General features: G+C 35.9%; 42 protein-coding genes. 7 read left to right on the top strand and 35 right to left on the bottom strand.

The annotated features are described in order from the left end of the window. Positions 1–355: 355 nt before the first annotated feature. From Q5O73_RS01180 to Q5O73_RS01155, 6 genes are all read right to left on the bottom strand, one after another. Positions 356–1,588, bottom strand: a complete 1,233-nt coding sequence (locus Q5O73_RS01180; RefSeq protein WP_118590404.1) for a nucleotide sugar dehydrogenase — start codon at positions 1,586–1,588, stop codon at positions 356–358. A gap of 227 nt (positions 1,589–1,815) precedes the next feature. Further along, positions 1,816–3,303 (bottom strand): glutamate synthase subunit beta, encoded by a 1,488-nt coding sequence (locus tag Q5O73_RS01175; RefSeq protein ID WP_302628706.1) that lies wholly within the window; start codon positions 3,301–3,303, stop codon positions 1,816–1,818. A 14-nt stretch (positions 3,304–3,317) separates the two neighbouring features. Next, entirely contained in the window at positions 3,318–7,865 is a 4,548-nt protein-coding gene (gene gltB / locus Q5O73_RS01170) for a glutamate synthase large subunit (RefSeq protein ID WP_302668852.1), read from the bottom strand. A gap of 210 nt (positions 7,866–8,075) precedes the next feature. Continuing rightward, positions 8,076–9,356 carry an RNA polymerase sigma factor RpoD gene (rpoD, locus tag Q5O73_RS01165; protein ID WP_021951826.1) on the bottom strand — a complete coding sequence of 427 codons (1,281 nt, stop codon included), beginning with the start codon at positions 9,354–9,356 and terminating at the stop codon, positions 8,076–8,078. 142 nt (positions 9,357–9,498) lie between these two features. Continuing rightward, positions 9,499–9,936, bottom strand: coding sequence for a hypothetical protein (locus Q5O73_RS01160; protein WP_302628917.1), 438 nt, complete (start codon positions 9,934–9,936; stop codon positions 9,499–9,501). 110 nt (positions 9,937–10,046) lie between these two features. Continuing rightward, complete coding sequence (locus Q5O73_RS01155; protein WP_302628916.1) at positions 10,047–10,853, bottom strand: HAD family hydrolase; 807 nt, start codon at positions 10,851–10,853, stop codon at positions 10,047–10,049. A 165-nt stretch (positions 10,854–11,018) separates the two neighbouring features. Here Q5O73_RS01155 and Q5O73_RS01150 point away from each other — a divergent pair, with 165 nt between their 5' ends. After that, positions 11,019–12,608, top strand: a complete 1,590-nt coding sequence (locus tag Q5O73_RS01150; RefSeq protein WP_021951823.1) for a potassium/proton antiporter — start codon at positions 11,019–11,021, stop codon at positions 12,606–12,608. 87 nt (positions 12,609–12,695) lie between these two features. On the opposite strand, the gene Q5O73_RS01145 is transcribed toward Q5O73_RS01150, so the two are convergent. Further along, positions 12,696–13,235, bottom strand: coding sequence for a ferritin-like domain-containing protein (locus tag Q5O73_RS01145; RefSeq protein WP_302668851.1), 540 nt, complete (start codon positions 13,233–13,235; stop codon positions 12,696–12,698). A gap of 243 nt (positions 13,236–13,478) precedes the next feature. Here Q5O73_RS01145 and Q5O73_RS01140 point away from each other — a divergent pair, with 243 nt between their 5' ends. Continuing rightward, positions 13,479–14,399, top strand: coding sequence for an aldo/keto reductase family oxidoreductase (locus Q5O73_RS01140; RefSeq protein WP_302668850.1), 921 nt, complete (start codon positions 13,479–13,481; stop codon positions 14,397–14,399). Positions 14,400–14,713: 314 nt separating this feature from the next. On the opposite strand, the gene Q5O73_RS01135 is transcribed toward Q5O73_RS01140, so the two are convergent. The 5 genes from Q5O73_RS01135 to Q5O73_RS01115 form a co-directional block, all read right to left on the bottom strand. Next, positions 14,714–15,349 carry an HdeD family acid-resistance protein gene (locus Q5O73_RS01135; protein WP_021951820.1) on the bottom strand — a complete coding sequence of 212 codons (636 nt, stop codon included), beginning with the start codon at positions 15,347–15,349 and terminating at the stop codon, positions 14,714–14,716. A gap of 273 nt (positions 15,350–15,622) precedes the next feature. Continuing rightward, complete coding sequence (locus Q5O73_RS01130; RefSeq protein ID WP_302668849.1) at positions 15,623–19,378, bottom strand: phosphoribosylformylglycinamidine synthase; 3,756 nt, start codon at positions 19,376–19,378, stop codon at positions 15,623–15,625. Positions 19,379–19,522: 144 nt separating this feature from the next. After that, positions 19,523–20,278 (bottom strand): TIGR03915 family putative DNA repair protein, encoded by a 756-nt coding sequence (locus tag Q5O73_RS01125; protein WP_302668848.1) that lies wholly within the window; start codon positions 20,276–20,278, stop codon positions 19,523–19,525. Further along, positions 20,271–21,602, bottom strand: coding sequence for a putative DNA modification/repair radical SAM protein (locus tag Q5O73_RS01120; protein WP_118590387.1), 1,332 nt, complete (start codon positions 21,600–21,602; stop codon positions 20,271–20,273). The genes Q5O73_RS01125 and Q5O73_RS01120 overlap by 8 nt, the downstream gene beginning before the upstream one ends. 191 nt (positions 21,603–21,793) lie before the next feature. Further along, positions 21,794–22,474, bottom strand: coding sequence for a hypothetical protein (locus Q5O73_RS01115; protein ID WP_302624208.1), 681 nt, complete (start codon positions 22,472–22,474; stop codon positions 21,794–21,796). 281 nt (positions 22,475–22,755) lie between these two features. Here Q5O73_RS01115 and Q5O73_RS01110 point away from each other — a divergent pair, with 281 nt between their 5' ends. Then, positions 22,756–23,559, top strand: coding sequence for a zinc dependent phospholipase C family protein (locus Q5O73_RS01110; protein WP_302668847.1), 804 nt, complete (start codon positions 22,756–22,758; stop codon positions 23,557–23,559). Between the two features lie 76 nt (positions 23,560–23,635). Here the strand turns inward: Q5O73_RS01110 and Q5O73_RS01105 are convergent, their stop codons facing one another. The 17 genes from Q5O73_RS01105 to gatC form a co-directional block, all read right to left on the bottom strand. Then, complete coding sequence (locus tag Q5O73_RS01105; protein WP_302668846.1) at positions 23,636–24,460, bottom strand: hypothetical protein; 825 nt, start codon at positions 24,458–24,460, stop codon at positions 23,636–23,638. A gap of 568 nt (positions 24,461–25,028) precedes the next feature. Then, the gene (locus tag Q5O73_RS01100; protein ID WP_118589861.1) at positions 25,029–26,159 is read right to left on the bottom strand and encodes a glycoside hydrolase family 25 protein; all 1,131 of its coding nucleotides are present in this window, start codon (positions 26,157–26,159) and stop codon (positions 25,029–25,031) included. A 70-nt stretch (positions 26,160–26,229) separates the two neighbouring features. Continuing rightward, positions 26,230–27,417 (bottom strand): bifunctional phosphopantothenoylcysteine decarboxylase/phosphopantothenate--cysteine ligase CoaBC, encoded by a 1,188-nt coding sequence (gene coaBC / locus Q5O73_RS01095; RefSeq protein WP_302668853.1) that lies wholly within the window; start codon positions 27,415–27,417, stop codon positions 26,230–26,232. A 24-nt stretch (positions 27,418–27,441) separates the two neighbouring features. Further along, positions 27,442–27,843, bottom strand: coding sequence for an aspartate 1-decarboxylase (panD, locus tag Q5O73_RS01090; protein ID WP_021952114.1), 402 nt, complete (start codon positions 27,841–27,843; stop codon positions 27,442–27,444). Positions 27,844–27,857: 14 nt separating this feature from the next. Then, positions 27,858–28,700 (bottom strand): pantoate--beta-alanine ligase, encoded by an 843-nt coding sequence (gene panC / locus Q5O73_RS01085; RefSeq protein WP_302668845.1) that lies wholly within the window; start codon positions 28,698–28,700, stop codon positions 27,858–27,860. Between the two features lie 12 nt (positions 28,701–28,712). Next, the gene (panB, locus tag Q5O73_RS01080; RefSeq protein ID WP_021952116.1) at positions 28,713–29,540 is read right to left on the bottom strand and encodes a 3-methyl-2-oxobutanoate hydroxymethyltransferase; all 828 of its coding nucleotides are present in this window, start codon (positions 29,538–29,540) and stop codon (positions 28,713–28,715) included. After that, the gene (locus Q5O73_RS01075; RefSeq protein ID WP_302668844.1) at positions 29,537–30,376 is read right to left on the bottom strand and encodes a Rossmann-like and DUF2520 domain-containing protein; all 840 of its coding nucleotides are present in this window, start codon (positions 30,374–30,376) and stop codon (positions 29,537–29,539) included. The genes panB and Q5O73_RS01075 overlap by 4 nt, the downstream gene beginning before the upstream one ends. A 215-nt stretch (positions 30,377–30,591) precedes the next feature. Further along, positions 30,592–31,704 carry an ATP-binding protein gene (locus Q5O73_RS01070; RefSeq protein ID WP_021952118.1) on the bottom strand — a complete coding sequence of 371 codons (1,113 nt, stop codon included), beginning with the start codon at positions 31,702–31,704 and terminating at the stop codon, positions 30,592–30,594. 103 nt (positions 31,705–31,807) lie between these two features. Further along, entirely contained in the window at positions 31,808–32,113 is a 306-nt protein-coding gene (locus tag Q5O73_RS01065; RefSeq protein ID WP_186840503.1) for a hypothetical protein, read from the bottom strand. A 271-nt stretch (positions 32,114–32,384) separates the two neighbouring features. After that, on the bottom strand, positions 32,385–34,658 hold the full coding sequence (locus Q5O73_RS01060; protein WP_186840504.1) for an amidase: 2,274 nt from the start codon (positions 34,656–34,658) through the stop codon (positions 32,385–32,387). A gap of 205 nt (positions 34,659–34,863) precedes the next feature. After that, positions 34,864–36,033 carry an FKBP-type peptidyl-prolyl cis-trans isomerase gene (locus tag Q5O73_RS01055; protein ID WP_186840505.1) on the bottom strand — a complete coding sequence of 390 codons (1,170 nt, stop codon included), beginning with the start codon at positions 36,031–36,033 and terminating at the stop codon, positions 34,864–34,866. Positions 36,034–36,270: 237 nt separating this feature from the next. Then, positions 36,271–37,131, bottom strand: a complete 861-nt coding sequence (locus tag Q5O73_RS01050) for a phosphoribosylaminoimidazolesuccinocarboxamide synthase (RefSeq protein ID WP_021952122.1) — start codon at positions 37,129–37,131, stop codon at positions 36,271–36,273. A 350-nt stretch (positions 37,132–37,481) separates the two neighbouring features. Beyond that, entirely contained in the window at positions 37,482–38,912 is a 1,431-nt protein-coding gene (purB, locus tag Q5O73_RS01045; RefSeq protein WP_186840507.1) for an adenylosuccinate lyase, read from the bottom strand. Positions 38,913–38,939: 27 nt separating this feature from the next. Further along, positions 38,940–40,382: an amidophosphoribosyltransferase gene (gene purF / locus Q5O73_RS01040; RefSeq protein WP_021952124.1), complete on the bottom strand. Its 1,443-nt coding sequence runs from the start codon at positions 40,380–40,382 to the stop codon at positions 38,940–38,942. A gap of 739 nt (positions 40,383–41,121) precedes the next feature. Further along, positions 41,122–42,552, bottom strand: coding sequence for an Asp-tRNA(Asn)/Glu-tRNA(Gln) amidotransferase subunit GatB (gene gatB, locus Q5O73_RS01035; protein ID WP_302668843.1), 1,431 nt, complete (start codon positions 42,550–42,552; stop codon positions 41,122–41,124). An 11-nt stretch (positions 42,553–42,563) separates the two neighbouring features. After that, positions 42,564–44,036 (bottom strand): Asp-tRNA(Asn)/Glu-tRNA(Gln) amidotransferase subunit GatA, encoded by a 1,473-nt coding sequence (gene gatA, locus Q5O73_RS01030; protein WP_302668842.1) that lies wholly within the window; start codon positions 44,034–44,036, stop codon positions 42,564–42,566. Positions 44,037–44,066: 30 nt separating this feature from the next. Continuing rightward, entirely contained in the window at positions 44,067–44,363 is a 297-nt protein-coding gene (gene gatC, locus Q5O73_RS01025) for an Asp-tRNA(Asn)/Glu-tRNA(Gln) amidotransferase subunit GatC (protein WP_021952127.1), read from the bottom strand. A 236-nt stretch (positions 44,364–44,599) separates the two neighbouring features. On the opposite strand from gatC, the gene Q5O73_RS01020 reads away from it, so the two are divergent. The 4 genes from Q5O73_RS01020 to Q5O73_RS01005 all read left to right on the top strand — a co-directional run bounded on the left by Q5O73_RS01020 (position 44,600) and on the right by Q5O73_RS01005 (position 49,640). Continuing rightward, positions 44,600–45,565, top strand: a complete 966-nt coding sequence (locus Q5O73_RS01020; RefSeq protein WP_021952128.1) for a glycosyltransferase family 2 protein — start codon at positions 44,600–44,602, stop codon at positions 45,563–45,565. Beyond that, positions 45,566–47,875: a polysaccharide pyruvyl transferase family protein gene (locus Q5O73_RS01015; protein ID WP_302624295.1), complete on the top strand. Its 2,310-nt coding sequence runs from the start codon at positions 45,566–45,568 to the stop codon at positions 47,873–47,875. A gap of 9 nt (positions 47,876–47,884) precedes the next feature. After that, positions 47,885–48,841, top strand: a complete 957-nt coding sequence (locus Q5O73_RS01010) for a lysylphosphatidylglycerol synthase domain-containing protein (protein ID WP_302668841.1) — start codon at positions 47,885–47,887, stop codon at positions 48,839–48,841. 151 nt (positions 48,842–48,992) lie between these two features. Next, positions 48,993–49,640, top strand: coding sequence for a phosphoribosyltransferase (locus tag Q5O73_RS01005; protein WP_021952131.1), 648 nt, complete (start codon positions 48,993–48,995; stop codon positions 49,638–49,640). A gap of 208 nt (positions 49,641–49,848) precedes the next feature. Here Q5O73_RS01005 and Q5O73_RS01000 read toward each other — a convergent pair whose 3' ends face one another. The 6 genes from Q5O73_RS01000 to Q5O73_RS00975 form a co-directional block, all read right to left on the bottom strand. Then, positions 49,849–50,394: a TIGR01440 family protein gene (locus Q5O73_RS01000; RefSeq protein WP_021952132.1), complete on the bottom strand. Its 546-nt coding sequence runs from the start codon at positions 50,392–50,394 to the stop codon at positions 49,849–49,851. Between the two features lie 107 nt (positions 50,395–50,501). Further along, a complete protein-coding gene (glpK, locus tag Q5O73_RS00995; protein ID WP_021952133.1) occupies positions 50,502–51,992 on the bottom strand; it encodes a glycerol kinase GlpK in 1,491 nt (496 codons plus the stop codon). A 233-nt stretch (positions 51,993–52,225) separates the two neighbouring features. Continuing rightward, positions 52,226–53,011, bottom strand: a complete 786-nt coding sequence (locus Q5O73_RS00990; protein ID WP_021952134.1) for a peptidoglycan DD-metalloendopeptidase family protein — start codon at positions 53,009–53,011, stop codon at positions 52,226–52,228. A gap of 55 nt (positions 53,012–53,066) precedes the next feature. Then, entirely contained in the window at positions 53,067–54,053 is a 987-nt protein-coding gene (locus Q5O73_RS00985; protein WP_186840508.1) for a SpoIID/LytB domain-containing protein, read from the bottom strand. A gap of 129 nt (positions 54,054–54,182) precedes the next feature. Then, on the bottom strand, positions 54,183–54,704 hold the full coding sequence (locus Q5O73_RS00980; protein ID WP_118589887.1) for a hypothetical protein: 522 nt from the start codon (positions 54,702–54,704) through the stop codon (positions 54,183–54,185). A gap of 424 nt (positions 54,705–55,128) precedes the next feature. Continuing rightward, on the bottom strand, positions 55,129–57,606 hold the full coding sequence (locus Q5O73_RS00975; protein WP_302668840.1) for a glycogen/starch/alpha-glucan phosphorylase: 2,478 nt from the start codon (positions 57,604–57,606) through the stop codon (positions 55,129–55,131). Between the last annotated feature and the right edge of the window lie 25 nt (positions 57,607–57,631).

Genomic DNA, 57,631 nt, shown 5'->3' with positions numbered 1-57,631 from the left:
CTATATCCTTTTTTCTCATATAACACCTCGCTTTCTTTTAATATTTCGAGGTGTATACTATTAGTTTTTCTTAATCTTTTCATAGTATACACCGGATATAAAAAAAATACAATAGTGAGCATTAGAATCCACTTGCAATCCTCACATCGCAGTATCTTTATTACATCTTACATTTATTATATTACATATATTCTGTTGTGTTGTCAAGTTGTTTTTGTTGTTTTACATATTTTTTGTGTTTTATCGTGTAATCAGCATAAAACATAAATTGCATATTCATTGTCAAGTACCCCACAAAAAATGGAGACATCCTGCGACATCTCCACTTTCACTTAATCTCTATTATTTATCCACATTAATCTCTTTCAAAGATATCTCTTGTGTATACCTTGTCTCTTACATCATCTAAGCATGAATCATATCTGTTGGCAATAATTGCCTGGCTTAATTCTTTAAACTTAGCCAAATCATTTACAACCCTGCTTCCAAAGAATGTTGAACCATCCTCTAATGTTGGCTCGTAAATAATAACTGTGGCACCTTTAGCCTTGATACGCTTCATAACACCCTGGATTGATGACTGACGGAAATTGTCTGAATTAGACTTCATTGTAAGTCTGAATACACCAACAACAACTTCCTTTTCCTTTGATGCATCATAAGCATCACTACCGGTATATGCGCCTGTCAGTTCAAGAACTCTATCTGCTATATAATCCTTACGTGTTCTGTTAGACTCAACTATGGCAGTCATCATGTTCTGTGGAATGTCAGCATAGTTGGCAAGCAACTGCTTTGTATCCTTTGGAAGGCAATATCCACCGTAACCAAATGAAGGATTATTATAATGAGTTCCAATACGAGGATCTAAGCAGACGCCGTTAATAATCTGCTGGGTATTAAGTCCCTTAGACTCTGCATAAGTATCAAGTTCGTTAAAGTATGATACACGAAGTGCAAGATATGTGTTAGCGAAAAGCTTTACAGCCTCTGCCTCTGTAAATCCAATAATTAATGTATCAATATTTTCCTTAATGGCACCTTCCTGTAAAAGACCTGCAAATGTATGTGCAGCCTCTACTAAACGAGGATCGTCTAAATCAGTTCCCACAATAATTCTTGAAGGATAAAGATTGTCGTAAAGAGCCTTAGACTCACGAAGAAATTCAGGGCTGAATATAATATTCTTTGTGTTGTATTTTTCACGTACTGACTCAGTGTATCCTACCGGAATAGTTGACTTAATAACAATAATTGCCTCCGGATTATACTTAAGAACCAATTCAATAACAGCTTCAACTGCTGATGTATCAAAGAAGTTCTTCTTGCTGTCATAATTAGTAGGTGCAGCTACAACTACAAAATCTGCATCCTTATAAGCTGCTTCGGCATCAAGAGTTGCTGTAAGATTCAAATCCTTCTCTGCCAAATATTTTTCAATGTAATCATCCTGTATTGGTGATTTCTTATTATTAATTAACTCTACCTTCTCCGGGATAATGTCAACAGCCATAACCTCATGATGCTGTGACAAAAGTGTTGCTATAGACAAGCCAACATAACCTGTTCCTGCTACTGCAATTTTCATAAAGTAACCTCACTTTCATTTATGTTTATAAAATAGTATTTTCTGTTTAATCAAAATGCTTTCTATATTATAAAGCATTTTGTTAAAGTGTGCAAATTATTTAAAGATTTTATTATTAATATTTCAAACTTTTCAAAGAAAAAGCGGAAACACCTCTACGATGCCTCCGCTTTTTCACTATATTTGCTTCACTAATGTAAAGCCATTATTTTTATCCTAATTTTTTCCTACAAATTCGTATATCCCATCAGTGACTCATCTACTTCCTTTGCGCAGTCTCTTCCCTCACGGATAGCCCACACAACTAATGACTGGCCTCTATGAACATCTCCTGCCGTGAATACGTTTTCTACACTTGTTGCATATTTTCCGGGCATTGTGGCAATGTTGGTTCTAGGAGTTGTATCCACCTTAAATGCCTTTGTCACATAATCTTCACTACCTAAAAATCCTGCTGCAATAAGTACTAACTGACAATCAACTTCGTATTCACTGCCCGGTATTTCTACCATGTTCATACGACCTGTTTTCTCGTCTTTTTTAGCCTCCAGTTTAACAAGGATAAGTTTACATAAGTTTCCTTCTTTGTCTTTAACAAACTCCTTAACTGTAGTCTGGTATACTCTTGGGTCATGACCAAACACAGCTATGGCTTCTTCCTGACCATAATCTGTTTTGCAGATTCTAGGCCACTCAGGCCAAGGATTATTAGCTGCTCTCTCATCCGGTGCCTTAGGCATCATTTCCAACTGCAAAACACTTTTAGCTCCATGTCTGATACTTGTTCCCACGCAGTCATTTCCTGTATCACCACCACCGATTATTACTACATCCTTATCTTTTGCAGACACATAGGTGCCATCAACTAATTTGCCGTTATCCAGAAGGCTTTTGGTAGTAGACGTAAGGAAGTCAACAGCGAAATAAATTCCCTTTGCATCTCTTCCCTTTGCATTAATATCTCTTGCATGCCTTGAGCCACAGGCTAAAACTACTTTATCGTATTTCTTAAGAATATCTGCTACCTTAACATCTTTTCCTACATTTGTGTTAGTAACAAATGTAACTCCCTCTTCCTTCATAATATTAACTTTTCTGTCAATAATATGCTTCTCTAATTTCATGTTAGGAATACCGTACATGAGAAGTCCGCCGATTCTGTCGTCTCTTTCATATACCGTCACACTGTGACCACGCTTATTAAGCTGATCTGCCACTGCCAGTCCTGAAGGGCCTGAGCCAATTACAGCAACCTTCTTTCCTGTTCTTACATGAGGTGCCTTTGCACTGGCATATCCCTTTTCATAAGCATTTTCTATAATAAGGTGTTCATTTGCCCTGACACTTACCGCATCACCGTTTAAACCGCATGTGCAGGCTTTCTCACATAATGCCGGACAAACTCTTGAAGTAAACTCCGGAAAGTTATTTGTTTTATGAAGACGATTATAAGCCTGCTCCATATTTCCGTTGTATAACAAATCATTCCACTCAGGAATTAAATTGTTAAGAGGACATCCTGAAACCATTCCTGCTATAACCTTACCATTCTGGCAAAACGGGACTCCACAGTCCATACATCTTGCAGCCTGACATTTCTGTTTATCCACAGACAGAGGTTCGTGGAACTCGTTAAAATTTTTTATTCTCTCTTTTGGCGAAGTTGCCTTTGCTTCTTCACGTTCATATTCTAAAAATCCTGTTGGTTTACCCATCTTCGTTTCCTCCTCTATCTTGTAGCTGCATAGAATGCTTCAATCTGTGCCTGTTCAGGATTAAGACCCTTTTCTTCCATCTTTGCTATTGCGTTAAGCATCTTCTTATAGTCATAAGGTATAATCTTTTTGAATTTCGGAAGGTACTCTTCAAAATTATCCAAGATTTCTTTACCCTTAACTGAATTTGTATATTTAACATGGTCTTCTATCATTGCCTTAAGTTCTAATACATCGTACTTATTTGAAAGTTCCTCCGTAGATACCAATGACTTATTAACCTTTCTGTACAAATCATTATTTTCATCTAGTACATAGGCAACTCCGCCACTCATACCTGCTGCAAAGTTCTTTCCTACCTTACCGATTACTGCGACACGTCCGCCTGTCATGTATTCGCATCCGTGATCTCCTACTCCTTCAACTACCGTAGTTGCACCGGAATTTCTTACACAGAAACGTTCTCCGGCAACACCGTTAATATAGGCTTTACCACTGGTTGCACCGTAAAAGGCAACGTTTCCAATGATGATATTTTCATCCTGCTTAAAGGTTGAACCCTTTGGCGGTTTGACAACAATTTTACCACCGGACAATCCCTTTCCTAAGTAGTCATTGCTGTCACCTGTAAGCTCAATTGTCATGCCGTTTGGTATAAATGCACCAAAGCTCTGACCACCTGCGCCGTTACATTTAATAATGTACATATCATCATCTAATGTGTCATTATAGCGTTTTGTTATTTCAGAACCAAATATTGTACCAAATGACCTGTCAATGTTAGTTACATCTACCTCAACTGTTGCAGGCTTTTTAGCCTCCAGCGCCTTTCCTAATTTTTTAAGAAGAACTGTCACATCCTTAGTACTTTCTAACTTAAAGTCATATACATTTTTCTTTAGGTACTGAACCCTTGTGTCTGCAAAATCTGTGCTTAAGATTCTTGACAAATCAACTTCCTTTGCTCTCTCAGGTGCAATATTGTCTTTAACCTTTAATAAATCAACTCTTCCTACTAATTCATCTATTGTTCTTACACCTAACTTAGCCATGTATTCTCTTAATTCCTGAGCAATAAACTTCATGAAATTAATTACATATTCAGGTTTTCCCTTAAATCTCTTACGAAGTTCAGGATTCTGTGTTGCCACACCTACAGGACATGTATCAAGGTTACATACTCTCATCATTACACAGCCCATTGTTACAAGAGGTGCTGTGGCAAATCCATATTCCTCTGCACCAAGCATGGCTGCAATTGCCACGTCTCTACCACTCATCAACTTACCATCTGTTTCCACTACAACCTTATTTCTAAGTCCGTTGGCAATAAGAGTCTGATGAGCTTCTGCCAATCCTAATTCCCAAGGAAGTCCTGCATTATAAATTGAGTTTTCAGGAGCAGCTCCGGTACCTCCGTCAAAACCTGAAATCAGTATTACCTGGGCACCTGCCTTTGCAACACCTGCCGCAACTGTACCAACACCTGCCTCTGACACCAATTTAACTGAAATTCTTGCATCTCTGTTAGAATTCTTCAAGTCATAAATCAACTGTGCCAAATCTTCAATAGAATATATATCATGATGTGGTGGTGGTGAAATAAGACTTACTCCCGGTGTCGAATATCTTGTTTTAGCTACCCATGGATAAACCTTCTTTCCAGGCAAGTGTCCGCCTTCTCCCGGTTTTGCCCCCTGAGCCATTTTAATCTGAATTTCTTCAGCACTTACAAGATATCTTGATGTAACACCAAAACGTCCTGATGCCACCTGTTTAATTTTTGAACATTTATTAAGTCCGTCTTCTCCTATTGTAAGACGCTCTACGGATTCTCCACCTTCACCTGAGTTTGAACGGCCGCCAATCATATTCATGGCAATAGCCATTGTCTCATGAGCCTCCTGTGAAATAGAACCATATGACATGGCACCGGTTTTAAATCTCTTTACAATAGAATCAACACTTTCTACTTCATCTATAGGAATACCACCGTCTTCCGGATAATTAAAGTCCATAAGACCTCTTAAATGTACCGGTGACATTTCCTCATCTATCATATGAGTATATTGTTTAAACAGCTCATAATTATTAGTCCATGTTGCCTGCTGCAATGTATGAATAGTAGCAGGATTGTACTTGTGTTCCTCCTTACCGCTTCTAAGCTTGTGGTCACCACTGCTTTCCAATGTAAGGTCTACATCTAATCCCAATGGGTCAAATGCCTTAGAATGAAGTGTTTCAACACTGTTTTCAATATCCTTTAATGTAATTCCTTCCACACGGCTTACTGTTCCTGTGAAATATTTATCTATAACATCTTTACTGATACCAATTGCTTCAAATATCTGTGAGCCCTGATATGACTGGATAGTTGAAATTCCCATTTTTGATGCAATTTTAACTATTCCGCTAAGTATTGCCTCGTTGTAATCATCAATTGCCGCATATGGATCTTTGTTAATCATTTCCTCTTCTACCATTTGTTTAATGGTGTCATGGGTAAGGTATGGATTAACGGCACTGGCACCATATCCTAATAATGTTGCAAAGTGATGTACGGCTCTTGGCTCACCACTTTCTAATACCAAAGAAAGTGTAGTTCTTTTCTTTGTTTTAACTAAATACTGATGTACTGCCGAAACTGCCAGCAATGATGGAATCTGTACATGGTACTCATCCACTCCTCTATCTGATAAGATAATAATGTTAGCTCCATCTTTGTGTGCCTTATCCACATCCACAAATACCTGATCTATAGCTTTTTCAAGAGATATTCCCTTGTAATATACAATAGGAACAACTGCTGTTTTAAATCCCGGTACATTAATGTTTTTAAGTTTCAAAATATCCGTATTAGTAAGTATCGGATTGTGAATCTTCAATACTTTACAGTTTTCCGGCTTTTCCTCTAAGATATTTCCGTCTTTACCAATATATACCGATGTAGAAGTTACTATTTCCTCTCTGATTGCATCAATTGGAGGGTTAGTAACCTGTGCAAATAACTGCTTGAAGTAGTTAAATAACGGATGGGTTCTGTCACTTAAAACTGCAAGAGGTGTATCTTTTCCCATTGCCTTTGTAGCTTCCATTCCATTATTTGCCATTGGAATAATTCTCTTTAAATCTTCAAAAGAATATCCAAAATTTTTCTGCAATCTTTGTCTTTCTTCTTTTTCGTATGTTTCTACCTTAACATTAGGAATATGAATGTCCTTTAAGTACACAAGATTGTTGTTAAGCCATTCACCGTATGGCTTTCTTGCTGCATATTCTTCTTTTAATTCATCATCATCTATTAGCTTTCCATTTACTGTATCAACTAACAGCATACGACCCGGACGAAGTCTTTCCTTGGCAACTATTTTAGACGGATCAATATCTAAAACACCTACCTCTGAAGAAAGGATCAGCTGGTCATCATTTGTAATATAATATCTTGACGGACGAAGACCATTTCTGTCAAGAATTGCTCCCATGTAATCTCCATCGGAAAACAGGATAGATGCAGGTCCGTCCCAAGGTTCCATCATTGTGGCATAATACTGATAGAAGTCTCTCTTTGACTGGCTTATTGTGTCATTTTTCTCCCATGGTTCAGGGATACACATCATAACTGCCAATGGCAAATCTACACCATTCATTACTAAAAACTCTAATGTATTATCAAGCATTGCTGAGTCTGAGCCCTGTGTGTCTACTACAGGCATAACCTTTGTCAAAGACTTCTGCATATATTCGCTGGACATGGATTCTTCTCTGGCAAGCATATTGTCGGCGTTACCACGGATTGTATTAATTTCTCCATTATGAACAATAAATCTGTTTGGATGTGCACGTCTCCAGCTTGGCTGTGTGTTAGTTGAAAATCTTGAGTGAACTAAAGCTATTGCTGACTCGTAATTTTTGTCCATAAGGTCTGCGAAAAACGGACCTAACTGATTAACAAGAAACATTCCCTTATATACAATAGTTCTGCTGGAAAGAGATACTGTGTATGTTCCTGTATTACTGTGAGAGAAAACTCTTCTTACTATATAAAGCATACGGTCAAAGGCTATTCCCTTTTCAACTTCTTCCGGTTTCTTAATGAAACACTGCATTATATGTGGCATGCACTCTAATGCCTTTGTTCCCAATACTTCCGGATGAACAGGTACTTCTCTCCATCCTAAAAACTCTAATCCCTCTTTCTGGGCAATGATTTCAAACATTTTCATTTCCCTGTTACGCTTTAACTCATCCTGTGGCATGAAGAACATACCTACGCCATATTCTCTTTCTCCTCCAATGTCAAAGCCTAAAGGTTTAGTAACCTTCTTAAAAAATTTGTGGGAAATCTGTAGCATAATACCTACACCGTCACCGGTTTTTCCTTCAGCATCTTTACCTGCACGATGTTCAAGGTTTTCTACAATTTTTAAGGCATTTTCTACTGTGGCATGACTTTTTACACCTTTGATGTTTACAACAGCTCCTATACCGCAGTTGTCGTGTTCAAAGCGTGAATCATACAAACCATCTTCTTTTGCTTTTTCAAATAACACATTTTGATCCATGAATTTGTCCTCCTGTAAAAAAAGAGGTGCAAAGGGACATAGTATCTCTACTATGGTGCCCCATTGCACCTCTTTCTTGTTCTTTACTTAATTTTATAAACTATTTTATCAAAAAAATCAAGTAAAATTAAGTTTAAATATTAAGTTTTATGATTTTATTAAGTTCTGATGTGTTAAACTTTCCCACCAGCCCTTTGTTTCTTTAAATTTTTAATCATTTAAGAAGTCTTTAATCTTTTTGCTTCTAACAGGATTTCTCAGTTTTCTTAATGCCTTTGCTTCAATCTGTCTGATACGTTCCCTTGTTACGTTAAAGATTTTTCCTACTTCTTCAAGAGTTCTCGGATGTCCATCCCTTAAACCAAATCGTAAAATAATTACTTCTCTTTCTCTATCCTTCAAATCCTTAAGCAGCACATCAATATGTTCACGAAGCATAACCGACTCAATATTGGCTTCCGGTGTAACCGTATTATTGTCTGCTACAAAATCTCCTAAGTTAGAGTCATCCTCTTCACCGATAGGTGTTTCAAGGGATGCCGGCTCTCTTGCAATCTGCATAATCTCTAAAACCTTCTCCTCAGTCATGTCTAAGGCATCTGCTAATTCCTTAGTAGATGGCTCATAACCTAACTCAAGAGTAAGTTTTCTCTGCATCTTTGACATTCTATTAATAGTTTCTACCATATGAACAGGTACTCGGATAGTTCTGGCATGATCCGCTAAAGCTCTTGTAACGGACTGTCTAATCCACCATGTTGCATATGTACTTAACTTGTAACCTTTAGTATAATCGAACTTTTCTACGCCTTTAATAAGACCTAAGTTTCCTTCCTGAACCAAATCAAGGAAACTCATTCCACGTCCGGTATATCTTTTTGCAATACTAACTACAAGACGGAGATTAGCCTCTATTAATTTCTCTTTTGCGGCAACGTCACCTTCTGTCTTACGTTTTGCAAGTTCAAGTTCTTCATCGGCGGTCAACAATGCTACTGTACCAATTTCCTTTAAGTACATTCTTACAGGATCTTCAGTTCCTACACCCTCGAGCAAATCCACGGCATCTAATTCTACTGCCTCTTCATCATCATTTTCAAAATCCTCGTCTGTAGGTCCTAATAAATCTTCTGCATCAATGTCTACCAATGCTATGTCTTCATCAGTCGGTTCGGCAGCAAGGTCTGAATCACTTGGTTCTACATCATCTAGTGAATCTGACTCAAACTCATCTTCCTCATTACCTTCCTCAACCGGTTCCGGTTTCTTAGCATCTTTCACATCTTTTTCTGCACTTTTTGGCTCTGCATCAGACATAACAACGCTAATTTCAGCCTCACTTAGTCTCGCAAGTATAGTGATTTCCTGCTTTGCAGTCAACTTGTCCTCTGAAAAATAATCTTTAATTTCTGATGTTGTTATCTGGTTATTCTGTCCCTGACATTTTTCAACCAGCTCTTCAACTTTTTGATTAAAATCTTGTTGTTTCAATACAGTATCCTTTCTAAATCACGAAACTTCTGTTTCTCTTTAAAGTATCTGTCGGTCCACATTATATTATACACAAAAATTGACTGGTGTAAACACACCAGTCAATTTTTTTTGTTTTCTTGTTGAAAATTACAACTATATGTTATTTTTTCAAATCATCCGGTGATACAATAGGTGACCAGCCGTCATCCTGCCCCGGATATTCTTCTGTTACTGTTTCGCCTTTTTTATTTGTCTTTGGCTCTTTGTTTTGAGATTCTTCTATAATAGAAATATTATCCCAGTAGTTTGTTTCTTTATTGTTCTTATTACCTTTTTTGCTGCTCTTTTTTGAGTTTTTTTTGCTTTTTGCTGTTGTTTCATCACCTGCTACCGGTAAATCTTCGTTACCATTTTCAGCTGTTGTCACATTTTCATTACCTGCTTTCACTGTTGTCTCAACCTGAGCTGCTGTTGCGTTATTAGTCTGCGGTGTATCACTATCTTTGCCTTTTTTTGAAACAACTAATGCCACTATTATTGCAATTACTATAACTGCTACTAATGCTATGGCAATTATATTTTTTTTCTTTTTATCCATCTCTATCTCCTCCTTGTATAATATGTGATGCCACCTTCTTCGATCAGCGGCAGTTCATCGGAAACGTTTTTCTAAAATGTTTCCTCCTCTTTATTTAGTGTAACATTTTTCTATAATTGTCCCAATTCCATTATAATCCGGGCTATGGCATTTTCTGTGTTTTTAACCGTAATTCTGTCTGCTATTTTCTTTACATATGGAATAGCATTACCCACTGCATAGCCTATATCTGCACATTCTAAAAGAGATATATCATTTTCATAATCTCCTATGCCTAACGTGGTATGAATGTCAATACCTAAATGTTCCTTCATGTATCTGACCGCTGCCCCCTTACCACTGTGTGCACTGTTTACTTCAATGCCCTCCGGCCAGCTTAAATCAAATATGAAGTCTTCTCCAAACTTCTCCTTTAAATCCTTTTGAAGTTTAGGGGTTATATTTTCATTTTGGAAAAGCAATATTTTTAACGGTTCACTGTCTAAACTGTCCATAAACCGGGCTAAAGCTTTAGGTTCGCCTTTATGCTCCTTTGAATCAAAATGAGCACTTTCAAACTTACCATCTTTACTTATTGTATTAACCCAATAAGTTTCTGCTTCCTCCCAGTTGTCATTTACATATGTTAAAAGTTCAAGGGTCTTTTTCCTGTTCATATGCCAGGTTTTAATAATCCTATCCCTTTTCTCATCATAAATAACTGCACCATTCAGTGATACTATGGGAGCATTCACCTTGAACTGACCTTCAAACAGCTTTGCATGGTCGGGAAATCTCCCGGTGGCTAAAGTAAACAACCCACCTTCTTTTTGAAAATATCTGATAGCTTCAGCATTTTCCTGTGATACTTTTCCCGGTTCATATGTTAATGTTCCATCGCAATCTGTACAAATCAAATACCCTGTAAATTTTCCCATTTTACTTTTCCTGTTTTTGTATTTCTATCCTTTTCGACATATTTTACAATTATACCAAAAAAATACAGCTAAATCAATGGCTATTGGATATAAATCATAAACTAACATTTTAAAGTCATTTTTATGTTAATATAGACATAGTTTATCATCGAAAGGAGGCTTTATATGGCAATAACTCTCACTTTAATTGCTATTGTTTTATTTTCATGTATATTAGCAGACAAATTTTCCGGCAAATTTGGTATGCCTGCTCTTATTCTTTTTATGACTATCGGTATGCTGTTTGGATGCGATGGTTTCTTTAAGATTCAGTTTGACAACTACGACTTTGCAGAAAAAATATGTACTGTTTCTCTTAGTTTCATTATGTTTTATGGTGGTTTTAATACCAAGTGGAAAACTGCCGGAAATGTTGCCGGACGTGCTATATGCCTGTCTACTGTAGGGGTACTTATTACTGCCGGCATAACAGGTGTGTTTTGCTATTTTGTTTTACACCTTAGTTATGCGGAAAGTTTTCTTATTGGTGCCGTATTATCATCTACTGATGCCGCCAGTGTTTTCTCTATTCTCAGGACAAAAAAACTTAATCTTAAAAATAGCACTGCCCCTCTTTTAGAAATTGAAAGTGGTAGTAACGACCCTGTTTCATACCTTCTTACAATGATAGGTATCATTATATTAAATGGTGGGAAACTTACTAATCTTCCATATTTTACTTTTGCACAGATTGTTTACGGTATTGCTATTGGAGTAATCATTGCCGGTTTAGGTATTGTAATTCTTACAAAAACCTCCCTTATTTCCGATGGATTAGATACTATTTTTATGATTGCCCTTATTATTTTTTCCTTTGGTGTTTCAACTGCCATTGACGGAAATGCCTTTTTAACTGTGTATCTTTTAGGAATAATATTAGGAAACAGTAAAATTAAAAATAAAAAAATTATGATTCCTTTTTTTGACGGACTTACAAGTCTGGCGCAAATTCTTATTTTCTTTTTGTTAGGACTTCTTGCATTTCCTCATAAGTTTGTGGCAATTATAATTCCGTCTCTTTTCATTGCAATATTTTTAACGCTAATAGCACGACCTATAGCCGTTTTTTCAATATTAGCACCTTTTAAATGTAGTTACAGGCAATGTCTTTTAGTTTCATGGGCAGGACTGCGTGGTGCTGCCTCCATTGTGTTTTCCATTATGGTTGTAGCCAGTGGCAGGGATGTTCCTTTTGACATTTTTCACATAGTTTTTATGGTGGCACTGTTTTCCGTAGCAATACAGGGTACCTTAATTCCCTATGTAGCCAGAAAACTTAATATGATTGATGACAATGATGATGTCCGTAAAACTTTCAACGATTATCAGGAAGAATCTGCCATTACATTAATGCGAATGTATATACCTAAAGGACACAACTGGGAAAATAAGCTTGTAAGTGATGTTAATATGCCTACCAATTCCCTTGCCATTATGATAAAAAGAAATGGCGACACCATTATTCCCAATGGTGATACGAAAATCCTTGGAGGCGACAGCGTTATATTAAGTGTTCCTTCCTATGAACCTTCCGGAAAAGAGAATCTTGAAGAAGTGGTTATTGACAAAAATCACAGCTGGTGTGACAAGCGTATTCAGGATTTAGATCTCCCTGAGAATGTGCTAATTGCCCTTATAAAACGTGGAGACGAAAGTCTTATTCCTGATGGAGGGACATATATAAGAAGGAACGATGTAGTGGTTACTTATAGGTAATTTTTTTAACTACATATTTTTAATACAAAGCAGCAGATTCCGGTACCATATTATTTCATTCCGGAATCTGCTTATTAGTTTTTAATTTTATTTATCCAGCAACGCCCTAAGCAACATAATATGATATTCTTCATCTTTTATTATTCTTGCTATTATCTGATTGATATTTTTATCTTTTATCATATTCATATGTCGGCGGTACTGGTTAATGGCAATTCGCTCACCTTCAATGTCTGCCCACAGCATATTTCGTATATCTCCACCTATTTTTACATTAGACGGTGACCACATTACCTGCCTTCCTGTGGAATTTTTTGTTGTAAAATCTAATGTTCCTCCCAATAGGCATATTAATTCTCCTAATTTTTGAAGATGAATCATTTCTGCCATGGCTATTCCCAATATAATTTGAGCTATCTCGCATTTATTGCCGGACATTCTTCCTTCCTGATTTATATACTGCATAGTTGATGTCATTTCAGATGACTGGCCGCAATAATCCAATGCAAGCAAATCTGCATACGCCTTGTTTCTTTCTTTTACCTTTATTTCCGGATACGGAAGTGCAACCAGTGCCGGCTTTACACTGGAAAAATTGCATTTATTAGTTAGCATGTCTTCTATCATTTATTTTCCCCACAATGTTTTATATATTAATATATGTATTTTTAGGCAAAGGGTACTTATTTATAATAAAATTGCTTTTGTTTTAATAAGGCATTACTTTTTTGCTGCTAAAATAGTATACTATGAGTATGATTTTTAAGTAGAGTATGATGTAAGCGAGTGGCATAATGTATTTTTGCACACACATCATATTATAAAAGGAAATCTTTATCAGGTATTATGAATTAACAAGGAGGCAACAAGATGAATACAATAAAATTAAGCAATACAGATTTTCATGTTCCAGCAGTTGCTGCCGGATGTATGCGAATTAACTGCTTAGATGAAAAAGCCCTTAGCAGTTATATCGAGGGATGTATTGAACTTGGAATTAATTTTTTTGACCATGCTGATATTTACGCAGGTGGCGAATGTGAGAAACTTTTTGGACAGGCTCTTTCTAATATGAATATTAACCGTGAGGATATTGTTCTTCAATCAAAATGTGGAATTGTCCCCGGTGTAATGTACGATTTTTCCAAAGAACACATTATCAATTCTGTTAATGGCATTCTTAAAAGATTAGGTACTGATTATCTTGATATTCTTTTACTTCACCGCCCGGATGCATTGGTGGAACCGGAAGAGGTTGCCCAGGCTTTTGATATTTTAGAAAGCTCAGGAAAGGTTAGACATTTTGGTGTTTCTAACCAAAAACCTATGCAAATGGAACTGCTTCAGAAATATGTTAGACAAAAGCTGGTTGTAAACCAAATTCAATATAGTATTCCTTTTTCTAATATTGTAGCTAATGGTATGGAAGTTAATATGCTTACTGATGGTGCAATTGACCGGGACGGAAGTGTTTTAGATTACTGTCGTCTAAAAGATATAACTATTCAGACATGGTCGCCTTTCCAATATGGATTTTTTGAAGGTGTTTTTATTGGCCGTGACAAATATCCGGAGCTTAATAAAGTCCTAAATGAATTAGCAGATAAGTATAATGTTACTCCAACCACCATTGCTACTGCATGGATTTTAAGACACCCTGCCAATATGCAGGTTATAGCCGGCACTACAAAGCTTTCAAGAATGAAAGAGATTGCGGCTGCAACCTCTGTTAAATTAGAACGTTCCGAATGGTACCGTCTTTATTTGTCAGCCGGACATATGTTACCATAATGGAAATTTTATGACGATAATGCGTTTATTGTGTTAGCACAAATGATGTTGTTACAGTGCCAATAATGTTGTATTTATTTAAGTGGTGTACCAGACATACTTTACTAAAAAATCCACATAGCATTACTCTTTAACGGGTGTTTGCTAAGTGGATTTTTATATGCACTTATATAATTGTGCTATTTATTCTTTTTTCAATATTAGTTCTTACGATATTTTTAATTAGGACGGATTAGTTATGGTCACCATCTTCTATTATTTAATTAGAATAGATTAGTCATTGTCACCATCTTCTATTTTTTTAATAGGATAGTTTAGTCATCATCACCATCTTCTATTATTTCGTCTTCTATATCTCTATCGGCATCAAAAGCTATCTGCTCTATGGTCCAACGTTTTATTTTTCCTGAAACAGATAATGTTGTAATAAGGTCAATCAGTCCTGTAACGGCAAAGATAATACCTGTGCATTGAATAAAGAAATCGCCTGCAGTCTTTGTTCCATTATCATTGGAATTCATTGGCATCATTAAAACTGAAATTCCCAAAAGAATACATATTATGGCAAATACGAGTAATGGCACCCAATGGTTGCCCATTCTTTTAAGGTCAATGGCATTTTCAACTTTCATTAATCCACTTATTATGATTATTATTGCTATAACATAAGTTATAATTGATAATATAAGTTTCATGCATGCTAATACAAGTATTCCTGCTGCAATAAGCACTATGCCTACCACTAATTCATATCTGTAAAAGTCTTTTATTACATTGCTTCTTTTGTATTCAATGATATTTCTGATTCCCATTACAAACAAAATCATTGCCAAAATAACGCATACTCCTGTCATTATTTTGCCGGGATATTTCCACATAAGTATTCCCATTAAAATGCTTAGCAATGAGTAGATAATCATTTCCCATTTTAGATTTTTTAAATAACTCATAGTCGGTACCTCCTTTTATTTGGTAGTTGTGAAAGTCTATTTCGTTTCGGGCTGCGCACACCTTTTTGAGAATGCAAAGCCATGCAACTCATAGACCTTCGGTCTATTTCGTTTCGGGCTGCGCACACCTTTTTGAGAATACAAAGCCATGCAACTCATAGACCTTCGGTCTATTTCGTTTCGGGCTGCGCCCTATATAAATAAAAGTGAAAATGCTCTCTTGAAAGCAAGCTTTCATCGAGCCTTTTCACTTTTATTTATGCATGGCTTTGCTTACGAAAAGTATTCAACGCCTGATTCAAAGACTTTAAGGTCTTGTTCACCATAGATGTTTGTGGCAACTGATGTGCCTTTTCTTTCTATGTGAGCCATTTTACCTAAGCATCTTCCATCCGGACTTGTTATACCTTCTATTGCATAGTATGAACCATTTACATTCCACTCTTCATCCATTGTTGGTATACCCTGTTCGTTTACATACTGTGTTGCTACCTGACCGTTAGCAAACAATTCTTTTATGCAGCTTTCAGGTGCTACAAATCTTCCTTCTCCATGGGATGCAGGATTTACATATACACCACCTAATTCTGCTTTCTGTAACCAAGGCGACTTATTAGATACAACCTTTGTATATACCATCTTTGATACGTGACGGTTAATTGTGTTATAAGTAAGTGTTGGCGAATTAATATCCTGTCCTGTAATTTTTCCGTTAGGAACCAAGCCTAACTTTATAAGTGCCTGAAATCCATTACAAATACCTAATGCCAAACCGTCTCTCTCGTTAAGCAATTTGTGTACTGCCTCTTCAATCTTTGCATTTCTAAATGCTGTAGCAAAGAACTTAGCTGAACCGTCAGGTTCATCACCTGCACTAAATCCACCTGGGAACATAATAATCTGTGCCTGTGAAATAGCCCTTTCAAAGATATTAACTGAATCTCTGATATCTTCAGGTGTAAGGTTTTTAAATACCTTTGTTATAACATTTGCACCTGCATTTTCAAAAGCCTTAGCTGAGTCATATTCACAGTTTGTTCCCGGAAATACAGGAATAAATACTGTTGGTTTTGCTACTTTATTCTTACATACATATATGCTGCCCTTGTCATAAACAGGTGTATCTAATAATGACTTATCATTATGGCTTCTTGTTGGGAATACCTTCTCTAATGGCTTCTCCCATACCTTTAATGCTTCATCCATAGGTATTGAATCGTAGCCATATTCAAATGTAGCCTTATCATTTGTTTCACCTATTAAAACATAGCTTGCTGTTATATCATCTAATTTATCTGACGGTATTTCAGCAATAATATCACCAAATGATGGTGCGAACAAATCAGCGCCAGGTATTCTTCCGCTGATGCTTACACCAATGTTATTACCAAATGCCATCTTACTTACTGCCGGTATAATACCCTTGCTTTCAAGAGCATATGCTGAAATAATTACTCCATTCTGAATCATGTCATGAATCTTATCGTATAGCTTCATCACTTCTTCATAAACAGGCTTCTCATACTGATCTCTTACAATTTCAAATTTAACAATCTTATTACCTGCTGCTTTAAATTCAGGTGTTATAATATCTTTTTCCTTTGCAACATCCACTGCAAATGAAACCAGTGTCGGTGGTACATCAATATCATTAAATGTTCCTGACATACTATCCTTACCACCTATTGATGGTAAACCAAATCCCATCTGTGCGTCATATGCACCAAGAAGTGCTGCAAATGGCTGGCTCCAACGACGTGGTTCTTCAGTCATTCTTCTAAAGTATTCCTGGAAAGTCATACGAATCTTCTTATAATCACCACCACTGGCAACTACTTTTGCAATAGAGTCAACTACTGCGTAAATTGCCCCGTGATATGGACTCCAGCTTGAAAGATACGGATCAAATCCATAACTCATCATTGTTACTGTATCACATTTTCCTTTAAGTACAGGTAACTTTGCCACCATAGTCTGTGTTTCTGTCTTCTGGTATTTTCCACCATGTGGCATAAACACTGAACCTGCTCCAATTGAACCGTCAAACTTTTCAACAAGTCCCTTCTGTGAACATACATTTAAATCTGATAATGTTTCAAGCCACTTATCTTTTACATCATCTACAACCGGTTTCTTGAAGAAATTCTTTTCTTCATCAGGCATATCCACCTCAACTGTTGTTTCCTGATGAGCACCGTTTGTATCAAGAAAAGCTCTTGAAATATTAACAATTTCCTTTCCTCTCCATTCAAGAACCAGTCTAGGTTCTTCTGTAACGTAAGCTACAACTGTAGCTTCTAAGTTCTCTTCATTTGCATACTTAAGGAACTGTTCTACGTCATCTTTATCAACTACAACAGCCATTCTTTCCTGAGATTCTGAAATAGCTATTTCTGTCCCGTCTAATCCTGCATATTTCTTAGGAACTTTATCTAAATTTACATGAAGTCCGTCTGCCAATTCGCCAATAGCTACTGACACACCGCCGGCACCAAAGTCATTACATTTCTTAATTATGTGGCTGACCTCTTCTCTTCTAAATAATCTCTGTAACTTACGTTCTGTAGGTGCGTTACCTTTCTGTACTTCTGCACCACATGTTTCAATAGACTCTTCTGTGTGAATCTTTGATGAGCCTGTTGCTCCACCACATCCGTCACGTCCTGTTCTTCCACCAAGAAGAATAATAATATCTCCCGGATCAGATGTTAATCTCTGAACGGCACGTCTTGGGGCTGCACCCATAACTGCACCTATTTCCATTCTCTTTGCAACATAATCAGGATGATAAATTTCTTTTACCAATCCTGTTGCAAGACCTATCTGGTTTCCATATGAACTATATCCGTTAGCGGCACCCTGAACTAATTTCTTCTGTGGAAGCTTTCCGTGAAGAGTTTCACTCATTGGCTTAGTAGGATCTGCTGCTCCTGTAACACGCATAGCCTGATATACATAAGTACGTCCTGACAACGGATCTCTTATAGCTCCTCCAAGACACGTTGCTGCGCCACCAAAAGGTTCAATTTCTGTAGGATGGTTATGTGTTTCATTTTTGAAGTTTACTAACCATTCCTCTGTCTGTCCATCTACTTCTACAGGCACCACAATACTACATGCGTTAATTTCATCTGATTTTTCCTGATCATCTAACTTGCCTTCCTTCTTTAACTTTCTCATAGCTATAAGTGCTAAATCCATAAGGCATACAAACTTATCTTTTCTTTCACCAAAAACATCTTTTCTGGTATCTAAATAACTCTCATAGGTTTTCTCAATTGGTTCATTGAAATATCCTTCATCAAACTTAACATCTGTAAGTTCAGTGTTAAATGTAGTGTGACGGCAATGGTCAGACCAATAAGTATCCAACACTCTTATTTCTGTCATGGATGGATCTCTGTTTTCTTCATTTTTGAAATAATTCTGGATATGAAGAAAATCCTTAAATGTCATAGCCAGTCCAAGGGAATCATAAAGCTCTTTAAGAGGCTTTTCTTCCATATCTTTAAATCCGTCAAATATAATAACATCTGCCGGTTCTTCAAACTCTGTAACTAAAGTTTCCGGTTTTTCCAAGCCTGTTTCTCTTGAATCTACCGGATTTATGCAGTAATTTTTAATCTGCTCAAATTCTGCATCTGATATATCGCCAACTAAAACATATGTTGTAGCTGTTTTTATAACAGGATTCTCATCCTCGTTTAAAAACTTAACACACTGTACCGCTGAATCTGCTCTCTGATCAAACTGTCCCGGCAAAAACTCAACACTAAATACTTTTGAATTTGCTTCATCATATGGGAATGTTTCTTCATAAACATCATCAACAGGCGGTTCTGAAAATACTGAAGTTAATGCCTTCTTATATGTGTCCTCTGAAAGATTTTCAACATCATATCTTACAAGAACCCTAACTTCTTTTAAACCATCAATCTCCAGATATCCTTTAATATCCTCTGTAAGTTCTTTTGCAGTAACAGCATATGGCTGTTTTTTCTCTACATACACACGTTTAACTTTGCTCATCGATTCCTCCTAGAATAGTACAATAAATCTTGTGTTATTAATTTTGCCAACCATTACAATATGGCAAAACTACTCCGGTTAGTATAACACTAAAGCAATAAAAAGTGAAGAAAATACGCTTAAATCTTTGTAATATTTGTAATATTATTTCATTTCTGTCATATACTTTCGGTACCATTGTGGAAGATTTGTCTGCTGGCATTTCGGATTGTACCTTTCATCAATACCTATTGTATCAAAAAACACCTTCCATAAATCTCTGTATTCATCATCCTTTTGAAGTCCCTCAGTTACTACTTCTATATCTCTTCCTTCAACTAAAATAACCTCTGAATCATGCCTGTGAACTGCTGACTTTTTTCTTTTTGTGTCATATATAATCCAGTCTTCTCCCGGAAATCTGTTTTTAAAATGCTCTGTTAAAAGAGGAATAACATCACACTTAGGCTCAATTTTTCCAAATAAAACTCCTCCCCTCAATTCATCAAATCTAATAAATCCCTTATATAAATGTGCCTCATTTACTGCTTTTCTGCTTAATTCCATAACCCGCATCACATACTCATTTCCCAGCATTTTAGTTACCTTTGCCCCAACATTATATCCCACTTTCAGGAAACCGAAAACGGCATCCCCCCGGTCTTCTTCATAATGCATGCATGCTCTGAAAACCATCGTATATGCCTCTAATGATATCTTTACCCTGATAGACTTAGCTACCTTTACCGCTTTTTCCAAATCTATCTCAACAGGCACAAATTGAGAGAAAAATGTAGGTGCGTAATTTTCCCCCGGATGTATGCTCACATTGTATCCTCTATTCATATATACCCAGCCGTCATAAACGGCAGTCATTATTCCATCAAAACTTTCATGGCAAACTAACGTAATATTATCCATTAACTCTCACTCCCATATCCATAAGGGTCATCTGCTTATATGTTGTATCCTGCTCTATAGCGTATGTCTGCCTTTTATCTGTATCTGCAAGACTTCTGGCTATAAAATCCTGATTCATATTAAGAGGAAACATAGTTTTCCCGTTGCAGGTAATAAAATAAGCTGCCCTTTTTAATACAACTCCCATCTTTTTCAAACTTTCAAAATTAAGATTGTTATATCTCCTTGCTGATGTAATTCTTTTAGCTGACTTTACTCCAATTCCCGGAACCCTCAACAATGTATAATAATCTGCCCTCATAATTTCCACCGGAAACCGCTCCAGATGATTTACTGCCCAGTCACATTTTGGGTCTAAAACCACGTTAAAATTAGGTCTTTTTTCATTTAAAAGTTCATTTACCATAAAACCGTAATATCTTAAAAGCCAGTCTGCCTGATACAGCCTGTGTTCCCGCAAAAGCGGATTAGGACCTACCGGTGCAGGTGCATCAATGTTATGATTTACATTAACAAATGCTGAATAAAACACCCTCTTCATCTTGTATTCCTTATACATATATTCTGTTACAGACATTAGCTGATAATCTGTCTCAGGAGTTGCCCCGATAATCATCTGGGTGCTCTGACCTGCCGGAACAAACTTAGACTTCATCTTGTTACCCCTTCTTGTAATAAGACTGTATCCATCATTCACCGGGGCAATAAGATTTCCGCTTCCAGCCTGTATCTGCCGCATAGGTGCAAGTATATTCTTCTGATTCTTATTAGGAGCCAGCGCTTTTAGACTCTCCTTAGTAGGTAACTCCAGATTAGTGCTCATTCTGTCTGCTAAAAATCCTATTTTTTCAATGATTTCCGGCGAAGCTCCGGGAATTGCCTTTACATGAATGTATCCGAAAAAATGATGTTCATTACGAAGCTTCCACAGTGTTTCATATATAAGTCCCATAGTAAAATCAGGGCTTTTTAAAATGCCTGAGCTTAAAAACAGACCTTCAATATAGTTTCTTCTGTAAAATTCCATGGTCAGCTTACACACTTCATCCGGTGTAAAAGAAGCCCTCTTCACATCATTAGACTTTCTGTTAATGCAATATTTACAATCATAAATACATTCATTTGTATATAAAATTTTTAATAAAGAAACACATCTTCCGTCTGAAGCAAAAGTATGACAAATGCCACAGGCATGGGCATCTCCCATACCCTTACCTTTATTATTCCTGTCAACGCCACTGCTGGTGCAGGCAACATCATACTTGGCTGCATCTGTAAGAATTTTTAATTTTTCTGAAATGGTCATGTCCTGCTGTATTTCCATTGTCTGCTCCTTTTTCTCGAACGTTTGTTCTGTTTCGTTTAGTATATCCCATTTTGAAATATAAATCAAGCCCAAAAATTTGGAAATTCAAATTTATAAACATTCCCCGTCCGGATACAAAAATACCGGTCTTCAATATATTTGAAAACCGGTACCTGTAGTTTTTATGTTTTTTCCTAATTCACAGTGTCCTACTCTTTTATGCCGTATACGCATTTTACAAATTTTACTGCCGCCTCTTTATTTTTAGAGAATTCCGGAAAAGCTATAACTGCATCCTTGTAATTATCACTGTAACCCTTGTAAAATTCAGTATCAGATATATCAAGTCCATATACTACACCGTCATTTTTATCCTTGTCTGTTTCTTTTTCAAACCTGGCATACACAAAATATGGTTCCAATTTCTTGTATAAATTCTCCGGCAACACATCCTTTACCCCAACAAGAAAACCTTCACTTTTTACCCATAAAAGTGAGCTTCTGTCAGTAATAATTACATCCATTTCTTTTGCTGACTGAACACTCATAAATCTAATGGATGAGCCTGCATCAATGCGGTTGTAACCGTATTCATCTGACATTTTAAAACCATATCCCGTGTCCACTTTAATATCATTTTTTTTGCAGCCTGTGTACTCGGAATACTTTTCCTTAACACGATCCTCTATTTTTTCGTTATTTAAGTCATTAAACACTGCACAGTACAATGGTTTTCTATTATTTGTTGCCACTCCATGTATTATTGCCGTCCCAAGGGCAATGGACAGAACCACAATAGTAATTCTTAATTTATAAAATTCCCAAATATATTGAATTTTTGCCGTAAATGATAATGCTCTAAATTTATCTGACATTAATTTTCCTGACATTTTTTCTCCAATCGTAACATATAATAAAATGAATTTTCACATACAAATAATTCGGTTAAATACATTCATTAACCTGATAATTTTCATTTAATTTTTCATTAATCAGGCTCCGCTAAATGTTCTACCCTGTCAAAGCTATTTATTTACTGTACAATATTGTCTGCTAAAATGCAACTGACATACTTAATGTTTTTATCCAAATACAACCTGCAAATTTTAATGTTTTATCTTCTTTCCTTATGTGTTAAACTAAGGTAAAGTTATTTTATGGGGGTGATTTTATGCCATCAACTTATGCACATAATAAATTTGGCAAATTAGTCATTGCCAAATTATCTGGCGACACAAAAGATATTATACGAAAATTTCCTGACTCCTTCCGCATAGGACTTCAAGGACCGGATTTTCTGTTTTTTTACAGAGCATTTTATATTAATAAAATAAACCAGACTGGTGTTAAACATCATAGGCAGGATGTTTATGATTTTATGGAACATGCTGTTTCCGTTATAAAAAAATATGGCAAAAACAGCCCTGAATATAGTTATATTTTGGGATTTATATGCCATTTTACCCTTGACTGCAATTGCCATCCTTATGTAAATAAATTTATGGAAATAACAGGCTGCGGTCATGTTGAAATAGAGGGTGACTTAGAGCATCTTATGATATCAAAGGATAATTATGTACCGAAATATTATCCTATTGATTACCTTATTCCTGCAAACAGAGAAACTGCATTAAGCATGGTTCCGTTTTATGAAAATTTATCTCCTAAAATTATTTTAAAAAGTCTTAAATGGATGAAATTTTTAAAGAAATTTTTTGTAGCTCCCGGATTTTTCAAAAGGCATTTCATAGACACCTGCTTCCATATGACTATGAATTATAAAAAACTAAACGGTCACGTTGTTAAACCGGGTGTTAATAAAAAATGCAGGCAGCAAACAAAATTTTTATATAAAGTTCTGAGAACTTCCGTTAGAAATGCTGTATTTTTAATTGATGATTTCAATAACGCAGTAGAACGCGCCACTTCTTTATCAAATGAATTTCATAAAGATTTTAATGGAAATCCCTATTAGGAATCAATTCTGTAACTTAGGGCTGTGGCTTTAACGATTTATAATCCTTAGAGCCCGGCTCTTTATTTATTTGATTTTACACAAGAAACTCTTCTATATTTTCTGAAACTATTCTCATACTTAATGGATGTTGTTTTGTCTCAAATGTCATAATCAAATTCTTTCCCGGAAATATTCCATTTTTTTCATAATTTTCGATTTTTTTTATTGTTTTTTCTGCATACTCCCTATCATCCATCATCCCGAAATGCTCCCAGTAATACTCTTTTCTAGTCTTTTTGTTTAGAATTTTAAAGTCCGGCAATACATATCCGTATCCATTAAGCAAAACCGGTTGCTCATATGCATAAGGTATTCCCATTGACTTAAATTTATCAGCCAGAATTTTTTCTGATTTAGATTTAACCTTTTCGCCATTTTCTGTGATAATTTCTAATTCATCTTCTATCATATATCTCTTTGCAATTTTATTGCTTAATTTTTCCTTTTCATTCTTCTGGTATTCATACCAATATTCAACATAATCTTCTTCCGGCAAAACATACGGATGCACTATGGTTTGTTTCAGGGGATTTAATTTTTTGTACACCTGTACTCCTTCGTCAAAATTATACTTATTCAAAATTTTTTCAATGTATTTTTTATTTTCTTCTACTTTAGTTAGTAATTTTAATGTATATTCTTTTTGAGCCAAATCCCAAATCAGTTTTTTATTTTTCTTTTTAATATAGACACCATGCCTGTCTTCTTTACTTTTTCTCCAATAATACTGACACTGTTTCTTATTATTAGTAATATACAAGCTTCCTTCCGGTGCTTTTTTTAAGAATTCTACACTTTTGTTTTTCAATATATCCAATCTATTCAGCTCATCCATTAAAATCTCTCTTAAATTTATCATCGCTCTCCTTTGTATGTAACTTATGGTTTAAATATTATAATTTATTATATATTATTTCTTTCTTTATTTCAATATAATTATTCATACTTTATATGTCTTTGTTGCAAATATTTTGTTCATTTCTGTAATTTTGTTTTTGTAAATCAGCAAGAGACGCTTCATACCGGGACTTCTCTATGAATTCATTATTTTCCCGGTTCATTTCACTTCTTTCAACTGATACGGAGATGATTCTTGCCAGGATTTTCTCATGAGTTCATTATTTTCCCGGTTCATTTCACTTCTTTCAACCGGTACGGAGACGATTCTTACCAGGATTTTCTCATGAGTTCATTATTTTCCCGGTTCATTTCACTTCTTTCAGCCGGTACGGAGACGATTCTTGCCAGGATTTTTCTACGAATTCATCATTTTCCCGGTTTATTCAAATGAAAATAAATTAAGGTATTGATTTTACGCAAAAAATCTCCGGCTTCTAAGTTTTAAAACCTGAAAACGGAGATTTCTATTTTTCCATTCTATTTTTCCTTTGTTTCCTTACTCCTACTTTTCCCCTATTTCTGCTTCACTATTTTACTCTTACCTTCTTAACCTTACTCCACTTCTTTGAATATACCTTTTTCTTTCCGTCCATTTTGTAGGCTTTAACTCTAAAATAATATACTTTTTTGGACTTTAATTTCTTTATGGTAAGAACATTTTTTGTGGTTGTTTTTGTTTTGGTATTTTTTTTCTTAAAGGATTTAACAGTGGAATATTGTATCTGATATCCTTTTATTCCTTTAACTTTTTTGATGCTTATCTTAGCACTTTTCTTTCCTTTGGCAAGCTTGCTGATGGTGGAAGTTTTTGGTGCAGTAACCTTAACTGCCGGCTTAGTTGTTGGCTTTTCAGTTGTCGGTTCAATTATAGGCTTATAATTTCTTGCATTGTATGTACTATCTCTTACCGGTGCCAACCAGAAATTAATATCACACTTTCCATTTACACCAGCCACTGTTCCTGACTCCGTATATTGCCACATTTCATAATTATAACCAAAGTTTGTTCCCACATTGTTATATTGTGCAACCCACTTAAAATAATTAGGATTTGTAGCCACTTTGCTCTCTATTCTATTAGTCCACCAGTCTAAATTAGAATATACTCCACATTCATAACCCTGCTTCATTATTTCCTTAGAAAAAGTGTCTATTAATTCTGTAATCTGTGACTTAGTAAGCTTCTTCTGAACATCAGCCTCCACATCATAATATATAGGAAAGCTTAATTTATGACCGTCAACAAGTCTTAAAACGTGTTTTGCCTCACTTAATGCCATTTCTTTAGTAGTAGCATAGGAATAAATATACACACCATATGGAATGTTATTATCTTCGCAACCTTTCACATTTTGCTGCCAATATGTATCGTCCTGATTGGCCTGATCATTGCCGTATCCGCATCGTATAATGGCATAATCTATATCACTTTCAGCTACTGTTTTCCAATCTATGTTGCCGTTGTAATGACTTACGTCAATACCTTTCATAGTTGCACCTTTTATTATGTCACCATTTCCATTTACAAACTGTCCATTTTCATTTTTAGTCCATGGAGCAGTTGCCGCAAAAACAGTTCCCGTGCCAATGGTTATGCAACCTATAAGAACCGCCAGTGTCACAATGGCTGATAACATTTTATATACAATATTCTTCATGTAAAATCCTTTCCACAAATCCTAATATAATTTTTTCAGAAATCTATCTTCCTCAAAAATCCGCTTACCATTACAACCTTCCAACAATCTCACTTATAATATCATATGCCACCTTTTCCTTAGACTCAATAGGAAGTTCCTTTGCGCCATCCTCTGTTATGATTGTTACTACATTAGTGTCTGTTCCAAAACCGGCACCTGATACCTTTAAGTTGTTGGCACAAATCATATCCAGATTCTTCTTTTTAAGTTTTGCCTTGGAATTTTCAATCATATTTTCTGTTTCCATTGAAAATCCACACATAAACTGTTTTGTCTTTTTAGCAGACATTGTTCCTAAAATATCATCTGTGCGCTGCAACTCAATGACAGCATCCTTATCCTGCTTTTTGATTTTTTCTAAAGCCACTGTTTTTGGCCGATAATCAGCTACGGCTGCACTCATAATTACAATATCCTGATTTTCAAATTCACCATTAACTGCATTAAACATTTCCTTTGCACTGTAGGCTTCAACTATTTTTACAAAATCAGGCTTTTTAATGTATGTTTTTCCTGTAACCAAGGTAACATCTGCACCACGAAGCATGGCAATTTTTGCCAGGGCATATCCCATCTTTCCTGTGGAATGATTACTTATAAATCTCACAGGGTCAATTTTTTCCATGGTAGGACCCGCAGTAATTAAAACCTTCTTTCCCTTTAAGTCCTTTTCAAAAGCAATTTCCTTAATAATATAGCTTTCTAAAACCTCCGGGTCAGGCATTTTCCCTGCTCCCACATCTCCACATGCAAGATATCCGCTATCAGGCTCTATTACTTCGTAACCATAATTTTTTAACTTTGATATGTTGTCCTGAACAATAGGATTTTCAAACATGTTGGTATTCATTGCAGGCGATATGATTTTATGGCATTTAGCTGCCATAATAGTAGTTGTAAGCATATCATCTGCTATTCCATTTGCTATTTTGCCTATAACATTGGCACTGGCAGGAGCCACCATAAATACATCTGCCGCCTTTGCCAATGAAACATGTTCCACGCTAAATTCAAAATTTCTGTCAAAGGTATCCACAAGACACTTATTTCCCGTAAGGGTTTCAAAAGTTATGGGATTAATAAAATTTGTGGCATTTTTCGTCATGATAACGTGAACCTTTGCCCCTTTTTTTACCAGCATACTGGCTAAATTAGCTATTTTATAAGCTGCAATACTGCCTGTAACTCCCAATACAACTGTTTTATTCTGCAATATTTTATCCATACAAAACTCCATTAACTATGCTTCCTTCATTATGTCAAACAACTTACCGTGCTTTTCATAATTTGTAAGCCTTGTCATCTTATTATCATCATCCACAAAAACAACCTTAGGCTTATTTTTCTTTGCTTCCTCAGGTGTCATTTGTGCATAACACATAATAATGATTTTATCTCCAATATTCACCATGTGAGCTGCTGCCCCGTTAAGACAAATCATTCCTGAATTTCTCTCACCGGCAATAACATAAGTTTCAAATCTGTTGCCATTGTTTACATCGGCTATCTGTACCTTTTCGTATTCATATATTCCTGCAGCTTCCATCAACGCCTCATCTACGGTTATGCTACCTACATAATCAAGCTCTGACTGAACTACTGTTGCTCTATGAATCTTACTTTTTAACATATTTATCTGCATATATTCTCCTTCATTTACCCTAAAATATAATTGTCAATTAATCTTGTTTTTCCAATATATACTGCCATGGCAATAAGCATTGGTGCCTTTATTTCCTTCTGCTGCTGCATTGTTAAACCATTTACCGCCTTAACGTAATCAATTTTTGCCAAAGGTTCCTTTTCAATGTTTTCCTTCATTTTTGACACAACAACATCTGCGTCTGTCTCTCCATCAGCAATAAGCTTCTTACATAATTCCACTGTCTGGCTTAATATTAATGCTGCCTTTCTCTCTTCCGGTGAAAGATATGTGTTTCTTGAGCTTTTTGCAAGACCGTCTTCTTCCCTTACAATAGGGCATCCGATAACTTCAATGTCCATATTTAAATCCTGCACCATATGTTTAATTATGGCTAACTGCTGAGCATCCTTTTCTCCAAAATAAGCACGATCAGGCTGTACAATATTAAATAATTTATTTACAACAGTACATACACCTCTGAAATGTACCGGTCTGCTAAGTCCACATAATTCTTCTGTAAGCACTGACATATCTACATATGTGCTAAAGTCATCGTGATACATTTCTGATGGTTCCGGATGGAATATTAAATCTGCCCCAAGGCTTTCACAATATTTACTGTCTTTTTCCAAATCTCTCGGATAACTTTCTAAGTCCTCAGTGGGACCAAACTGCATAGGGTTTACAAAAATACTTACTACAACTCTGTCATTGTTGTTTCTTGCAGCTGTAATAAGGCTTCCGTGTCCCTCGTGTAAATATCCCATAGTAGGCACAAATCCTACTGTTTCTCCATTTTTCTTCCACTGTTTTGCATAATCTCTTACTTCTTTAACTGTTGTTACAACCTTCATTTTTTTATCTCCTTAATATAATTTATCAATTATCTCATCATCAATTTTGTATGTGTTTTCTTCCTTCGGAAAGCTTCCATCACCAACTGCATTGATGTAATCTGTAAATGCCTGTTTCATTACTTCACCTACATTGGCAAACTGTCTTACAAATTTTGGAACATAGTCTGTAAACATTCCCAACATATCCTGATATACCAATACCTGTCCGTCACATCCGTTTCCGGCACCAATTCCAATAGTTGGAATATCAAGCATTTCCGTAATTTTTGTTGCCAACTTGGCTGGAACTGCTTCAAGAACAACCATGGTAGCTCCTGCTGCCTGTACCGCCTTTGCATCTTCAATTAATTTTCTTGCAGCAGCTTCCGTTTTTCCCTGTACCTTAAAACCGCCAAATGCATTAATTGACTGAGGTGTAAGTCCAATGTGGGCGCAAACAGGAATTGAAGCCTTAACTATTGCTTCTATCTGTGGTACAACCTCCACGCCACCTTCTAATTTAACCATGTTAGCGTGTCCTTCCTTCATAAGTCTGCCTGCATTTACCACTGCATCATAAACTGATGTCTGATAGGACATAAATGGCATATCACAAACTAATAAAGTATTCTTAAGACCTCTTGATACTGCTGCGCTGTGGTGAATCATATCCTCCATTGTAACCTGTATGGTATCTTCATAGCCAAGCATTGTATTTCCCAATGAGTCTCCCACTAAAATAGTGTTTACCCCTACTTCTTCCATTAACTTGGCTGTTGAATAATCATAACATGTAAGCATTGTTATTTTGTTTCCATCTTTTTTCTGCTGTAAAAGTGTATTTACTGTATTCTTCATTTCAAAATCTCCTCTATTTTACTATAATCTCTATCCTTATTTTTTCTTTTGGCAACCTCTAACACCTGACGGGACACTGCAATATATGTTTCCCTGTCATTTCCACTAATTGTCGCTAAATGCTTTTTAATGGTATCCGCATCTCCACGCTCTATAGGGCCTGTAAGTGCTTCTACCACACTATTATTTAATATGTGTTTTATATTGCCCCACACTATAGGTGCTAAGGCATCTCCTGCCTCGTCTCTTTCAAATCCGCATTCCATCAGCAGTTTTTCACTTAAATCAATAAGACCTACCACAAGGTTGCTTGCTATTGCTGCTGCCGCATGATACTTAACCTTATCCTTTGCAGAAATAATGCATATCTTATTTCCCATTTTTTCAAATATCTGTCTTATTTCACCTATTTTTTCCGGTGAACCTTCTATTGTAAAATAACTGTTGGAAAGCTCCTTGTATGAATTGTATCTGTCACTTACTGCAAAGAGCGGATGGATAGAATAACCGAAACCTCCCAGTTCCGATATATCCGAAAAGACTTTTGATGATAAAGCGCCACTACAATGGCACACAACTTTTCCACTAATACCTGTTTTCTTTACCTGATTCCAGACCTTCTCAATTGCTCCGTCAGGAACCGTCAAAAACAAGACATCACTATCTCTTACTAAATCCTCAATATTTTTATAAACTGATGACTTTGTAAATTTTGACGCTTCTAAGGCGTCTTCCTTAAACTCACTATAATAGCCGACTACTTCCATTTCATTGTCAGCTAAGTATTTTCCCAGGGAAAATCCGACTTTCCCTGCTCCTATAAATCCAAATTTCATGGGCATCCCTCCTTAACATAATTAATTTCGGGACAATGAGTCTCATTCTAAAAGATATGAGCTGCGCTCACTAGTTTATAGTGAAAAAATAATTATATCGGTATAGTTTCTTTTCTGAATACTATCCGGAGATAAATTTATCACAATAAGGTATTTTATGCAACAAAAAAAGGGAAGTAATTGGTCAATTATTTTCACTAATTACTTCCCATATTTTAATAGTTGTCTAAGAAGTTGTGCTTAACTCCTTTGCTTTTGTATGCGATTACCGTATCAAGATTTACATTTTCAACGCTCTTAAAAATATTCCCCTCCACATATGGATTGGTTTCTTTCATGGTCTTAATAAGCTGCTTTATTTCTAAACGTTTTGATGTATTTTCTCCGTTATTACATGTGGTGCAGGTATCTGTAAACTTGCATGCACACTGAATAAAATGAAGGTCATTGTAATCACGCCATGCTTTTATGTCATCCTCCCTCACTAAATACAAAGGTCTTATAAGCTCCATTCCTTCAAAATTGGTACTATGAAGTTTCGGCATCATAGTCTGCACCTGTGAACCGTAAAGCATACCCATAAGTATTGTTTCAATTACATCATCGTAATGGTGTCCCAATGCAATTTTGTTACAGCCTAATTCCTTTGCCTTATTGTAAAGATGACCTCTACGCATTCTTGCACATATATAGCAAGGTGATTTTTCTATGTTAAACACTGACTCAAATATATCTGATTCAAATATTGTAACAGGAATATTTAATTTTTTTGCATTACCTTCAATTATCTTCCTGTTGGCAGGACTATATCCCGGATCCATAACCAGGTATTCCACGTCAAAATCAAATTTACTGTGTCTTTTTAATTCCTGAAAAAGCTTTGCCATAAGCATTGAATCTTTTCCTCCGGAAATACACACTGCAATCTTATCTCCCGGCAGTACCAGCTGATATTGATTTATTGCCTTTGTAAATTTGCTCCAAATTTTTTTTCTAAACTTCTTCTGAATACTTTTTTCTATGTCTCCTGCCACGGTGTCTTTATTCAGCCTTTCAAGAAGCCACGCCTGATATCCGCCTTCTAAATTGTATGCATTGTAGCCCTTCTGACAAAGATTTTCTGCCACTTCTTCGCTGATTTGTCCCATTTTACAGCAGATAATAATTTTTTTATCCCTGTACTTTTTCGCCTCTTCTTCCACATCTTCCGGCTTTACATTAAGTGCTCCCGGTATGTATCCATGCATATAGGCAATGTTATCTCTTATGTCAAATATAATGTACTTGCTTATCTCTAATCCCTCTAACTGCTGAATGTTTATGTTCATCTTGTCCACCTTAATTGATTTAGTATATGACTTTCCTCCTTCAAATCTGTTATATATATTATCATATTTTAAAAATATTATACAATACTTTCTATTATGAAATTTATCTCCTGATTTTAACCTTCTTCACTTTTGACCACTTCTTTGAATAAATCTTTATCTTTCCTTTAAGTACATAAGACTTTGCCCTAACGTAAAGTTTCTTTTTGTTCTTAAGTTTTTTGCCCTTAATTGTAAAGGATACTTTCTTTACATATTTCTTTACAAGAACTTTTTTAAACTTCTTAGATTTAGAAATCTGTACATAATATCCCTTGGCTTTTTTCACTTTCTTAAGACTTATTTTGATTTTTGATGAAGATTTCTTCTTTATGGCTTTTTTTACTTTCGCTATACCAGGTCTTACCACTTTGGTAAATTGTGATTTTTCTTCATTAATTTTTATTTTAATGCTACCTGTATTAGCCTTCCCACCATTTCCGTCATCAAATGTTGCACCGGCATAATTTGCATTACCATTAAAACTGTAGATTAATTCATTTTGTTATCCGCCACCCCAAACTTCGTAATGCAATTGAAAACTTTATACCACCTATAACGGAAGAATAAAGTAGAACCCATATCAGTCATAAGCTGACATGGGTTCCTTTTGTATTTTTAAATTCTAATTTTTAAGTTTTCTATTTCTTTATTTTTATTGTTTTAACAGCTGACCATGCCCCGTATTTTTTAGAAGTGCCGTTTTTAACATATGCTCTCACCTTAACATAATACTTCTTATTCTTTTTCAGATTCTTAATGTTAAAAGTTGTTTTAGCAGTGTAAATGGTCTTAGTAGTTTTTTTGCTAAACTTTGTTCCTGTAGAGTATTTTACCTCATATCCTTTTGCTCCTGAAAGCTTTTTAAGACTGAGTTTAACACTCTTGTTGTTTTTAGCTCTTGTAATCTTTGTGATTTTTCCCTTACCTGGTGCCTTAACCACCTTCACTGTTTTAACATTTTCATCTAAAACATCCATTACCTTATCATATGCTTTTGCCAAATCATATGCCGCGCTGTAAGTTGCATACACATCACTTTCATCTACATCTGCTGCCTTAGCATACTTATTAATCATTACCTGAATTTTACCCTGTGGATAAACAGTGTAATTATCATAATTTATTGTATCAACCTTTTCCATAAGGTTATCTAAATATTTATCCAGGTCTTTATCCTCTAATGCCGGTGTAGTATAAGGTGCTGTTCTTATGTTATCATATCCTGATGTTTCCTGATAACCGTAAGCTATCTCTATTAACTCTTTTTCGTTGCCATAGCTTGTAAAGAGATTAAAGCCCATGGGCATCTCTTTGTCATATCCCAAAGTTTCATCTGTATCACATAATCCCATTGGAATAGCCATTTCCGGTAATCCTGCTGTTGGTCCGAAATGACTTGTATAATTTGCAGAGTTTGCATAACTTGCATTCTGTGAATCAGCCTCTTTATTAGCAGGCTGTGTATAAGGCACAAACATAACTGCATCAATGCCATTGTCTTTAAGTATTTTATTTACTTCATTTCTAAACTTAAGCCTGTTTGTAACTGCATTTGTGTAACTTTCTAATGACCTTGGATTAGTCATTTCTGCTAGTGAAGTTGCAGGATTTCTTACATATACATTAGTATAATCCACACCATAAGTGTAATTTGTTACTAAATCATACACTGATTTAATTGGTGCATTTTCTCCTAATGAAGCAAAGTAATTATTTAAATCCCATTCAAATACGTTTCCTACTCCTGTATTAGAACGAAGAGACGTTATTAATGAATCAGGAAGAATTTCTGACATATCGACTAATTCTGCTCCGCCCTTCTTCAAATTACTTTTAGCTCTTTCTACTATCTTTTTCATGCATGTTGCTGTTTCTTTTGGATTTTCCACTGCCTCACCTTTGTTGTTATAATAATATCCAAATGAATTCTGAAGGTATCCTATTTTCTTTCCTTTAAGTCCATCTGCCTTTAGATATGATGTATAACCATCTGCCGGTATCATGCTGTCTGAATCTTTAGTCCATGAATCATTGCTATCGGTTCCTGCCATTACGCTTAACATAAGTGCCAAATCCTGTGCACTTCTGCATAGCGGTCCTGCAATATCATTATCAAGACTTAATGGAACTATTCCATCTCTTGATGTAAGTCCTAAAGACACTCTTAAACCAAAAAGGTTATTCATGGTAGACGGTGCTCTTACTGATGAACCGGTGTCTGTTCCAAGACCTGCTGCAGCAAAGTTTGAAGTTATTGCCACACCGGTACCACCTGATGAACCGGCCGGAGTTCTTGTTGTATCATATGGATTATGTACCGCACCGCCTATTGTACTTCTTGAGTTTCTTCCACTTGATGCAAATTCTGACATATTTGCCTTTGCCAAAATAATTGCCCCTGCGTCCTTTAACTTTTTAACTACAAATGCATCATCCGGTGCAATGGAGTTCATTAAAGCCTTACACCCTGCGGTTGTAGGTAATCCTCCAACATCATAATTATCTTTTACTATAATTGGGATTCCATGTAATTTACCCTTTATGTTTCCTTTTGCTCTTTCCTTATCTAACTCTTCTGCCTGAGCTACCGCATCAGGATTTATGGATATTATTGAATTAAGTTCTAATTGCTTATCATATGCATTAATTCGGTCAATATACATTTCCACTAATTCCTTAGATGTAACCTGTCCCTTTTCCATTGCCTGTGTCAGTTCACTTATGGTCGCATCCATTAAATCAATGGTTGTAAACATATTTTCCAACTTTGCCACTTCACTTGGTGTTTCAACCTTTTCAGTTCCGTATACATGATTAGAATTAATATCTAACGCCGGAATTGATGTAGTTGCCAATGCCAATGAAAGTGCTAACGCCCCAAACATTCTCGTAAATCTTCTGTGTTTTCTCATGATTCTTCCTCCTGGCTTATATTTTGATGCAGAAAAAAAGGGAGCTATAAAAAACTTATAACTCCCTTGCTACATCATAGCCACAATTATATCATCATTTTTTTGTTTGTCATCACTAAACCGCATTATTGTTAAAAAATTAACCAAACTGTTTATTAAATAACAAATTTACATATGATTAAAAGTATCTATCCTGATTTTTTAATTATTTTGCTGTTGTTTCTTCAGCTGTTGTTGCCTCTGCTGTTGTAGCTGCTTGTGTTGAAGCCGGCTCTGTAGTAGGTGCTGAACCCTTTTCTACCTTAACATTATCAGCAATAATATCAATAATCTGCTGCATAGCTACCACATACTTTAAGCTGTCTGTACCGTAACTTGCACCATAGTATGAATCATACTGTGCTTCTAATGACTCAACCTCCGTAGAATACTGCTTTGCAAGTTCTTTTGTCTTTTCATCGTAAATCTTGTCAAAGTCTACACCCTCTTTTTTAAGGATTGCAAATGGAATCATCTTAGCCTTCATAGCTTTCTTAACATCATCATCCCAATCTTTGTCTGACATGCTACATGCTTCCTTATATGACTTTAAGTCTGTGTTGTAATTTGACTGGATAAATGATTCAAATAATGATTCATATTCAGTAATTGATTTGTCATTGTATTTAGTTACCTTACACTTATCAACATATGATTCCCAAACGCCGTTCATAATCTTGTTGTTTCTTAAATTCTTCTTTAAGTAATCCTTGTATTCTGAAACCGTTGTAAGCTTCTCTGTGCTGTAATTTTCTTTTACAAACTTATCATTAAGTTCAGGCTTTACTTTTTTCTGAAGTGATTTTACAGTAAATGTAAACCAAACATCTTTTCCTGATAAATCAACATTTTTTCCATCAATCTGAGTTGTTTTGCCATAATTTGATGGGAATTTAAGTTTCTTTGTAAACTTGTCTCCAACCTTATGACCCTTTAATGCTGCAACGAAACCATCAATCATTGTGCTTCCGCCTACTGTTGATGTAGCCATATCAGCTGTCTGATCCTGTGCACTACCACCATCAAATACAACTTTCTTTCCGTTTACTTCTATCTGTCCCTCAAAATCGAATACAACAGATGAGTCATCTTTAACTGTTCCCTTCTTTTCAGTCTTAGTAGTTGAATGACTTGATAAATCTGAATCTATAGATGACTGCACTTCTTTATCTGTTACGGCTATATCATCCTCATATACTACCAATCCCTTATAATCTGCCAATGAGATTGTTCCGTAATCTGTGGCAATTCCCTTTGAGTCCTTTGAAGAACCACATCCTACAAAACTTAATGCCATAGTTGCTGACAAAGCAACTGCTAAAAATTTCTTAAACATTTTACTAGTTTCTCCTCTTTTAAATTTTGTGCTTAGCTTCTAATTTCATACATAATGCATAAAATCAATCGCTCTTTTAACACATATGTCATTAATTTTACCACATTTGTTTAATTATTAAAAGTGTTTATTTTTAATAATTAAACTGTTCGTAAAGATACAAAAAGTACAGATAGTGCTAACAACTATATGTCAACGCTAACTGCACTCTTCTGTTTATATTACGTAAAGATAATATTAAAGCTTCTTTCCTGTAATTTTCTCATATCCTTCGAGATAAATTGCAATTGTTTTGTCTTCAACTTCTTTTGGAAGTGTCCAATTGTTATCCTTGTTTGCCTTAAGCCAGTCTCTTGCAAACTGCTTATCAAATGAAGGCTGTCCATGTCCCGGTTCATATACATCTGCCGGCCAGAAACGTGAACTGTCAGGTGTAAGCATTTCATCACCAATAACAATGTTTCCATTTTCATCCAAGCCAAATTCAAACTTTGTATCTGCTATAATAATACCACGCTCTAATGCGTAATCTGCACATTTCTTATAGAGAGCAATTGTGTAATCTCTGATTTTTGAAGCATATTCCTCACCTTTACCAGGGAATTCCTTTTCTAATACTTCAATACTTTTTTCGTATGAAATATTTTCATCATGATCACCAATTTCTGCTTTTGTTGATGGTGTGTAAATCGGCTCAGGCAATTTATCTGATTCCTTTAATCCCTCAGGAAGTTTAATTCCACAAACTGTTCCATTTTCCTGATAACTTGCCCAACCACTACCTGTAATATATCCGCGGACAATACACTCTATTGGAAGCATCTGAAGTTTCTTGCACATCATGCTGTTTCCATCAAACTTAGGCTGTCTGAAAAATTCAGGCATATCATTTACATCAACTGAAATCATATGATTAGGTACAATATCTTCTGTCATGTCAAACCAGAATTTTGACATCTGTGTAAGAACTGTTCCCTTCTTTTCAATTACATTTTTAAGAATTACATCAAAACAGCTGATTCTGTCAGTTGCAACCATAATAAGGCTGTCACCATTGTCGTAAATTTCCCTAACTTTTCCTTCTTTAATAGGTTTCATTTTGTTTCCTCTCTTTCATTTTATATTCTGCATATCGTGTAAATCCACGAATTGCTTCGTTGCTTCGCAACTTGCGCAATTCTGCACACACTCTGTCTTTTACATATCGTGTAAATCCACGAATTGCTTCGTTGCTTCGCAACTTGCGCAATTCTGCACACACTCTGTTTTTTACATATCGTGTAAATCCACGAATTGCTTCGTTGCTTCGCAACTTGCGCAATTCTGCACACATGCGGATTTTCAAAATTTTCTTGCGAAAATTTTTTCATCCTTATGTGTTTGAAGGTTGTTAATAAAATAACTTTTCTCAGCGAGCTGGAAAAGTTATTTTATTTCAACCTTTGGATTTACACGTTTATTTCCGCGCTCATTCCAAGTATGTCTTTGTTTGCCTCTAAAATAGGATTTATTTCACTGGCAAGGAATTCGTCTACCTGTTCTGGTGAACGTCCCACATACTTACTTGGATTCATGGTTTTCTGAAGGTCTTCTAATGACATGTTGAAAGCTTCATCATTAGCAATAAGTTCAAGGAGGTTGTTATCAAGCCCCTTCTGCTTAACGTTAGCTCCTGCCTCCATTGAAAGTTCACGGATTTTCTCGTGAAGTTCCTGTCTGTCTCCTCCTGCCTTAACTGCATCCATCATAATATTTTCTGTTGCCATAAACGGAAGTTCACTCATAAGTCTCTTTTCAATAACCTTATCATAAACAACCAATCCATCTACAACGTTTAAGTACAAATCTAAAATTCCATCAATTGCAAGGAATGATTCCGGAACACTAAGTCTCTTGTTAGCTGAGTCATCTAATGTTCTCTCAAACCACTGTGTAGCTGATGTAATGGCAGGATTTAATGCTGTAACCATTACATAGTTAGCCAATGAAGCAATTCTCTCGCTTCTCATTGGATTTCTCTTATAAGCCATAGCTGATGAACCAATCTGATTTTTTTCAAAAGGTTCCTCAATTTCCTTTAAGTGCTGTAATAATCTGATATCATTTGAGAACTTGTGAGCACTTGCTGCAATACCTGCTAATATATTAAGAACTCTTGTATCCATTTTTCTTGAATATGTCTGTCCTGATACAGGGAAGCACTTCTCAAATCCCATTTTCTTTGCAATTTTCTTTTCTAATTCTTTAATCTTTTCATGGTCACCCTCAAAAAGTTCAAGGAAACTTGCCTGTGTTCCTGTTGTTCCCTTACTTCCTAAAAGCATCATTCCATCTAATACATAATCTAAATCATCTAAATCAAGCTTTAATTCCATAAGCCATAATGTTGCTCTTTTACCAACTGTTGTAGGCTGTGCCGGCTGAAAATGTGTAAAGGCAAGTGTAGGCTGTGATTTATATTTATCAGCAAACTTAGCTAATTCATTAATTACATTTATAAGTTTCTTTCTAACAAGTTTAAGGGCTTCAGTCATTACAATAATGTCTGTATTGTCCCCAACATAACATGAGGTTGCACCAAGGTGAATAATTCCCTTAGCTTTAGGACACTGCACACCATATGCATACACATGTGACATTACATCGTGACGTACGATTTTTTCTCTTTCTTTTGCAACATCGTAATTAATGTCTTCTGCATGTTCCTTTAACTCGTCAATTTGTTCCTGAGTAATGTTGAGACCTAACTCCATCTCTGATTCTGCAAGGGCAATCCATAATTTTCTCCATGTTTTAAATTTCATGTCAGGTGAAAAAATGTACTGCATTTCTTTACTTGCATATCTCTCTGATAATGGACTGTTATATCTGTCGTTCATAAATCCTCCTTGTTGCGCTTTGCGCTGTTATTTCTGATATACGCCTCTAATATCTTCAGTAGGCGGTTCTAACGGATATTCTCCCGTAAAGCAACCTTTACATATAGCCTGTCCTCCGGACAGTTCCTCTAATCGTTCAACCTTTAAATAACCAAGGCTGTCACAACCGATTACATCTCTTATTTCATCTATGGTTCTATGATTTGCAATAAGCTGATCCTTAGATGGAATATCTGTTCCAAAGTAACATTCACTGATAAATGGCGGTGAACTGATACGCATATGAACCTCTGTAGCTCCTGCATCTCTTACCATCTGCACAATTCTGTCACTTGTAGTTCCTCTTACAATTGAGTCATCAATCATAATAACTCTCTTGCCTTTTACTACTTCCTTTAACACATTTAATTTAACACGTACACTTGACTCCCTGCTTTTTTGCTGTGGCTTAATAAATGTACGTCCCACATAACTGTTTTTAACAAATGCTGTTCCATAAGGTATTCCTGACTGCATTGCGTATCCCATTGCTGCAGCATTTCCTGATTCCGGAACACCAACTACTATGTCTGCATCCACCGGACTGTCCATTGCCAAGAACTTACCTGCCATAATTCTTGAGTCGTAAACATTTACGCCATCAATATATGTATCCGGTCTTGAAAAATATATATATTCAAAAACACATCTTGCCTGTTCATCCGGTTTAAGACACATAGACTTGTCAGAACGTATTCCTTTTTCGTCTATGGTTACTACCTCTCCCGGTTCAACGTCTCTTACAAATTCTGCACCAATAGTATCAAGGGCACAGGTTTCTGACGCAAGAATGTAAGCGTTATCTCTTTTTCCAATGCAAAGGGGTTTAAATCCATATGGGTCTCTTGCACCAATTAATTTTCTAGGGCTGGATACAACTAAAGCATAGGCACCTTTAAGTTTTTTCATTGCATTTACTACTGCCTGCTCAGCTGTTTTGGTTTTGATTCTTTCTCTTGCTATAAGATAAGCAATAACTTCTGAATCGATGGTTGTTTGAAAAATAGCTCCTGTATATGCTAATTCTTCACGAAGTTCATTGGCATTAATAAGATTTCCGTTATGGGCAAGCATCAATGTACCCTTTACATAGTTAAGTACCAATGGCTGTGCATTACCTGGAATGCTGTCACCTGCTGTGGAATATCTGCAATGTCCCACGCCTATATTTCCCTTTAGACTGCTAATATTATTCTGGTCAAAAACTTCATTTACAAGTCCCATTCCTTTTAACAGGTCTACTTTTCTCGGGCCTTTGGTGTCTGATACTGCAATACCACAGCTTTCCTGCCCTCTGTGCTGGAGTGCAAATAATCCATAGTAAATAGTGGAAGCAATATCATTGCCATCAAAATCATAAATACCGAACACTCCACATTCTTCATGAGGCTTATCCGGTTCCCAAGTCATACTAACATCTCTCTGTTCCATTATTTTCTCCCTCAAAAAAATAAAAGAGAAGAATGAAAATAAATCTATTTATTTTTCACCTTTCTCCTTCATAAGTCTAAAATATTTTTCAGTTGCGGCTTTGACACCACGCATACATTATAATTCTAAGGTGAAAGAAAATCAATACTGATTTTGAAGGTGAAGATGCATGCGTAAGATGCGTGTTTTTGAAGCACTTTTGAAGTGGAAGATGCGTGGAAGATGCAAGGGAAATACAAAAGTAATGCTTGATGTGAGGGTTCTGCAATAGTTGAAATTAACTCTAGTGAGGTGTACCGGGCTACTACATAATAAATAAAATATGAATTTCTACCGGGATTTAACTATAAAATTGCTTTTTCCCGGTTTGTTTGACTACTTATAACCGGTGAATGACCGACTCCTGCCAGGATTTCTCTATGAAATTGCTATTTTCCTGGTCATCCTCCATGATTATAACTTGTGAAGCAACAATTTCTACCAGGATATTCTCACAAAATCACAATTTTCCCGGTTAATTGTCTTGCCCATAACTATAAACAAAAAAAGGATCAAATCCTGCCTAATCGCAGAACTTAACCCTTTTATGTTTTGAACTTAATTCTTTTATAGTCATCCGGGAATGATACAATTTAAAATTCCTATAGATTTTTTAAATTGTCCCTGGCATGGGTTCAATCCAAAACACCTATTACCAGAACACCCTTTCCCTATTCCTCTATTTAATTTGCTGTCTTAATTATAAAAGTTCCTTTAATAATTTATTTACCACTGCCGGATTTGCCTTGCCCTGGGTTGCCTTCATAGTCTGACCTACTAAAGCACCAATTGCCTTACCTTTTCCGGAGCGTACATCTTCCACTGCCTTTGGATTTTCCTCAATAACTTTCTTTACTATTTCTCTTAAAGCATCCTCGTCGTTATCCTGCTTCATGCCATGTTCTTCCACGTACTTTTCAGGATCAACGTCGGTCTTAAACATTTCTTCAAAAACTTCTTTTGCAGCGCCTCGGTTGATAACACTATCTTCAATAAGCTTAATAAGCTTTGAGAGATTTGCTGCTGAGAACTTTATCTGGTCAGGATCAATGCCTTCCTCCTTGCAAAGTCTCATTGTTTCGCCCATAATCCAGTTACTTACTTCTTTAGGCTTGTTGCCAAGGGCAACTGTTTCTTCAAATAAATCAGCTAAAGGCTTATACAATGTGATAATATCCGCATCATATTCAGGAAGTTCAAACTTTTCCACATATCTTGCCATTTTTTCGTCTCTAAATTCAGGCTCGCGGGATTTTACTTCCTGAAGCCACTCTTCACTGATAATTACAGGAACTAAATCAGGGTCAGGGAAATATCTGTAATCCTGAGCATCTTCCTTCGAACGCATTGCGTAGGAATACTCCTTTGTATCATCCCATCTTCTTGTTTCCTGAATAACCTTCTCACCTGCTTCAATTAAATCAATTTGTCTTTCCGTTTCATTTTCAATGGCACGGGCAATTGCCTTAAATGAGTTAAGGTTCTTCATTTCAGTTCTTGTACCAAATTCCTTAGCTCCAACCTCTCTCACTGATAAGTTTACGTCAGCTCTCATGGAACCTTCATTAAGCTTACAATCAGATGCTCCAAGATACTGAATAATCAGGCGAAGCTTTTCAAGATAAGCAACAACCTCATCTGCACTTCTCATATCCGGTTCAGATACAATTTCAATAAGAGGCACACCTGAACGGTTTAAATCCACTAATGAGCAATCGTAAAAATCGTCATGAATTAATTTTCCCGCATCTTCCTCCATATGAATTTCATGTATTCTAACCTGCTTAGTTTCTCCATTATCACCCTTGATTTCAACATATCCGTTAGTACAAATAGGCTTGTACAACTGGGAAATCTGATAGTTTTGTGGATTGTCCGGGTAGAAATAATTCTTTCTGTCAAATTTTCCGTTTCTTGTAATGTCACAATTTGTAGCAAGTCCTACTGCCATTGCGTACTCAACCACCTGCTTATTTAAAACAGGGAGTGAACCCGGCATACCTGTACAAACAGGGCATGTATGTGTATTTGGTGCTCCTCCAAATTCCGTTGAACAGGAGCAGAATATTTTTGTTTTCGTTGCTAACTCTACATGAACTTCAAGTCCAATGACTGTCTCGTATGCTTTCATTTTGCTCCCTCCTAATCTCTTTCTTTGGCAATATCACATCTGTTGTAGTCTCTTGACTGTTCAAATGCATATGCTGCTCTTATTATATTATTTTCCTTAAAGCAGTCTCCAATAATCTGCATTCCAATTGGAAGTCCCTTACTATCCATGCCGCAAGGAACCGAGATTCCCGGAAGACCTGCTAAGTTGACGGAAATAGTATATATATCTCCAAGGTACATTTTAATCGGGTCTGACAAACTATCCCCTAACTTTGGTGCTGTAGTAGGTGCCGCCGGTCCGATAATCACATCATACTTAGCAAATGCCTCATCAAAAGCTTTCTTTATTAAGGCTTTTGTTCTAAGTGCCTTTAAGTAATATGCATCATAATATCCTGAACTTAAAACAAATGAGCCAAGCATTATTCTTCTTTTTACTTCCTCACCAAATCCTTCAGAACGTGTTTTTTTGTACATATTGTGAAGACCATTATATTCCTTAGTTCTATAGCCATATTTTACTCCGTCAAATCTTGCAAGGTTTGAGCTTGCCTCTGCTGCCGCAATAACATAATATGCAGGAATGGCATATTCAACCAGACTTAAATCAAACTCTTCAACTATGGCACCTTTTTCTTCTAATACCTTTACGGCATTCATTATGCTTTCTTTTACTTCTTTATCAAGACCTTCTCCAAAATAATCCTTTGGGATACCAATCTTCATTCCCTTCACATCATCTACAAGGGCTGATGCAAAATCATATTTTTCTCTTTTAACTGATGTAGAATCCTTTGAATCATATCCTGCTATTGTTTCAAGAATTGTAGCACAGTCAGTAACATCCTTTGCTACCGGTCCAATCTGGTCAAGAGATGAACCATAGGCAATAAGTCCGTAACGGGAAACTGTTCCGTATGTTGGCTTAATACCTGTTACTCCACAGAAAGAACTTGGCTGTCTTATGGAACCACCGGTGTCTGAACCTAAAGCGTATGAACATTCCTCTGCTGCAACTGCCGCACAGGAACCACCTGAAGAACCTCCCGGAACATGTTCCGTATTAAATGGATTCTTTGTTACTCCATAATAGGATGTTTCCGTTGTACTTCCCATGGCAAATTCATCCATGTTAGTCTTTCCTATTATAATGGCACCGGCTTCTTCTAACTTTAAAACCGCCTCTGCCGTATATGTGGGATAAAAATTTGAAAGAATCTTTGAACTACATGTAGTTAAAACATTCTCAGTACACATATTATCCTTTATTGCCACAGGTACACCTGCAAGAGGTGATGTAAGTTTTCCTGCATCAATCTTTTTCTGCACTTCTTCTGCTTTTTTTAAAATCTCTTCCTTATTTAAAACAGTAACATAACTGTTAATGTTTTCCTCCACTGCTTCAATCTGGGCGAATGCATCAAGAACCGCATCTTTAACCTTAACTTCGCCGCTCTTAATCTTCTTTCCCAGTTCAACAGCTGTTAAACTCATTAAACTCATATACAAATCTCCTAATGTTTATAAAAACTATTATTCTTCAAAAGTTTTTGGAACTACAAAAGCACCATCTCTTTCTTCCGGTGCATTCTTTAATATATTGTCCCTGTCATCGCCATTTGTTACAACGTCTTCCCTGAATACATTGCTGACAGGAAAAACATGACTCATAGGCTCAACACTGCTTGTATCTAATTCATTTAACTTATCAATATAGTCAAGCATTTTTCCCATATCTGCTTTTGCTTTTTCCTTTTCTTCGTCAGACAATTCCAGCTTTGCCAAAATTCCAACATACTCAATTGTTTCATCTGAAATGATATTAGCCATCATTACCTCCTTGTACTATGCCCTCCACATAAAAAGGCATAATTTTTACACTTAACTTATATCTTAAAAAATATCTAATCAAATGTCAATTTTAATTAGAAAGAAGTTAATAATAATTAGTATCATATTCACATCATAATTAAAAATTTGTTACGTTGACATTTTTCGTCACGGGACTTATACTAACTCTATCTATGTGATTATGGATAAAAGAAACTATTAATAAGGAGAAAACAATGAAACTTATTATTCAGGTGCCTTGTTATAACGAGGCAGAAACTTTGGAAATCGCTTTAAATGATTTGCCTAAACACATTGACGGTATTGACACAATAGAATACTTAATTATCAATGACGGTAGTGCGGATAATACTGTAGAAGTTGCAAAGAACTGGGGAGTAAACTATGTAGTAAACTTTAAACAGAATAAAGGCCTGGCTAAGGGATTTATGGCAGGACTTGATGCATGTCTTAGAAATGGTGCAGATATTATTGTAAACACTGATGCTGATAATCAGTATTGCGGAGATGATATTGAGAAACTTGTTCGTCCTATCTTAGACGAAAAAGCTGACATTGTAATAGGTGAACGTCCTATTGATAACACGGCACATTTCTCACCTTTAAAGAAAAAACTTCAGCATTTAGGAAGCTGGACTGTAAGAGTTGCATCTCATTCAGATATTCCTGATGCTCCTAGCGGATTTAGGGCATACAGCCGTGAAGCTGCTATGAGACTTAATGTTGTAAATGAATACACATATACTTTAGAGACTATTGTTCAGGCAGGAAGAACAAAGATGGCAATGACATCTGTTCCTATCAGAACTAACCCTGAACTTAGAAAATCAAGATTATTCAGTAGTATGTTTGGTTACGTTAAGCGTTCCACTGTTACTATTGTAAGATCATTTATGATGTACAAGCCTCTTAAGTTCTTTGGAATTATAGGTGGAATCCTTTTTCTTTTAGGTGTTGCCCTTGGAATAAGATTCCTTGTATATATGTTTATGGGAAGTGGAAATGGTCACATCCAGTCGCTTATATTAGCAAGCACATTCATTCTTATGGGTGTTCAGACATTTATTATTGCACTTCAGGCTGACAACATTGCCGCTAACCGAAAGATTCTTGAGGATGTACAGTATCATGTACGTAAATTAGATTATGATTCTGAAAAAGATAAACAGGAGCAGAAATAAATGAGAGACGTTTTTATCGGCATTACTGCAGCTTCATACAGTGGTAACAAGGGAGCTGCCGCAATGCTTCAAAGTTCAATAAAGCAGTTGCATGATATTTACGGCGACAGACTTAACATTAATCTTATGTCTGTGTATCCGGGCGAGGACAAAAAGCAGTTGCCTTACGACTTTATTAATATAACTTCTACCAAACCGGAACAGCTTCTATTTATAGCTTTTCCTTTGGCCGTTTTATATAAGCTTTTAAAATGGTGTCCTCCTATAAAAAAACTTATTGCAAAAAATAAAATAATAAAAACTTACTTAAAAACCGATTTGGTTGTAGACGAAGCAGGTATTTCTTTTGTAGACAGCCGTGGATTTGTAATGAACACATACGCTTTTGTATGTGCCGCTGTTCCTATGCTTGTAGGAACTCCCGTTGTTAAATATTCACAGGCTCTTGGTACTTTCAAAAATCCATATAACAAATTTCTTGCTAAATGGATTTTGCCAAAGTTAAAACTTATCTGTGCCCGTGGTCAGAAAACCTATGATAACCTTATGGGCATCGGCGTTAAGGATAATGTAAAGCTCTGCGCCGACGGAGCTTTTTCCATGGAAGACAGTCCATATTGGAATGAGGAAGTAAACAGGGTTTGCAGTGAAGATTCTTTTTACAATGACAATGTTGTGGGGCTTTCCATTAGTTCAGTTGTGGAGAAGAAATGTACAAAAATGGGAATTGCCTACAAGGATACCATGGTTTCTTTTATTAACTGGTTAAATTCTAAAGGATATAATGTTGTTCTAATTGCCAATGCTGCAAGAGTTAACAGTGAAAAGTCAAGAAACAATGACCTGATGGTGGGAGATGCCATTTATGCTGATGTAGCTGACAAGGATAAGGTTCGCTGGTATCACAAGGAAATGGATGCAGAAGAAATCAGGGCATATATCGGAAAATGCCGTTTTCTGGTAGCTTCAAGATTCCATGCCATGATTGGTTCCCTTGAGCAGAAGGTTCCTGTACTTCTTATTGGCTGGAGTCATAAATATCAGGAAGTTCTTGATATGTTTGAGCTGGGTCAGTACGCCATTGACTTTTCTAAATTGGAATTGTCAGAGCTTGAAAAAAGCTTTAACGACTTTGTTTCAGCAGAAGATGATATTCGTAAAAAGCTTGACAAAAATCTTGACAGTGTTCTTGCAAGTTCAAGAAATAATATTAAATACATTAGCGAAATCATTGACGAAATTATGGCAAAGCCTTACAAAAAAGCTAAACTTCTGGATTTTAAAAATCCTGATAAATATATCGGTCCTCATATAGGATGTAAGAAGGGATATGGAACCAATGAGGGAATCAGAGCCAATGCAGCTTCCGGCGGTATGGTTACATCATTACTTTGTAATCTGTTAAAGCACGGAGACATTGATGGTGCATGGGTAACTAAAACTGATTTTGTAAACGGTGAATTAACATACAAGACTTATGTTGCAACTACTGAAGAAGAAATACGCGATGCTTCATCTTCTGTTTACATGACTATTCCTCTTCTAAAACATATTGATGTAATAAAGAATTTTAACGGAAAAGTTGCGGTTGTTATGACACCTTGTATGCTTCGTGGATTAGATGCCATACTAAAAAAGGACGATGCTTTAAGAGAGAAGGTTGTTCTTAAACTTGGATTATATTGCAGTGGTACCCACTCACCAAAAGCTACTACTCTTTCCATGGAGAAGTCAGGCATTCCATCTGAGGATGCTACCCGTCTTTATTACAGACGTGGACATTGGCGTGGTACCTCAAGTGTTATATACAAAGACGGCAGCGAAAAGCAGTTTTCATATTCAAAAACTATTTGTGCTTACAAAAATGCCTACTTTTTTGAAAAAGACAGTTGTATGTACTGTCAGGATCACTATGCTAATTCCAGTGATATAAGCTTTGGTGATATTTGGCTTAAAGAAATGAAGGGCAATCCTATTAAACACACAAGCTGTGTTATCAGAACTCAGAAGGCTTATGATTTTCTTGAACGTGCCATTAAAGACGGTGACATTTATGCAGAGCATATTAGCGACAGAGATATGGTAAGAAGCCAGAAACGTGCTTTAGTATTTAAGTTTAATGCTGCTAAGGCTAAGATGAATGCCGCACTTGATACCTCTGATAAATGTAAATGGAATCACAGGCTTGCCTTCCGTCTTGCAGAAAAGAACAAAAAGTATTCAGAAAAGCACTACGATAAGCTTGCTAAAAAACCAACCTGGTTTATTTACTACTATATGTGCTTTATAAGGGTACTTCTAAGTTTTTAGGAGATTATAATGAAACAATATTTTAAAAATAACAAAGATAAAATTCTCAAAATAAGTAAAATTGTTTTCCTTATTCTTGTAGTGATTTTTCTTGCAAAATATTTTGCCACAAACATTGATGACATTAAGAAGCTTGATTTTAAAATGAACTGGGGTGTTTTTGCCCTGTCAATGATTTTCTATTTTATTTACAAGATAACTCTTGCGTCACTGTGGCATTATATAACTTATTTAAATGATTCATCTATTAAATATAAGGATGCGGTAGTCAGCTATCTTTACTCCATTCTTGGGAAATACATTCCGGGGAAGGTCTTTATGTTAGCTGCACGTATTCCGGCATACGAAAAAGCCGGAGTTAAAATGAGAAAAGTTACTATATGCTTTTTCCTTGAAAACATATGCACTCTCTTAGGAGCTGCTTTTCTCTTTCTTATATCTCTGTTCTTTTTCCCTAATGCAGTTTTAAAGGATTACATGTGGGCAGTTGTTGCTCTTATTGTTGTTTTCTTTATCTGTATTAATCCAAAGATTATTAACTTCTTTTTAAGAATCCTTGGAAAAGCCATTAAGAAGGATGATATGGAAATTCCAATGACATATCTTCAGATGATTAAGGTTGTTGTTTTATTTATTGGTAACTGGCTTATAGTGGGAATGGGATTTTACATGCTTGTTTATTCCATTTATCCGGTTCCAATCAGTGAAGCCCTTTACTGTGGTGGAATTTATGGATTGTCTGCAATAATCGGTATTCTCGCCATTTTCACTGTTTCAGGTCTTGGAGTAAGAGAAGGTATCATTGCTGTTGGACTTGCTCTTATAATGCCTAAAAGCTACGTTGTAATCGTATCTATTATTTCAAGATTATGGGCAACTGTGGCAGAGCTTATACTTATTTTCATTGCCTTTATAATAACTAAGATTATGGCTTTTAGGGAAAAGAAAAACATTGCAAGCAAATAAAATTATTTAATACAGATTATATAAAATACTGAAGTGGAATTTTCTCATTTCAGTATTTTTTTCATTGAAAAAAGCTTCTCTTGTATGTATAATATCCTTATAGTTATGGTCGGAATAAAACTAAATATTTACAAGCAGGGAGGACAATTCTATGATTAAAAACAAGATTGTTAAATATTATGCCAGAAAAGACAGAAATATTGCCATTAAGGTAATTAACGGTCATTTTGTTACTACACATTCACACTTAAATTATTATCTGGATATGACTACCATGAAAACCCGTCAGAACGAGGCTGAACGTATCGCCATTGCTCTAAAGGATTACTACAATGTTATGGGAAAACCTATCGATACTATTGTATGCCTTGACAATTGCGAAGTCATAGGTGCATTTCTTGCCAGTGAACTAAGCCGTTCCGGAGTATTATCCATGAACGCCCACAAGACTATTTATGTGGTTACTCCTGAGTTTAATGCCAACGGTCAGATGATTTTCAGGGATAATTTAAAGCCTGAAATTTACGGAAAAAATGTACTGCTTCTTTTAGCTTCTGCCACTACCGGCAAAACAGTAAGAACCAGTATTGAATGTATTGAATATTACGGTGGTATTCTTCAGGGGATATCCGCCATTTTCAGTGCTGTAGATTCCATTGACGGACACAGAATCGATGCTTTGTTCAGAGCTGAGGATATTCCAAACTATGAGGCATATCCATCCCATGACTGCCCTATGTGTAAAGCCGGTCAGTCTGTTGATGCCTTAGTAAACGGCTACGGATATAGCGAAATATAAAGTAAATAATTGTGATAATATAAAAATGCCCAGGTTGTATAAGGCATTGCAATGATAGAAAAAAAGACTTTGACTGTAATCAGCCAGAGTCTTTTTCTATGTCTAAAGTCCGCACAATAAAAAATGATGTAGTCCGTGTTATTCGGATTACATCACTCTTTTTAAATATGATATTATTAACTCCCGGAAAAATATATTTTTTATATTTCTACATTAATTTGTCATCATAAACAGCTCTTTCACCGCCAATATATTTTGGTCTTACTCTTGCTGCCAAAACCAGGGCTTCTCCTAACTTATTGTTTTCCAGACGTACCGGAACTGCAACCTTCTTTAAATGCATTCCTATAAGAGTGCCGCCAATGTCAATTCCTGCATCAGCCTTTATTTCTTCCACCACAACAGGATTCTTAAATGTCTTATACGCCGTAGTTCCAAAAGAACCACCTGCCTTTGGCTGTGGCACAACGTTAACAATTTCTGCAAAAGGAACTGCTTCTCTCTCCACTACTATTGCCCTGTTAAGATGTTCACAACACTGTGCTGCTAAGTATATTCCCTTTTCTTCCAGCACACTGTACAATCCTTTAAACAATGCCTTGGCAACTTCCAAATTAGAATTGCTTCCTATTTTGTCACCACAAACTTCACTAGAGGAGCATCCCACCACAAGAATCTGTCCTTTTTTTAATTTTGCCTTTTCTATAATTTCATTGGCAATATTTTCTGCCTGCTTTGTAATTTCTGAATACATAATAGCCTCCTCTTTTAATGTATAAAATTCTTCCACATCAACATACATTATAGCAGTGAATGGTATTATTAATATGCCCAATTTATGCAAAAATTATATTATCAGTTTTAAGATTCTGCGTAGAAAATAGCACAGTCTACAGCCTTTTTCCATCCTGCAATTTTCTTTTCCACAATATTTTCATCCATTTTTCTCTGGAATCTTCTGTCAATTTCCATATTCTCCACTATCTCCGCCTTACTACTCCAATATCCTGTAGCAAGTCCTGCAAGATACGCCGCACCAAGGGCTGTAGTTTCTATTACTTTAGGTCTTGCAACGGTCTTTCCTGTAATGTCTGACTGAAACTGCATTAAAAGATTGTTTGCACAGGCTCCACCGTCAACCTTTATGGAGGTTATTTCATCTCCGAAATCCTGTTCCATTGCCTTTAATACATCATATGTCTGGTATGCAAGAGATTCCAGGGTTGCCCTTACAAAATGCTCCCTTTTAGTGCCTCTTGTTATTCCCACTACTGTTCCTCTTGCTTCCTGTTTCCAATATGGAGCTCCCATACCGGTAAATGCCGGAACTACATACACTCCTCCTGAATCTGAAACCTTTGAAGCCACATCCTCACTGTCTGATGCATTGTCAATCATTCGCATTTGGTCCCTTAACCACTGAATGGATGCACCTGCCACAAACACACTGCCTTCTAAAGCGTACTCTGCCTTATCTGTAGATGCGGCAATGGTAGTAATCAAACCGTTTTTTGACTCTACCGGAGTATTGCCCGTATTCATTAACAAAAAGCATCCTGTCCCATATGTATTTTTTACGTCTCCCCTGTTAAAGCACCCCTGTCCGAAAAGTGCTGCCTGCTGGTCTCCTGCCACACCGCTTATAGGAATTTTTTTGCCCAAAATATCCTCTTTAGTATATCCGAAGACTCCGCTGGAAGGCTTTACCTCCGGTAACATATTTTGGGGAATATCAAGAATTTTTAGCAAATCTTCATCCCACTTTAACTGTTTTATGTTAAAAATCATGGTTCTTCCTGCATTGGTGTAATCTGTAGCATGAATTTCACCGCCGCTTAATTTCCACATAAGCCATGAATCAATTGTTCCAAATAAGAGCTGCCCTTTTTGCGCCTTAACCTTTGCTCCCTTAACGTTGTCTAATATCCATTTAATTTTTGTTCCTGAAAAATATGCATCAGGCACCAAACCTGTTTTTTGTCTTATTTCGTCCTTATAGCCTTTAGCTATTAAATCATCAACTATATCTGCCGTTCTTCTGCACTGCCATACAATTGCATTATATATAGGTTTTCCTGTATCTTTGTCCCAAACCACTGTGGTTTCACGCTGATTCGTTATTCCTATGGCCTCTATATCCTCTCCTGTGGCTCCTGATTCCTTCATTACCTCTTCCATGGTGAGAAGCTGTGTCATCCATATTTCCTCAGGATTGTGCTCAACCCAGCCGGGATTAGGAAAAATCTGTTCAAATTCTTTATTTGCCTGGGCTATAATTCTGCCTTTTTTATCAAATAAAATAGTTCTTGAGCTGGTGGTTCCCTGGTCTAATGCCATAATATATTTTCCCATGTTCATCCTCCGTACATTAATAATCTCTAACAGAATAATTGTAATTCATTTTAATTAATTTGGCAAACTTTAGGCAATAAAAAAAAAGCTGCCATATTTGCTTTTTTGCATCTATGACAGCCAAATCTATTTAAAGCAACAGGTAAATACCTTATTGCCTGCTGCACCCTATAAATACAGCCAATAGACTTTTCATAATCTTATTCTATTCAGTTTTTAGTTAAGTGTTACTGTTAATCTTCATAATTAATAAAATTTAACGGGTCAACAGTTTCACCATCTTTAGCTATTCCAAAGTAGACATTGTCTCCTTCTTTTGTGTAATATCTTGTAGGAGAATTAACATAAGCAATTGTCTGACCTGCCTCAACATAATCTCCGGCTGCCACCTCAGGATTTACTATCTGTCCATAGGTTGCAATATACCCATTACCAATTGCCTGATTTATGCATACTCCCAACTCGTCATCTTCATCAATAGCAGTAATAACTCCGGCTGCTGCCGCTTTAATTGCAGTACCCTTAGCACTTTGGATTACAATGCCCGGATTACACTTGTATTCATTTAATGTTGAATAATATACAGTGCTTTCCATATCATAAGGGATTAATATGCTTCCCTCTACCGGCCACAACAACTTACTGTTTTTGTCAAATTTAAGAGATTTTATTTGTGCTGCAGCAGCTTCTGACAAGCCATACATATAATCATCACCTTTGGCATTTGATTCAGTGTTTTCGTCTACTACCTTATTTGCATCTGCTACATTAGTGTCATTTTTTACCGTTCCAAAGTAGCTTTCTAAATCTGCTACACGGTCCCCTTCTGTTGTTGTTTCTTCAACTACATTCTGTGCTGCTTCTACATTTTTATCATCTGCAGTAGTTGCAACGTTTTCTGCTTTTTTTAAATTAACGACATTTCTCTGACCTTTCTGTCCTATAAAATATGTTCCTGTGGCCACTACTGTTAATGCCATCACGCAGACAACGATTGCTGCAATAAATTTCTTATCCATACTCATCACCTCATTGATAGTATGACCGCTATATTACAAATTTATGCAATTAATTTTAATTTTCCACTATAGAAGCATCATAAAACCTTTCCAAAATCTCCTTCCAGGTTTTTCCTTCCCCTGCAAGGCCTGCACCATATGTAAGACTCATTCCAAAGCCATGACCTACACCTTTTGTGGTAATTCTTATCCCCTTTTCATATTCTTCAATAGTCATGTCAGTGGATTGCAATCCCAGAGCTTTTGCAAAAACACCTCCTTCCACAACCGTATCTCCGATTTTTACAATTTTCACATAGCCGCTTTTGTCCCTGTTGCTAATATCAATAAGCCCTAACAGCTCCTTTGTACTAACATTTTTGTCCACAAAAATTTCCTTCTTGTCTTTATAGGCTATAATTCCCTGTTCCTTAAGCACATTTCCAAACTCCCCGGTTTCAAAATATTTTATTCCTATGTAATTTTCCTGCTGAATATCATTCCCGCATTTTTCTCTTTTTAAGTATTCATATTTTTTTCCCAGAACTTCACTGCCACTTCTGGTTTGTCCGTTACTGGTTTGATGAAATAGAGGAAGTATTATCTCACCATTACTTTTTAACACCATGCCATTTGTTTTTTTAATAATTCCATATAAGTATTGTGTATTTTCTCTGTAGGGTATGCTTTTTCCCATTCCTGATATGTTACATAATATTCCCCTTATATTTCTCAAATTATTCTTTTTATATTTAGCAAACCACATCTCCCTCAGCTTTCCATAGCTTATATAAGGTAAGGACAATTCCTTTGCATTTATTGAGTCCTTCTTTCCCATTTTATTTATAATATATGTTCTTATTACCACCGCCTGTGCCTTTAATAGCTCCTGAGGGCTGTCAATAGGTAACTGCGCCATTAATACACAGGGAATAAAATATTCTACATCTATTTTTTTTGTAACTGTATCATCAGATAAGATTACATACTTACCTGACAAAACTATATTATTATCATTTTCCGGTTTGCTATTAATCCTGCCTAAAAGCATTGTAAGTATCACCGGAAATAATATAACTAAGGCTCCATACAAAATTACATATTTAGTTTTTACTTTAATCTTTTTTCTCCCATATATGTGTTCTTTATAATATATTTGTAATGATGTCAAAAAAGACGTGTACATATTACATTACAAAAGATACTTATTTACCATTTTTTCTAAAATAATCATATTGAGCGGTGAATCTGATGCCTCTAAGGTTATCAGCAGTTTTTCCCCGGGATATATTTCATTTTTCTGAAAACATTCTATTTTCTTTATTGCATTTTTCGCATATTCATAATCATCCATCATTCCAAAATGCTCCAGATAATATTCTTTTTTTGTTCTTACATTGAGTATTTTGAAATCCGGCACCACATATCCATATCCCTTTAAATACAAGGGTTGCTCGTAAACATATGGTATTTTCTTCATATATAATTTATCAGCAATTATCTTTTCAGACTTTGAGCGAACCGCCTCCCCTTTTTCAGTTATTATTGCATTATCTCCACCAATTAAAATATACTTTTCACTTACTTTACTCATGTTTTGTTCTTTTAATTCATTCTGCTCCTGTTGCCATGTAACAGCATATTCTTTATCTGATAATACATAAGGGGTTATAAACATTTTTTTCTTGTGAGAAATATCTTCATACGCCTTCATTGTCTCTTTAAACTCATATTTGTTTAGCATATTCTCTATACAATTCCGATTATTTTGAATAATTGTCCATACCCTTTTTTCATATTCTTTCTGAACAAGCTTCGGAATTATGTCCTTATTACTTTTATTAATATATTGTCGGGTTCCGTCCTCTCTTTGCCAGTAATACTGATATGTATTTTTATTTTCAATAGCATAAATACTGCCCTTAGGAGCATATCTTAATTTCTTTTCACATTTACAAAATCTAGAATCCTGTAATTATCCTTATTTCACTTAAAATCAACAGAAACCGGCAGATAAGCCTCTCATAACACATTTGCCCCAGTATGTAGCATCTCCTCAACCTGCCTTAGCTCACAAAAAAAGATATATGCAGCCCTTAAACACTGCATATATCTTTTTTATAATTTCATATATTCAATTAGTCCATCTTTACTTCAACTTTTTGAAGATGCCATATATCATCAACATATTCTTCAATTGTTCTGTCAGATGTAAACTTGCCTACATTTGCAACATTAAGTATAGCTGATTTAGCCCAGCCTTCTTCGTTTCTGTAAGCTTCTTCTACCTTCTTCTGTGCTTCTGCATAAGAACGGAAATCCTTTAAAATGAAGTATCTATCAGCAACACCTGTCTCTTCTTTGGTAAGAAGTGAATTGTAAATAGGTCTGAACAATTCAGGATTCTGTGGTGAATAGAAGCCGTTAATTAACTGCATAAGCACTCTTCTAATATCCATATCTGAATTGAAAATTTCCATTGGATCATATCCGCCGTTATTTTCATAACTAATAACTTCATCAGATGACATACCGAAAATAAATGCATTCTCTGCACCAACTTCTTCAACAATTTCCACATTAGCTCCATCCATTGTTCCCAATGTTAAAGCACCGTTTAACATAAACTTCATATTACCTGTTCCTGAAGCTTCTTTAGATGCAGTAGAAATCTGTTCGCTGACATCAGATGCTGCAAATATAATTTCTGCATTTGATACACGGTAATTTTCAATAAATACAACCTTAATTTTTCCGTTGATTGATGCATCATTATTAATAACATCAGCAACACTGTTTATTAATTTAATTGTAAGTTTTGCAATCTTGTATCCTGCTGCTGCTTTAGCTCCGAAAATAAATGTTCTTGGATAGAATTCCATTTCCGGATGATCTTTAATCTGATTGTACAAATACATAACATGCAAAATATTAAGTAACTGACGTTTATATTCGTGAAGTCTCTTAACCTGTACGTCAAATATTGATCTCGGGTCTACTTCAATTCCGTTATGCTGCTTAATATATTTAGCCAGACGTAATTTATTCTGATATTTAATATTCATAAACTCTGCCTGTGCCTTTTTATCATCAGCATAAATTTCAATTCCCTTAATCTTTGGAAGGTCTGTTATCCAGTCATCTCCCACCTTATTTGTAACCCAGTCAGCTAAAAGTGGATTTGCATGAAGTAAAAATCTTCTCTGAGTGATTCCGTTTGTTTTGTTATTAAACTTCTCCGGCATCATTTCATAGAAATCTTTAAGCTCCTGCTTTTTAAGAATTTCAGTATGAAGCTTTGCAACACCGTTTACTGAATAACCTGCACAAATAGCAAGATGTGCCATTTTAACCTGACCATCATAAATAATAGCCATCTTTGCAACCTTTTCGTGATTTCCAGGATACTTCTGCTCAATTTCCTGACAGAATCTCCTATTGATTTCCTCAATAATCTGGTAACATCTTGGAAGAAGTCTTGAGAACAATTCAATTGGCCACTTTTCAAGAGCTTCGCTCATAATTGTATGGTTAGTATAAGCTACGCACTTTGTTGTAACTTCCCATGCGTCATCCCATCCTAAATAATATTCATCCATTAACAGTCTCATAAGTTCTGCTACTGTAAGAGTCGGATGTGTATCGTTCATCTGGAAAACTACTTTTTCATATAATTTCTTTATATCATCATGATTTTTCAAATATTTTTTAATTGCTGTCTGAAGTGAAGCAGAAACAAAGAAATACTGCTGTTTAAGTCTAAGTTCTTTTCCTGCATAATGATTGTCATTAGGATAAAGAACTTCTGTAATTGTCTTTGCCAGATTTTCCTGCTCAACTGCTGCCATATATGCACCCTTGTCAAACTCTTCAAGGTTAAAATGTACAACAGGCTCTGCATCCCATATTCTAAGGGTATTTACTACATTATTTCCATATCCAACTATAGGCATATCGTAAGGAACAGCCATTACTGCCTGATATCCTTCCTGAACAAAGAAGTTTCTTCCATCCCTGTATTCAATATTAACGTGACCACCAAATCTTACTTCACATGCATATTCTTCACGTTTAATTTCTAACGGATTAATATGTCTTAACCAATCCTCCGGAATTTCCTTCTGGAATCCATCTTCAATCTTCTGCTGGAACATTCCGTATTTATATCTGATTCCACATCCATATGCCGGATAATTAAGTGTGGCAAGGCTGTCAAGGAAACATGCTGCAAGTCTTCCAAGACCACCGTTTCCAAGAGCCGCATCAGGTTCCTGATCCTCAATAACATTAAGGTCAAGTCCTAATTCCTCAATTGCTTCCTTAATTTCATTTCTGCTTGATAAATTGATTATCATATTGCCCAATGCTCTTCCCATGAGGAACTCCATAGAAAGGTAATAAAGTGTTCTCCCATCCGCTTTATCATATGCCTTCTGTGTAGCAATCCACTGGTCAATTACAATATCCTTTACTGCGTAAGCAACACATACAAACTTATGTCTGTCACTTACTTCGTCTAAAGTCTTACGATAGAGCATTTTTGCCTCATCCTTAACTCTACGCTTAAACTCTGACTTGAATTCTTCCTCTTTACTAACTAAATTCTTACTTGCCATTTTCTCTCCATTTCCAATTAGGGGA

Source organism: Eubacterium sp. AF15-50, from assembly GCF_934835595.1.
In the GTDB taxonomy this organism is placed as follows: domain Bacteria; phylum Bacillota; class Clostridia; order Lachnospirales; family Lachnospiraceae; genus Eubacterium_G; species Eubacterium_G segne.
This window is presented reverse-complemented; position numbering and strand designations above follow the sequence as displayed.

Excerpts from the sequence above, each read along its gene's own strand:
- Q5O73_RS01180 (WP_118590404.1), bottom strand. The coding sequence starts at position 1,588 with ATGAAAATTGCAGTAGCAGGAACAGGTTATGTTGGCTTGTCTATAGCA.
- Q5O73_RS01175 (WP_302628706.1), bottom strand. The coding sequence starts at position 3,303 with ATGGGTAAACCAACAGGATTTTTAGAATATGAACGTGAAGAAGCAAAG.
- gltB (WP_302668852.1), bottom strand. The coding sequence starts at position 7,865 with ATGGATCAAAATGTGTTATTTGAAAAAGCAAAAGAAGATGGTTTGTAT.
- Q5O73_RS01160 (WP_302628917.1), bottom strand. The coding sequence starts at position 9,936 with ATGGATAAAAAGAAAAAAAATATAATTGCCATAGCATTAGTAGCAGTT.
- Q5O73_RS01155 (WP_302628916.1), bottom strand. The coding sequence starts at position 10,853 with ATGGGAAAATTTACAGGGTATTTGATTTGTACAGATTGCGATGGAACA.
- Q5O73_RS01150 (WP_021951823.1), top strand. The coding sequence starts at position 11,019 with ATGGCAATAACTCTCACTTTAATTGCTATTGTTTTATTTTCATGTATA.
- Q5O73_RS01145 (WP_302668851.1), bottom strand. The coding sequence starts at position 13,235 with ATGATAGAAGACATGCTAACTAATAAATGCAATTTTTCCAGTGTAAAG.
- Q5O73_RS01140 (WP_302668850.1), top strand. The coding sequence starts at position 13,479 with ATGAATACAATAAAATTAAGCAATACAGATTTTCATGTTCCAGCAGTT.
- Q5O73_RS01135 (WP_021951820.1), bottom strand. The coding sequence starts at position 15,349 with ATGAGTTATTTAAAAAATCTAAAATGGGAAATGATTATCTACTCATTG.
- Q5O73_RS01130 (WP_302668849.1), bottom strand. The coding sequence starts at position 19,378 with ATGAGCAAAGTTAAACGTGTGTATGTAGAGAAAAAACAGCCATATGCT.
- Q5O73_RS01125 (WP_302668848.1), bottom strand. The coding sequence starts at position 20,278 with ATGGATAATATTACGTTAGTTTGCCATGAAAGTTTTGATGGAATAATG.
- Q5O73_RS01120 (WP_118590387.1), bottom strand. The coding sequence starts at position 21,602 with ATGGAAATACAGCAGGACATGACCATTTCAGAAAAATTAAAAATTCTT.
- Q5O73_RS01115 (WP_302624208.1), bottom strand. The coding sequence starts at position 22,474 with ATGTCAGGAAAATTAATGTCAGATAAATTTAGAGCATTATCATTTACG.
- Q5O73_RS01110 (WP_302668847.1), top strand. The coding sequence starts at position 22,756 with ATGCCATCAACTTATGCACATAATAAATTTGGCAAATTAGTCATTGCC.
- Q5O73_RS01105 (WP_302668846.1), bottom strand. The coding sequence starts at position 24,460 with ATGATAAATTTAAGAGAGATTTTAATGGATGAGCTGAATAGATTGGAT.
- Q5O73_RS01100 (WP_118589861.1), bottom strand. The coding sequence starts at position 26,159 with ATGAAGAATATTGTATATAAAATGTTATCAGCCATTGTGACACTGGCG.
- panD (WP_021952114.1), bottom strand. The coding sequence starts at position 27,843 with ATGCAGATAAATATGTTAAAAAGTAAGATTCATAGAGCAACAGTAGTT.
- panC (WP_302668845.1), bottom strand. The coding sequence starts at position 28,700 with ATGAAGGTTGTAACAACAGTTAAAGAAGTAAGAGATTATGCAAAACAG.
- panB (WP_021952116.1), bottom strand. The coding sequence starts at position 29,540 with ATGAAGAATACAGTAAATACACTTTTACAGCAGAAAAAAGATGGAAAC.
- Q5O73_RS01075 (WP_302668844.1), bottom strand. The coding sequence starts at position 30,376 with ATGAAATTTGGATTTATAGGAGCAGGGAAAGTCGGATTTTCCCTGGGA.
- Q5O73_RS01070 (WP_021952118.1), bottom strand. The coding sequence starts at position 31,704 with ATGAACATAAACATTCAGCAGTTAGAGGGATTAGAGATAAGCAAGTAC.
- Q5O73_RS01060 (WP_186840504.1), bottom strand. The coding sequence starts at position 34,658 with ATGAGAAAACACAGAAGATTTACGAGAATGTTTGGGGCGTTAGCACTT.
- Q5O73_RS01055 (WP_186840505.1), bottom strand. The coding sequence starts at position 36,033 with ATGTTTAAGAAATTTTTAGCAGTTGCTTTGTCAGCAACTATGGCATTA.
- Q5O73_RS01050 (WP_021952122.1), bottom strand. The coding sequence starts at position 37,131 with ATGAAACCTATTAAAGAAGGAAAAGTTAGGGAAATTTACGACAATGGT.
- purB (WP_186840507.1), bottom strand. The coding sequence starts at position 38,912 with ATGAACGACAGATATAACAGTCCATTATCAGAGAGATATGCAAGTAAA.
- purF (WP_021952124.1), bottom strand. The coding sequence starts at position 40,382 with ATGGAACAGAGAGATGTTAGTATGACTTGGGAACCGGATAAGCCTCAT.
- gatB (WP_302668843.1), bottom strand. The coding sequence starts at position 42,552 with ATGAAAGCATACGAGACAGTCATTGGACTTGAAGTTCATGTAGAGTTA.
- gatA (WP_302668842.1), bottom strand. The coding sequence starts at position 44,036 with ATGAGTTTAATGAGTTTAACAGCTGTTGAACTGGGAAAGAAGATTAAG.
- gatC (WP_021952127.1), bottom strand. The coding sequence starts at position 44,363 with ATGGCTAATATCATTTCAGATGAAACAATTGAGTATGTTGGAATTTTG.
- Q5O73_RS01020 (WP_021952128.1), top strand. The coding sequence starts at position 44,600 with ATGAAACTTATTATTCAGGTGCCTTGTTATAACGAGGCAGAAACTTTG.
- Q5O73_RS01015 (WP_302624295.1), top strand. The coding sequence starts at position 45,566 with ATGAGAGACGTTTTTATCGGCATTACTGCAGCTTCATACAGTGGTAAC.
- Q5O73_RS01010 (WP_302668841.1), top strand. The coding sequence starts at position 47,885 with ATGAAACAATATTTTAAAAATAACAAAGATAAAATTCTCAAAATAAGT.
- Q5O73_RS01005 (WP_021952131.1), top strand. The coding sequence starts at position 48,993 with ATGATTAAAAACAAGATTGTTAAATATTATGCCAGAAAAGACAGAAAT.
- Q5O73_RS01000 (WP_021952132.1), bottom strand. The coding sequence starts at position 50,394 with ATGTATTCAGAAATTACAAAGCAGGCAGAAAATATTGCCAATGAAATT.
- glpK (WP_021952133.1), bottom strand. The coding sequence starts at position 51,992 with ATGGGAAAATATATTATGGCATTAGACCAGGGAACCACCAGCTCAAGA.
- Q5O73_RS00990 (WP_021952134.1), bottom strand. The coding sequence starts at position 53,011 with ATGGATAAGAAATTTATTGCAGCAATCGTTGTCTGCGTGATGGCATTA.
- Q5O73_RS00980 (WP_118589887.1), bottom strand. The coding sequence starts at position 54,704 with ATGAAGGCGTATGAAGATATTTCTCACAAGAAAAAAATGTTTATAACC.
- Q5O73_RS00975 (WP_302668840.1), bottom strand. The coding sequence starts at position 57,606 with ATGGCAAGTAAGAATTTAGTTAGTAAAGAGGAAGAATTCAAGTCAGAG.